Origin of the sequence: Moorena sp. SIO3E8 (assembly GCF_010692445.1) — a bacterium.
GTDB lineage: Bacteria > Cyanobacteriota > Cyanobacteriia > Cyanobacteriales > Coleofasciculaceae > Moorena > Moorena bouillonii.
Genome location: NZ_JAAHHM010000031.1, coordinates 1 through 57,671 on the forward strand (window position 1 = coordinate 1; position 57,671 = coordinate 57,671).

Sequence of the window (57,671 nt, forward strand, 5' to 3'; positions counted from 1 at the left end):
TGCCATCAAAATATCTTAACACAAACCAGGTGAATGATAACTGTTAATTTACATAAACCCTGTCCCGGCTATCATCCCGACACCAAATCAAAGATTATGGTGCGGGGCTTCTCGCCGGGGTAGCTAAACCATGGAAATTCATGACACAGCCCAACAGTCGGTTTATGAACGAGGCCATTGCTCTATCTGTGATCAGCGTTAGGTCTGGAAAGGGAGGTCCGTTTGGAGCAGTGGTTGTCAAGGATGGAGAGATTATTGCCAAAGCTCATAATCAAGTCACCTCCACGAATGATCCTACGGCACATGCTGAAATTGTAGCTATCCGTGATGCCTGCAAGGTCTTACAAACTTTTCAACTGACCGGTTGCGAACTCTATACTAGCTGTGAGCCATGCCCAATGTGCCTTGGGGCGATCTACTGGGCTAGGCTGGACAAGGTTTACTATGCCAATACTAAAGCTGATGCGGCTCAAATTGGATTTGATGACCAATTCATTTACGAGGAATTGGACTTGCCCATAAGCGATCGCAAACTTCCAATAATTCAATTGATGCGGGATGAAGCCTTAAGAGCTTTCCAAGAATGGCAAGATAAAACCGATAAGGTAGAGTATTAGTGACATCCTCCTACACCAAATCAAAGATTATGGTGATCGCTTCCAATGAATCACTTCTTCGGCTTCCTGGTTGTTCTCTTACGAGCTTTCGACACTTGCCGGTGCAATTCCCAAAGATGGACCCTCTGCAGGGGTAACTATGGTAACAGCGATCGCATCCCTGTTGATGAATCAATCGGTACGCACGGATACTGCCATGACGGGAGAAATAAACCTCAGTGGTGAAGTACTGCCCATTGGTGGAGTGCGAGAAAAGGTGTTAGCAGCGCACCGGTCTGGTATCACACGAGTGCTATTACCGCAACAGAATCAGAAAGACCTAGTTGACGTGCCGGACGATGTGCGTAACCAAATGGAATTTATTTTATGCGATCGCATTGAACAAGTGTTGGAGAATGCCCTACTCCACCAACAGGAAGTCAAATCTCAGCAAGATGCACGGGATGGTCATCACAGGATAACTAAACTGTTTCAGATGTTTAGTAATTGAATTAAAGCGATCGCTTACTCCAAGTATCGAACGATTCACGGCTCTACAAGAACAAGTAGCGCGCGCAACAGGTTTCGACTAATGCTGCTGTGGAAAGATTAGACCGAATCTTGGATGATCTGATTCGAGGCCATGGAAAACCAGAAAAGCGATCAGGTAAAAGGTAATTTTGTCAACCCCCTAGCAATTAGATATCTACTCCTATTTATTACCTACCTAGAAACAAATAGAGATTGCTGGTTGAGGTGGAGTCTAGGCTATGGGGTTTAGGGAAATTCAAGGGCGATTTCATATTTCTTTACAAACTGTTACGGATTAAGTCAATCGCCCCCAAAAAAATGTGGAGTATAGGCTGTGAGGTTTAGGGGAATTCACAGGGTAAACGCATCTAAATTTGTATCAAAATTAACAGTTAAAAATTAAACAATAGTATCAAAAATCTAGAATTCCCCGGTTGATTCGAATAGGAGCGCCACTTATTATCAATTATTGGCTGTGTTATCCAAGGTCGATTTGAGAGTACTCTACATTCTGGTTTCGTACGGAAATCCGACTTTGATTCTTGTTTAAAGTCAGCGGAAAATTTGTTGACTTTGAACAAAAAAAACTGCTTTTAGGATGGGATTTATTCGAATTTCACAAAAAATTGAGTTAATCATTTTTTTTTCTGTTACCATTTATACCAAATAAGATGCGTTTACCCTGGGGGAATTCAAGGGCTATTTCATATTTCTTTACAAACTCTACCGAATGTAAGTGAATCGTCCCCAAAAAATTTAGATAATATTAAATTTAATAGCTAGGGATTGGTAGATAAAGTAAACTACAGCTATTCAAAGACTATGGTGCCACTATCTTACTAGATGATTGACGAACATTACTCACTACAAGTTACCATTGACAATTCTAACCAATGCTTGGCTTTGAGTTGGTCAAAGATGCTCCGACAACTCTCAAAGCACTTAACTAATTAAGTGATAAATTAAATTATCAAAAGTCAACCCTCAACAGTAATAAATCAACCATGGATAATCGTTGCATGATTCCCGTAGTTAGGTCTCCCAAAGACTACCAAGCTTATCGTATTAGTCCCCAGGATAAAAATCGCTTAGCCATTGTCTTCGATCCAGACAGTGCTAATGCTTCAATAACATTTTGTGTAGAGATTTTTGAGCCAGGAGGAAAGACTCCGCTCCATTATCATCAAATTGGAGTAGAAATGTTCTATATCCTCAAGGGTCAAGGATTAGCCAGCTGCGATGGCAAAATCGTTCAGCTGCGGACTGGAGATACTTTATTAGTTCCGCCTACAGGAATTCATGAAATTAGAAATACTGGCACTGAGCGTTTGTATACCCTGTGCTGGATGGTGCCTAATGAGGACTTTGCTGAACTAGTTCGCAGTGGTACACCCGTTGAATTCGATCAAGAGGATATGAGAGTGCTTGGGGGTCAAGATGTGTTGGTAGCTTGTTGAAGAATTTAATAGCTAGATATCTGGGACTGTTAATCACTTGACAGCAATCAGCAATCAGCAATCAGCAATCAGCAATCAGCTATCAGAATATGATTAGATGGGCTTTTGCCCAGACTTTCAATTATCATTAATTTCGAACTATTAGGCGCGCACCTATATCGAATTTAATTCTTAATGGGTCAAGCGCACCTTTAAATTCTCTCCTTAGAGGTTTATTTTAGCATGATAGCTGACAGCTGTTCGCGTAGCGTGAGCTTTTAGCTCACGGCTGACAGCTGTTCGCGTAGCGTGCGCGTAGCGCATATGCTTACAACAGGACTTACGGAAAACTGGACTCCAAACGTGGTGATAGTGTAGGGTTCGTTAATAAAGCACCTTACTACTAGAAGTAGAGTTACTGCGTAAGTCCTGTTGATGAAAAAAAGCTTTTACCTAGGAGTTAGTATTTTTACCCTATGCTGGCTCCTTTCATTTTTTCCAGCATTACTCCCTGAAAATTTACCACCAACTGCTGTGATAATGCTAGGAGCAACGCTTCTCATGGCAGTTTTTTGGATTGCTGAAACTATCCCGATTGCCGCCACCTCGATAATTCCCTTGGGTTTATTTCCCTTTTTAGGAATTGTTTCTGCTGAAGAGGTTGCTTCCGCCTATGCTTCTGATGTAGTATTGTTATTGATGGCAGTTTTTTTTATTGCTAAAGCGGTTGAAAAATATAACCTACATCAGCGGATTGCTTTCCAGATTATTAGCATTGTTGGTACCCAACCGACCAGGTTAATTTTGGGGTTTATGCTAGCAACAGCAGTATTGTCGATGTGGATATCGAATACAGCTATAACCTTGATGATGCTGCCAATCGCTATTTCTATTATCGAAGAAACGGCTCTTGCCAATCCCAATATTGATGTAGGTAAAACTCTGGGAACTTCGCTAATGCTGGGAATTGCCTACGCCGCTAATATTGGTGGGATTGGAACTCCGATCGGGGCTCCACCTAACCTGATATTTCTGGCACAATTAAAAGAAAACTTTCCAGACAATACCGCCATTACATTTTATCAATGGATGATGGTGGGAGTGCCAGCTGTTTTGATATTTATCTTTTTAACTTGGATATATTTAACTAAAATTACAGTCAAGCTTGATAATAACAGTTTATCGTCATACTATTTTAATAGTCCAGACAAAGAAGTCCAGAAACTGGGTAAAATGTCTCAGGGAGAAAAATACGTTGCTATTTTATTTGGGTTAACAGTATTGTTGTGGATTTTTAGGGCAGATATCACCATCGGTTCCTTTACATTAACTGGTTGGGCAAGCTATCTGGGGGTGGCTAACTTTGTTCATGATTCCAGTGTGGCTGCCCTAATTGCTGTGATCATGTTTATACTTCCTGTGAAAACAGAGACGGGGGATAAAATCAACCTCCTAGACTGGGAAACCGCTGTAAAAATTCCTTGGGGAATATTGCTGCTATTTGGTGGTGGAATTGCAATTTCTAAAGGGTTTGCTGCGTCAGGATTGTCTCAATTCCTAGGGGATAATTTACAAATCGGATTGCAGGGAATTTCAACGGTTTTGATGGTGGTTTGCATCTGTCTATTTATGACATTTTTAACAGAAGTGACCTCGAATACAGCAACCACAGCTCTGATCATGCCTATCTTAGCTACTGCTGCACCGATTATAAATGTCTCACCTGCTTTGTTGATGTGGCCCGCCGCAATTTCTGCTTCCTTCGCCTTTATGCTGCCAGTCGCAACTCCTCCCAATGCAATTGTTTACTCTCAGGAATATTTTCCAATTTCTACCATGGTTAAGGTAGGATTATTTTTAAATATAGTGGGGGTGATTCTAGTAAGTTTGTTGATGAATTTTGTAGCTATCCCTATGTTGGGATGAGTAGAGGTTACAAGTTGTTCGCGTAGCGTGGCCTTTTGGCCAAGGTTAGAAGGTTGAAAGTTGGAAGGTTGAAGGTTGGAAGGTTGAAGGTTGGAAGGTTGAAGGTTGGAAGGTTGAAGGTTGGAAGGTTGAAGGTTGGAAGGTTGAAGGTTGGAAGGTTGAAGGTTAATCAAGAAACGGCATCAATGGTAACACGGGATGGAGTGCGGCTGGATGCGGATATCTACCGTCCCGATAGTGCTGGTGAGTTTCCGGTGTTGCTGATGCGGCAACCCTATGGAAGAGCGATCGCATCTACGGTAGTCTATGGTCATCCCACTTGGTATGCTGCCCAGGGTTACATTGTGGTGATTCAAGATGTCAGGGGGAGGGGGAGTTCAGAAGGTAAGTTTGATTTGTTTGCCCACGAAGTCGAAGATGGCTTTGATAGTGTTAACTGGGCAGCCAGTTTACCCGGTAGCACTGGGGATGTCGGCATGTACGGCTTTTCCTATCAGGGGATGACTCAACTGTACGCTGCTGCAAGCTATCCCACGGCTCTGAAAACGATCTGTCCAGCGATGATTGGCTATGACTTATACAGCGATTGGGCCTATGAGGGAGGAGCGTTTTGTTTACAAGCTAATCTGGGTTGGGCGATACAATTAGCAACAGAAACGGCACGATTGCGGTCAGACGAGCAAGCCTATCAACTGCTGTATGCAGCATCTCGGAATTTACCCCTGTATGACCCAATTCCGGCTCGCCCTCAAATTCTCCAAGACTTAGCACCAGACTCCTTTTATCACGACTGGTTAGACCATCCTCACCCAGATGAATACTGGGAAAAACTATCTCCCAAGGGAATGATGCAGGATGTAGACATGCCCATGTTACACATTGGCGGATGGTTTGACCCATTTTTGCGAGGGACACTTCATTTATATAAGGATATGGCATCTCATGGCAGTTCGCCTCAGCATCTGATCATTGGACCTTGGGCGCATCTGCCTTGGGGGCGTAAAGTGGGAGCAGTGGATTATGGTCTCCAGGCGAATAGTCCCGTTGATGCCTTGCAAGTGCGTTGGTTTGACCAGTTCCTCAAGGGAATTGATACCAAGGTGCTTGAGCAACCGCCTGTTTGTCTATTTGAGATGGGAACTAATCGGTGGCGTTATTTTGATAGTTGGCCTGATGGCAATCAGAAATCTTATTATCTGGTAACTTCCGGTTTAGCCAGTGTCAGGGAAGATTCTGGAAAATTAGTCCCAGAAGAGTCTCAAGAAATGCAACAGCCATCGGAGACAGAGGGAGTATCCCAAAGCCAGCATACCTGTGATGTATCCTGTGATCTATTAGTTCATGACCCTTGGCGTCCAGTTCCAGCCATGGGGGGTCATGCAGGGATGCCAGTCGGTTCATGCGATCGCACTGCCATAGATTGTCGCACAGATGTTTTAACCTACACCTCTGAACCCTTAGCAGAAGATTTACATATAGTAGGGGATGTGGTGTTTGAGGTGTTTTGCACCGCTGATACTCCCAGTTTTGATATCTGTGCAGTGTTGTCGGAAGTCCATCCTGATGGCAGGGTAACCCATGTCACTCAGGGATATAGACGGGTCAATCCTGGGGACAATACTACTAATCCGTTGCGGATTAGATTCCAGGCAACTTGTGTGCGTATTGCCCAAGGAAATCAATTGCGCTTGAGCTTAAGTGGGGCTTGTTTTCCCGCTTATCCAGTGAATTCCGGCACCGGGGCTTTCCCTAGTGAAAGTCGATTGATGGATGCTCAGATTATTACTTTGATGGTGAGTTGTGGAGGGGATGATCCAACTCGTGTTTTATTACCTATTTTTAGGTCTGACCAACAATGAGCGCCATTATAAATAAGCGCTATAGCTGACAAGTCTGCAAAGCAGCAACTAACTGCTGGAAATGATCCAGTGTATGAGTTGCCATAACTGAGATCCGAATTCGACTGGTAGGCACTGTCGGAGGACGAATAGCAGGGGCGAAGATACCAGCTGCTTTCAAGGTTTCGCCAACAGTAAGAGCCTCAGTAGCACTATTTATGGAAATGCACAGGATAGGCGACTCAGAAGGCAAACAGTTGAGATTAGGCAACTGCTGAGTAATTAACTGTTTGAGAGTCTCTACATTATTCCTCAGTTGAGCGCACCGTTCTGGTTCTTGTTGGACAATTTGGATTGCTGCCAATGCTGCTGCTGTATCTGCTGGAGATAAGGCAGTAGTGTAAATCCAGCTAGGAGAACGATTTCGGAGGAAATCAATTAAAACCGCTGAACCCGCAACATACCCTCCCAAACTCCCCAAAGCTTTACTGAGGGTGCCAACTTGAATAATCGTTTCTCCAGTACAGCCAAAATGTTCCACACATCCAGCCCCTGTAGCGCCCAAAACTCCCGTAGCATGGGCTTCATCCACCAGAAGCATACAATTAAATTGGTTTGCCAACCCTAATAGATCAGGCAAGGGGCATAAATCACCATCCATGCTAAAGACGCTATCAGTAACAATTAAGCAGCGGCGGTACTGTTGTCGGTATTCAATCAGTTGACCCTGCAAAGAAGCCATATTGCAGTGCTCATAATCGATTACCTGGGCACCGCTCAAAATTGCCCCATTTTTGAGGCTGGAGTGGTTGTACTGATCCCCTAGGATTAAATCCCGTTTCCCTACTAACGCCGCAATCGTGCCTATATTCGCTAAATACCCAGAGCTATAGACTATCGCATCTTCAGTTTGTTTGAGAGATGCGATCGCATTTTCCAATTGTCTATGCAGTTCCCGGTGTCCAGTGAGTAATCTCGAACCAGTGCTACCAGTACCATAGTCCTTAGTAGCACTAACTGCGGCTGCAATTAAGGGAGGTGAGCCCGCCAGTCCGAGATAGTCATTACTAGCAAAGTTAATCACCTCTCGCCCATCCAGTTGCACCACAGCACCAGGCATACTTTGTACAGTTTGTACAGAACGATACCAACTGGCTTTCTCAATCGTGGCCAGGGATGGCTTTAGCCAAGCATAAGGGTCAGTAGGCATTATTTGTGCTAATCATCTTTTTTCGCCTTCACCCCAACTAACTCTGGATTACCATCCAAAGAACCGTATAGGATATTTCCCCTCTTGTTGTCTTGTTTATAGAAAACTAGTCGTTGCTCCAGTCGTTGCAGCTGCCGTTGAGCTGCTTGTGGATTCTTCGAGTAATACTTCTTCAAGTCAATCTTGAAGTGGCGATTAATCTCTGACCATGGGATGTCCCAAAGTTGGTCACCACAAAGTACCTCTAATTCCCATCCTTCAATATCAGTATCTTTGATATCTAGCTCAACTTCCCTTGGTTCAACCTCAATCAGCTTGCACTTCTCCATTTTGTTAGGGGAGCAGCTACTGAGTAATGTTACTCCCACACTGAGCAACAAGACAATGATAAACAGTTTTTGATTAAAAAAAGATTTTTGGTAATTTTTCACGTCTGGTACTAAACTAATCACGATCCTAATGGTATTGACTCATTTATCCCCAATTAAATTATAGATTGCAGTTGGTGATGAATTGCCAGAACTGTTAACTATCCATCCCTATCAAAAGGTAGTTGACACAATAATATTTTTTTGCTACGAAATAGTCTAAATTCACCAGGTAGAGTAGCTACGTAAGTCCTGAAAATGAACCATGTTTGAATTCTGGATTCGTCAATTACCAGATTGTATATCAAACTAGATATAGAAAACTAGTCAGTATAAAAAATTAGATAGTTCATTCAATTGAGTGATAATGAGAGTAGCAACGAGATCCAAAAAACTAGGGATAGGAAGTAACAACTGACCAATCACCTGACCAATCACAAGGAAACATTCCTTCAAAATTACTCTTTATGAATCATGAGCAAGATAAAACTACCGTTAGCACCGCCAATCTTAGGAATTACATTAGCAATTGTCAGCTTTAGTAGCAGTATTGCCTTGCCACGTATTTCAACAGCTAATACTAACAATTCTCGGTTGGATTCAGCTCAACGTTCCCCAACAGCAGAAGTGGCTCACAACCACCGAGAGCAAGAGCTAAGGACTTCAAGAACTTCACAGCCATTACCCATCAGTCTAGCTTGGATGCCACCAGATGTACCGGAACGAGGCGTACCCGGTAAACGAAAAGCAGCCGCAAGGCGTGGGCGATGTCCACAAGTCAAAGAACCTTTGACTGCCTTGGTCCCTGCTACTACCACCATTGCCAGTGAGGGTCAAATTTCATTGACCGTAGGTCACGCTACGCGAACAGAATCGGTTTTCGGCTTAACCGTTGTTTCTCATCCCACCTTCTGGTTTTATGTTCCCTATGCCCTGACACCGGACTTGCCTTTGGAGTTTGTGCTACAAGATGAAAACCATAACGAAATCTACTGGACTAAATTTGTTGCCTCATCATCCTCACCAAGTGTAGTAGGCATCGAACTTCCATCAACAGTCGCCTCCCTTGAGGTTGGTAAACAGTATCGTTGGTACTTTGTGGTTCAATGTGAGCCACTGGGGTCTCCTGTAGTGACAGGGTGGGTAAAACGGATGTCACTCAACCCATCCCTCAAAAATCAGTTAGACCAAGGGACATTAGAACAGAAAGCGATTATCTATGCCAGATCAGGGCTGTGGTATGATACCCTTAATGCTCTAGCTAAGCTACGTCAGCAAAATTCTGACAATGACCTGCTAATCAAGGATTGGGTGAAATTATTGCAGTCTGTTGACTTAGATGCGATCGCGCTTGCACCCCTTCTGGAATTTTAAGATCAAGTCCGTCTAATTCCATTACCAGCACTCGAGTGGGTCATTTACCGTTATTGGTCATTGGTCGAGCCTGCTGTGTATTTTAAGGATGCAAGCATCCAAGCCTTATTTCAGTTCCGGATGAGTTGTACTCTCTTGAGAAACACCCATGTGATTAATAGTAGCGAGTAGCTGGTAAAGACGGCTAACATCTCGTCGATTGAAGTAGAAAACCAGACGGGGAAGTTCAGCAGTTTCATCAGGTAGTTCTTCTGGTAAAACCTGACTTTTCTCAATCCGTCCCTGAACCAAGATATCGCTAAAATCCTGATTTAGCTGTTCAACCTCAGGATCTGACAACTCAGATTTGAGGCGAATGACGAATTGATCTCTGACATAGCGGCTAGAGTGATAAACCCGGTAAAACCGATTAATTGTTTCGTAAGCCACATCTAAGTTATCTGTGATGGTATAGAGACTGGAATCCTCTGGACTGATCAAACCCCGTTGCATGAGGTGCTTTTGAATATAAGCATCCCAATCTTTCCAGTAGGTGCCACCAGGTTTATCAATCAGTACTAAAGGAGTTGGTTCTAATCGTCCTGTTTGACAAAGGGTTAAAGACTCAAAGGCTTCATCCTGAGTACCAAAGCCACCAGGAAATAAGGTAAGCGCATCAGTTTCCTTGATAAAAAATAGCTTGCGAGTGAAAAAATACTTGAACTCAATCAGCTTGGGATCCCCTGCAATAAACGAATTTGCGTCGTTTTCAAACGGTAGTTGAATATTCAGACCAAACGAATGCTTAGAGCCAGCACCTTTGTTTCCTGCCTCCATAATGCCAGGACCAGCACCAGTCATTACCATAAATCCCTGCTGGGTTAAATGATGAGCAAATTCAGCTGCCAGCTGATATTCAGGAGTATTTGGAGCAAGGCGCGATGAACCGAAAATGGTAACTTTCCGGACATGACGATAGGGATAAAAAACTTGAAATGCCCGCTCCATATCTTCTAGAGAAGCGGTGATTATTTTCCAATCTAGACGGTCAATTTCTTCCCCAGTTAGTCGCACTAGCACTGCAAGAGACCGTTTGATCAATTTACGATTTTCCAGATTAGGTAGCTGGTCAATCAGTGTTGCTAAATCGTTTGACAGTGACTTGAAGCCATCCGCAGAAGGAGATAGAGTCATATCGTATCCAGTTGACTACTTATCATTAAAGGTTTTTCATCAATTGACTATTGAAAATTAAAAATTGTCAATAGTCAAGGAGCCATTAACAATTAACAATTAACAATTAACGATTTTCCTGAATACGAAGTGATTAAGCGGACTCAAGATTATTCCACCGACTTATCACGAACGCCTTTAAAAATCCGAGAGAGTTCGCTTTTTTCATCGAGGGGAATACGAGTGGGAGAACCACTGATGATTCGTTCGTAATTGCGGAAGGAATCCTTAATTTCTGGTCCATCCTTACTAATAGTGTACTCTCTGATTCCTGTATCATGCCAAGAGCCACGCATCTTAAACACATTGATAGCACGGGACATTTCACCACGAATTTCCACATACTGTAACATTATAATTGTGTCAGTAATTGTTGAAATATGGGAATCGGTAATGGAGTCAGAGCCCAGAAATTTATCTGTGGTATTAGTAAAAAAGCCAGTTATTTCTTCTTGCTTCGCATAGCCCGTCACACCAATCACAAACTGCCGAAAGGCATTGTTGCTCACTCCCCGTGCTAAAGCAGAAAGAGAGTCGATGGCAATGCGAGAGGGCTTAAATTCAGCAATTTCTGTTTTAATCCGTTGTAAGTGGTCTTCTAAGCCCGCTGATTCTGGATAAGAACAAAGGATTTTCAATAAACCCTTTTGTTCCATTTCCTCAAAATTAATGCCCCAAGACGATGCATTACGAGATAGCTGAGCCCGAGATTCTTCGTAAGCAAACAGAATGGCGCGATCACCTTGTATGCAAGCATTTTCGATAAACTTGCTCACTAACAAGGTTTTGCCAGTACCTGTGGCACCCGTTGCCAGGATAATGGAATCCTTGAAGAAACCACCACCACACATAACATCAAGAGTGTTGATTCCGGAAGAGACTCTTGCCATGGAAGACCGTTGAGTCAGTCGCATTGCTCCTAAGGGGAAGATGTTGATCCCTTGATCGGTAATCGTAAAGGGGTATTCTCCTTTCATATGGGTGGTACCCCGCAGCTTGAGAATTTCTATAGTGCGGCGTCGGCGTTCCCCTTCCAAGACATTACGGACAATAACCACATTATCCGAGACAAACTCTTCCACCCCGAATCTAGCTACTGGTCCATACTCTTCAACTCGCTCAGTGGTCATAATGGTGGTTACGCCAATGCTTTTCAGGCGTGCTACTAGGCGAAAAATTTCTCGGCGTACCACCGAAGCAGCATCGTACTGCTGAAATATGGCAGTGATTGAGTCAATGGAAACTCGCTTGGCTTTGTATTTATGAATGGCGTACTGAATACGCTCGATCAGAGCAGACAGGTCGAAGTTGCCGACAATGTCCTGTCCTTCTGGATCCGGGGAAGCATCCAGAATAAATAGCTTGCCTTCATTAACTAGTTTGTTTAGCTCCCAACCAAAGCTCGATGCATTTTTGCTGATATCTGTGGGTGATTCTTCAAATGTAACAAACACACCAGCTTCATCAAAATTGCTAATGCCGTTGTAGAGAAATTGAACAGCTAATAGAGTTTTTCCCGTGCCAGACGTTCCACTGACCAGGGTGGTTCTACCAGATGGTAAACCCCCATGAGAGATCTCATCGAAGCCTTCGATCATTGTCCGTATTTTCTGGACACCGACCGTTGTTACTGAGTTTTGATATTGTTCATTTTGATTCAATTGATTCATATTGGTCGTAAGTAAATGTTCTTAATCAAAAAAAAAAGAAAGTTTAATGGTGTTGCTGACTTGCTAAATCTTGACTATTAATCTAAAATGGTATAAGATATTTATAAATCCAAATCTCCTTCACGGAGTTCTTCATAAAGCAAATCTAAGCCGATCAAGACTTTTTCTCGATCTGAGAGGTCTCCAATGATTTTTCGCACAGGAGGCGGTAAAACTTTTGCCAAGGTTGGTGTTGCCAAAATTTTATCTTCCTCAGCTAGTTGGGGGCTCTTAAGAACATCAATTACTTTGAGAGCGTAAACCCCTTGGAATTCCTGTTCGAGAATAGTTTTCAGTGTTCTCAAAGCCCTGACGGAGTTGGGGGTGTTCCCAGCTACATAAAGCTTGAGAACATAGGTTTTTTTATAGGAACTCATAGGCTCGTAAGTTTAGGAGAAGATGGGTTAAAGGTCAATACAAGGGATCAAGGAACTCAAGGAAACGGTTTTTTAGGAGAGCCTCCCATCAAGCTTACTACTCAATGTTGATCCGATTATGCTGATCTTACAGTTCTCTGGGAATGGAGCGGCGATACATTTCACCTAAGTGAGCAATCACGTCGATTAACGTCAGGCGATAATCCAGCAGTATATCCTCTCTACGCCCTTCCAGCTGCAACTGTTTGGAAAATTCATCCATCAGTTCCATATGAATTTCTACAATCTTAGATATAGAAATATCCGCAAAAAACACTTCTTCTACAAAATGATCGATGTCTTGGTTTAGGGTATCTCCGGGTGCAAAGTACTGTAGAACAATTTGACGATACTCTGATTTCAAGTGTTCTAACAGCTCATCTCTGTCGTTTAAAGATAGATTACGGAAAAAAAGCCGAGGATTTCTCTTGTAGTACACACCAAGGTATCCGAGTCTTTCCCTGAGCTTTTCAGCTAACCGGTGCTGCTGCTTACTCAAGAAACTGTAATTAGCTACTGCGAGGGTAGGATAAAGCGGGTCATCTGACCTGGGTAAGTTACAGGCGGGAGCCAGGGACAAAAACCCGGTGATCGCCTGTTGGATGAAATTGCCAATCTCAGGTAATTGGTGAATAGTAAGTTCCACTTCTGCCGGATGGAACAGATGAGCCCTGGATCTGGTGGTGAATTTATGGGTCGTCTGGTTATAAGCCAGCTGTTGATTGCTGTCAACCCTAGGGGGGATTTCTGGGGAGTCCGACCGCAAAAATACTGCAGGTAAGGTGGTTCCTTGCAGGTACAAGTAGTGAATTACCTTCGGAAGTGTGTCGGTATCCTGCAATACCAAACAATCAAGATCCTGTTTATGTTGCTCAACCACCTCGAAAAATTCAGATTCTGAACTAGTAGAGTGTATAATATAGTGCTCGCTACCCAAAACCTGAGAAAGGGATTGAGCTAGGGCATCAGAACTGATTAGGGTACATAGGGTTAGTTGGGAAAGCAACACAACAGGTCCGGAATATCAAACTGGTTACTCTTACTATATAAGAGTACTTAAACCAGTAATATTTTAACATTTTTTTTAACAATGAGCTTAATATAAATTAAATTAAATTGAAACAGTCTGATAATTGAAATTAATTTTGATTTCGCGCCTCACTATATCCCCAGTGTTGAGCAGTATATTGAAAAGTACTTGCTCTTCAAGCATTAGGGGATCGTCTAGTCCTGTTGGGCTTGAGTTAATTCCTTTGTTGCTACTTTAGGAGGATGTGTTGCTACTGTAGCGCTCAACCGCTGTTGAAGCTAGATTGGTTATGCCCATGCCTACTCCCAGTATCCAAAAATTTGCCCAGCTAGTTCCTGTTTGTCAAAGGACCTCTGAGTTGGCTACTCTGCTAGATATTTTTAATGGTTCAAGGCATGACTCGATTGTGGTAGTCAGCGAACACCAATATCCTGTGGGAGTAGTGAAGCTAAGGCAGATCATGCCTCACCTGCTCTCCTTAGCTAAGGTATGTAGCTCAGGAACAACAATGACAACTGGTTTTCTTCACAAACCACTATCTTGGGTAGAGCCAAACATCATTGAACCCATAACCATCCTACCAGGTAAGCTGAGTCTAAACCAATTCTGGTACTACCTACAAGACAATGGAAGTAGGGAGGGGGGGTTAGGGGAGTTGGGCAGCAACTGGGATAGAGAATTTAACCAATTCCCCATCCGAGATCAGGAACAGTGGGCATTAGTAGATGGGGACCAGAAATTTATCGGACTCCTTAACAGTTGGCTGCTGTTAAAATCATTAGCATCCACATTCACCCAACAACGTTCTGAATCGATAGTAAAGCGTACTCAACCCAAGGGACTGAACCCTAATCCCCTCAGGACTCACCACCCAGACTATCGATTAACAGCCAAGAGTTCTTGGGTCAATTCCCTAGGATTATCATCTCGAATCAACTCAGGACTGAAAACTCAGGAGGAAGCCGTCACTAAAACTCCCCAGTTCAAGGGCATTAAGCCATTAGTCCAACTGTTAGAACAACTGCCATTACCCCTAAGCATACAAACCTCGACGGGAAAAGTTTTAGCCGAGAATCTGACCTGGCGTGAGCAGATTGAGAAATCATCCGAAGGGAATCTGGCACATGCTAGCACCACAGGAACTAAGAATAGTACCTCTGCCCAGAAAAACCCTGGAGCTAGGGAAAAGATACCCTACCGTTCTTCTTACAATCGTCTGTTATCTAATGATGATGTACCGAGGGCAGTCAGTAAGGAAGGTTTGAACCAATCGATGGAACAGTCAATGGACTCGATAGACTTCAACTCGGGTCAGCCTGATACCCAGAAGTCCCCAACCTTCCATCACAAATCTGCTCCGACCTCTCCAGGACAATGGCCATTATCTGTGGGGAATGTTTGTGACCAGGGAGACAAAACCTCTCAACAAGCTGCTGTTGGGCAATACTGTGCTCTTGATACTCCCTATCAAGCAGCAACAACTATTCATGAGCGCGTGCTACTGTTTTCACAACCAGTGAAGAAAACCGGGGCAAACCATACCCGGTGCCGGGAAACCGCTGCACCAACTGACTTAACTCTTTCAAACAGCCAGGAGCAGGTATTCTCGTTTGTTAAAATTCCTCTGTCACCTTCTGTCGCTGCCCTTTGGGAGGGAGGACTAGAAACTGGCAGTGAGCCTAAGGTCGCTTTTGACTATTCGAGATCTCCAATCTCTAGGTCTGAGTCACCCAACTCTCAAGTATACCTAGTCTTGGCTCAAGATACCACAGAGCAACGACTTTTTGCCCAAGAACTGGCAGCAAAAAATGCTGATTTAGTGCAACTCAACCGACTCAAAGATGAGTTTTTAGCTTGTATTAGCCATGAACTGAAAACACCGATAACTGCGATTTTGGGTTTGTCAACTTTGTTGAAAGACCAAGCCCTAGGGGAACTCAATCAACGTCAATCCCGTTATGCGCAGTTAATTTATCAGAGTGGCCGTAAGCTAATGACCGTGGTCAACGATATTCTCGATTTGACCCGTATGGAGACTGGTCAACTGAAACTTACCCTCGAACCGGTGCCAATTCGGACTGTATGCGATCGCGCTTATGACCAGGCTCGCTCTGAGATAGACTCAAAACACTCGGAGGACAACAATCGAGATTATCCGACAAAATTCACCCTAGAGATTGAAGCAAGTTTAGAGATGCTGATTGCTGACGAGTTGCGTTTACGGCAAATGTTGGCCCATCTGTTTTCTAATGCCCTTAAGTTTACCGATGGCAGTGGTGAAATTGGTCTGAAGGTCAATTGGTGGCAAGGTTGGATTGCTTTCACGGTCTGGGACACTGGCATTGGTATTCCTGCCGATAAACAGCACTTGATCTTTCAGAAATTCCAACAGCTGGAAAAGCCTTTGACTCGTAGCTTTGAGGGGACTGGTCTGGGATTAGTCTTAACACAACATCTAGCTCACTTGCATGGTGGAGATGTCTCGTTTATTTCCAAGGCAGGGGTCGGTAGTCAGTTTACCCTACTCTTCCCCCCCTGTCCTCCCCACGCTTCATCTGATCAATTGGACAATTGGGATGAGCAACTATCAGAGATTGCCCCTACGGCAACGTCTCACCCCCCATCTTCGACGCCCAACCGTTTAGTGTTAATTGTGGAAGCTGTACCTCTTTACCTGGAAGGATTGACGGAACAGCTCAAGAGTTTAGGCTATTGGGTAGTGGTTGCCCGCTCTGGTACAGAAGCCATCGAAAAAGCCCGCCGTTTACAACCCTATGCTATCTTACTCAATCCCCTACTACCAAAACTTTCTGGTTGGGATGTCCTAACACTGCTAAAGTCGGATGCCCAAACTAATCACATCCCGGTTTTGGTCACAGCCACCCAGGCTGAAAAACAGCAGGCAACCCACAACAAAGCTGATGGTTTCTTAAGTTTGCCGGTACAAGAGGAAGCATTACGAGAAAACCTTTCTCGCCTGGCTAAAGACGAGAGTAATACCAGTAGTGTGCTAACGATTCTCTATCTCAATCCTGGTGATGGGCGAAAAGGCTATTATGTAGATTCCTACCAGAACTCTGACTCGTCTGCACTGACTGATGAGTTAACTTCACTATTGAGTCTAGAACACTTAGACCTGAATTATCGGGTACTCGAAGCCGATGATTTCGATCAAGCTGAGTTATTGAGTCGGGTTTGGAATCCAGATGTGATTGTATTAAATGGTGCTCGACTGATCAACCCTTTAATATACTTGAATCAGTTTTCATCATATCCTTCCTTGAGTACTTTACCACTAGTAACCCTGGATCACCAAACTACAGAAGCCGCTAATCAAGTAACTGGTCTTTCAGTCTATCCCTGTTTAGCACCAAATAATCAACAAAAGATGGCTGCCATACTGCAAGTCATTCAAGTGGCCGCTGGAATCAGTTGCAAGCCTACCATTTTAGTGATGGACACGGGGGAGCAGAGAACAAAGTTTAGGGGTAATCCGTTACAGGTTAACAGGTTGAACGTTGAATCGTCTCACTTATCCTACGGATTTTCTCTGGGAGGAAAATCATCAACATCTTGGCTACAGGCACTGATTCAATACTTACAAACTGCTGGTTATTCCAGCTTACTCGCCTGTTCTTGGGCAGAAGTATACCGTCAAATTCAGGGAAAAAGTGTGGACTTGCTGCTGATTCGATTAACAGATCTCACTAATCCTTTAGAACATTCCCAAGGATTGATAACTCTTGCTCAATTACCAGAGCGACCACCAATTCTGGTTTTGGATCATCGATTAGACGCTAAGCAGCATGATCCAGTAATCAAGAGTAGTAACAGTAGTAACTCCAATTCTCAGTTGGAGTTGCTGCTGAAGAAAATTGCTACTCAGATTGTACACTGGCATTCTCAGTCAATGACCCAGTTATTAAAGCAGATTAAGCAGGTCATGAACCCAACCCTTTAAAGGGGTGGCATGCACGTCGGTCATATTCTCTGACACCGTGATTATCCATCCAGTCTTCGAGACACTTGTTGCGAACAAAGCCAGCCGTGGGGATCATCTAGTCAATGATGGCAAACTGTTTTGTTAACCTCCCTATTTTGCCTTCAAGTACAAACAAGAGCAATTCCTAACTATCTGATCAGGAGAGTTTACCATAAGGATGCCCTGGGCCCAATGTGTTGGTTGCTCGCAATTCATCCCACCGCAAATCAAGGATTATGGCGTGAGCCTTCTTTCGAAATTCAAGCTAATATGGAGAAGACATCTCCTATCCACCCAAAGTCATTTTGATTTCTATCACGTTTTCCTTAGCATTTATAGTTAATCATAGTTAATATTTGTTGCTAATTAATAGCTTAAGGGTTAATTACTTTTAAGAAAACTAATTCAATTTTTGTAAAAGCAAATTAAAAATAATAAAAATCAAAATTGCAACGGTAAACAAAAAAACTATAAACGGTTGACAAAAGGATGATTAAATAGTAATAATTTTTCCAAAAATCAGTGCCAACAATAGTATGGCTTATGGTTAATGAATGGAGCGAGCGCTTGATCATCTGAGTTGCTCGAAAGTATTTACTTTAATTTAAATAGTTTTAAAGAGTAAGTAAGAGTAAGTAAGTTTTTTAAAGGAGGTAGACCATGAAACGTCTTGTGGTATGTTGTGATGGCACATGGCAAGAGTTATCAAGTACTTACCCAAGCAATGTGGTTAAGATTTCTCAGGCAGTTAAACCATTGGGTAGTGACGGAGTTTCACAAATCGTATTCTACGATGAGGGAATTGGCACAGAAGACTCTCTCAAGAGCAAGCTTTTCGGTGGGGCTTTTGGCAAAGGGATTGATACCAATATCCAGGATGCTTATCGCTTTCTTTGCCTGAACTACGCTCCTGGTGACGAAATCTACCTGTTCGGTTTCAGTCGTGGGGCTTACACCGTGCGCAGTCTCGCTGGAATGATTTATAACTCAGGCTTGCTATCTCGGATTGAGATCGATAAAGCTCCGGAAGCCTACGAAATGTACCGCTCTCGGGATATCAAGCCTAATCACCAACAAATGGTAGCATTCCGCGAAAAATACGGAGAAAGTGTCCCCATTACCTTGCTTGGCTGCTGGGACACCGTTGGTTCCCTTGGTATCCCTAATTTATCTCCCTTTTTGCGGTTTGACAAAAGGGTTAACAAGAGGTATAGATTCCACGATACCTCTTTGAGTCCGATTATTGAGCATGGGTTGCACGCTGTATCCATTGATGAGCAGCGCAAAGTCTTTGACGTCACGCCAATGGACAAAAGCCACCTTTCCCAAACCCAGGTTGTTCGTGAAGTATGGTTTCCAGGGGTTCACGGCTCCGTCGGTGGTGGCTCCCAGGAGCAGAGCGGCTTGTCCGACGGCCCACTGCAGTGGATGATCGAGTCAATCGGCAAGATCGGTCTTGGTCTTGAGTTTGACCCAAGCGCAATTCCCACTGGTATCAACCTTGACTATGAAATTGATTTCAACAATGATCTGGGTCTATTCAAGTTCACAGGGCGCAAGCTACGGGAGATTTCTGATAACTTTGATGACCTTCATGAGAGTGTAATAGAACGCTGGATGAGGCGGCCCGATTATCGACCGAGCAATCTGGCTCAAAAGCACGGCTCCAGACTAAATCAACTATTAGAACAGAAGCAACAGAAGTAGAATAATGATGTCAATTTTGGTTGGTTGACTAGTCAACAGCTAATAATTAGTAATTTGTTATTTGAATAAAATTGTGAAGTATGAAGTATGAAATATGAAGTATGAAGTATGACGTGGGTCGTGTCACAACTGAAGTTTCAATTTTTAATTTTAGAGTTATCAACAAAAACTTGTTTTGAAACCCGAATCAGTTTATAGGGACCAAGACTAGCTAAGGTAGTATATTGCTCAGGTTTTAGCTTGGCTTTCTTTAGCCTTTTATTCCTAGCTAACATCAAAACTGAGGGAGGTGAAGGCTGAGTCACTGCTATTTCTTTCATGTAATTTCGTGCTTTTTTACCTTTGCTCATGTAGGTGACGGGTTGCTGGGTGTAAAAAACCACACTGGGTTTTTTGAAACCAATCATAATCAATTCTTCTGACGATTGCTTTTCTTGAACAGCAATGGCAGATAATTGCCGTAGGGGTAATTGACGCACTTGATCCACTAATAAGAAAGTCGGGGTCAACACGAAAATAAGAAAGGCTAAAAATCCCACTAGGTTGACTATCCATAGCCCAAACAACCAACGTCGCCACAGCAACAGTGCTGCTAGAATAGCAGTTAAACTCCAAATAATACCTCCCCTCACCATTAAGCCGGATTCTTGCAACTGCTCCGGTAAGTTGGGTGCTGCTGGTCCACTACCGATATATTCCGGAGCCAAGAAAATAGCAGTGGCAAGGGCAATTAACAACAAGAGGTTAAATAGGCTACTGAGTAGCATGGATGGGGAAAGGGGCAGAGGGCTAGACCAGGAAAGGTTACTAGTATGGGTGAGTTGGTCACTCCACAATAAAGCCAAAAGAATGGCGGCAGCTGGAATTAGGGGTAGAACATAGCTGGGTAGTTTAGTGGCAGCAATGGTAAAAAAGCCGAAAATCCCTACAAACCAGAACAGAGCAAATAAACCCAAATGAGTAGAACGGGGTGAGTTACGCCACCGCACCCGCCGCCAAAATTTTAGTCGTGCGATCGCAAAGGGTAAGTAGCTCGACCAAGGGGCAAAAGCTACCAGTACTACTGGAAAATAAAAATACCAAGGCCCAGCGTGGCGGTTAACGGTGCGAGTAAAGCGTTGAATATTGTGATATCCAAAAAACGAGTCGATATAGGCTTGCCCATTGGCTAGGGTTACTAATAGATACCAAGGTAGTGTCAGAGCCAAAATAATCAAAATGCCTTTAAATAAGCACATTTCCTGCAATACTTCCCTGCCATTGCCCAGGTAAAGCAGAAAACCACCAATAATTAGTGTGGGTAGAACGATACCGACTGGTCCTTTGGTAAGGATAGCTAGAGCAATGAGCACATAACAGGCTAGGTACCAACGGCAAGGGTATTTGTGAGGGGGTGAGGGGCTTTTAGCAACAGTTGTTTCGCTGTTTCCGAGCTCCTGTGCTCCTGTGCTCCTCTGGTTTCGATGGGCATACCCTAGAAAAAAGGTTAGTAATGCACCCCCTACACAGCCGCTGAGTAGCATATCTGAGACACCAGTTCTTGCCCAGATAATGGTTTGAAGATTCACTGCCATCAGGGTGGAACCAATCCAGGCACAGAGCCACAACTGCCGCTGGAGATAGGAAGGGTTGATTTTGCTATCCCTGTGCTGACTAGAATCTACATCAGGAGTAAAGGCAGCAGGACGGGAAATCCCATAATATCGTAGGGTGTAAAAGCCTAATCCAGTTAATGCGATCGCACTCAGGGCTGACGGCAGTCTTACTGCCCATTCATTCACCCCAATCAACCGGTAACCAATTGCCATCAACCAGTAGATTAGGGGTGGTTTATCAAAGCGAGTCTCACCATTGAAATAAGGGGTAATCCAGTCACCTGTAACCGTCATCTGGCGAGCGGCCTCAGCAAACAAGGGTTCAGTTTCATCTACTAAACCGATGTTGCCCAAATTCCACAAAAAAGCTAGCCAGCTGATCAGGAGTAACCACAGAATAGAAAGTGTCCATAGGGTGGTGGGATGCTGTTGCCAAGATTGCCACCAATTTTTAAACCTATTAGTTAATTTAAACTTCATCAATGGGCTAGGGGGTGATTGAGGTCTAGCAGGCTATCATGAGTCCAAAAGGGATAGCATGGTCTACAGGTGTGTTATTCTTGTTTAAATGAGTGTAGTAGATGCAGAATACCCGTCTTAATAATTTAGTTGATTTTTTATCGACGCGGCTGGGGCTATGGTTTGCTAATCCCTGGCGACGCCTGTCCATGATCCTGATTAGCTTTCTGTGTGGCTTCTTGGTAGGACAAGGCCTGTGTACTACAGCAGGAACTGGCCAGGAATTGATACTATCTGGGATGTTGATTATTTTTACAGAACCACTTAGCTGGTTGATTTATAGCGGTAAATTTCCAAAAGGTAAATCAAATCAAACCGTTGACCGGGTTTCATGGTTGGCCGATCTAGTCAATTGTTTTAAAATTGGTGTGGTATACAGTATGTATTTAGAAGCGTTCAAGCTTGGCTCTTGAAATAGTAATCAGTTATTAATCAGTTAGTAATCAGTTTGTAATCACTATCACTGCTGAATCCTTAGAAGGGAGATGTCCCATGCAACTACTGACTGAGAAACGATAAATGATAAGAGATACCAAGAGCGTTGGTCCAATTCTAGAGCAGTGGGTATCAGGACAAAAACCAAATCCCCTTGAATGTCAGCAACTGTTGGCTGAGGAACTGGCTGATCACCAAAAGGCAAAGGCGTTTGGCATCACAGAGGATAATGGTGAACAGGTAATCCAAGCGCGATCGCATTTGTTTGAGATAGTCTACCCAGATATTCTCGCTCTACCGTATTTTGAAACTACTCCTGAAACACAGCAAAAGACTCTCTTATGCCTCTGGAACCTCTGGCTTCCTTTAGCCATGGCGTTGGTATCCTATCGTAAACAGTTGGGACGTCCTTTGATTCAAGGCATATTAGGAGGGCAGGGCACTGGGAAAACGACTCTAGCCGCAGTCTTAAGTGTGATTCTCCACAAGCTAGGCGAACGCACTCTCAGCCTGTCTATCGATGACCTCTACAAAACCTACAAGGAGCGACAACAGCTTCAAGAACAAGACCGCAGGCTGATCTGGCGTGGTCCCCCTGGAACTCATGATGTTGAGCTGGGTTTACAGCTATTAGACCAATTACGATCCCCTTCCTCTACCCCAGAAATCCTCGTGCCTCGGTTTGATAAGTCAGCTTTTGGGGGGGCTGGAGACCGAATCACTCCAGAGGTGGTCGAAAGTATTGATATTGTATTGTTTGAAGGGTGGTTTGTTGGGGTTCGACCCATTGAGCCAGAGGTGTTTGATGGCTCCCTTCCAGAACCGATTCAGACCCTGGAAGACCGAGAGTTTGCTCGGGATATGAATCAGCAACTGAGGCTTTATGTACCCCTCTGGGAACGATTAGACCGATTGATGGTACTCTACCCTACTGACTACCGCCTCAGTCAGCAATGGCGACTACAGGCAGAGAAACAGATGATTGCTCAGGGTAAGTCAGGGATGGGAGATAGACAAATTAGAGATTTTGTTAACTATTTTTGGAAAGCTCTCCATCCAGAATTATTCATTACACCCCTGACTAGAAGCCCAAATCTAGTAGACTTGGTGGTTGAAATTAATTATGACCACACACCTGGTGTGATTTATTCACCAGGGGATGCTGGTTAGCATGGATCCAACAAGCGGGTGATCGGACTCGAACCGACGACGTCCAGCTTGGGAAGCTGACATTCTACCACTGAATTACACCCGCAATCCTTTAACTAATATTTAACTATTATTTAACTATCATTGGTATTGTAGCACTTCTTAATTGGGTCAGGTACTTGACCCGATTGAAAATTGCTAAATGAAGTCCCCTTAAATACCTATCATAAAGAAGATTGAGAGGGAGATGGGGCAGATTTTTATTAAGGTTAATTACCTCGACAGGATCTCCTCGGGGCTTTCAGCTTAGCTAGCTTTTTGGTAAGCTGTATACAAATATAAGCGTTCCCCATTGCTGCTGATATAGCGCCCAAGGATTACCCAGTTTAGATCTGAGAGTTTAGATCTGAGGCGTTAACCCTAAGCGACCGATACAAAAGGTTAAACTACCAAAAATTGAATTCTACCAAACTAGTAAAACTAAGCCAGTGTCATGGGAATACTGGAATAAGTCTTAGCATTTAAGTCAATCAAAAATCATGTTTAACACCACTGAAATTCTAATTAACGCCTTTGTTATAAGACTCCGGGAAGGCTACCGCCGAACTTACGGGGGACTCAACCCTGACAACGAAGATATAATTGCTTGGGCTGGCAGCATGGCGATGGAAAATATTGCCAACAGTGATGCGCTCTATCACGATGTGGAACACTCCATTCTAGTTACCCTCGTCGGACAGGAGATTTTGCGAGGCAAACATATCCGTGAAGGTGGTGTAACTCCTGATAAGTGGTTACACTTTATCATTTCTTTGGCATGTCATGATATTGGCTATGTTAAAGGAGTATGTCGCCAAGACCGAGAAAATGAACGACTCTACGCTACTGGTCAAAATGGGGAGATGGTTCATTTACCCCAAGGGTCTACCGATGCTGCTCTGACTCCTTATCATGTCGATCGGGCAAAATTATTTATTGATGAGCGCTTTGGTGGTCACAACCTGATTGATGCCGAGTTTATCAAGCGCAACATTGAACTGACTCGTTTCCCTGTGCCGAAGCAAGGGGATCATCAAGATACAGGTAACTATCCTGGATTGATTCGCGCCTCTGACTTGATTGGTCAACTGAGTGACCCACGCTATCTCAAAAAAACTACTGCTTTGTTCTATGAGTTTGAAGAAACTGGATTTAACAAAGCCATTGGATACCGCCATCCTGGAGATCTGCGGGAAGGCTACTCTAAGTTTTACTGGAATGGGGTATATCCTTATATTCAGGATGCCTTACGTTACCTATCCTTAACTCAGGAAGGTAAACAAATTACGGCTAATCTCTTCTCCAATGTGTTTGTGGTTGAACACTCAGAAAATCATAATGGAATGGTGAAAATGACACAAAAAATTAATGTATAGCAGTTACCAATGGTGTGAGGTACTTAGGGTCTTGGGTTTTAGGGAACAGGGAATAGGGAATAGGGAATGGGAAATAGGGAATGGGAAATAGGGAATAGGGTTTTAGGGAACAGGGAATAGGGAATGGGAAAACGGGAATAGGGAAAACATCATGTGTACCTCATTACTATGAAAAATGCTATATAACCAGAAGCTATTAAAGGTAAAGGCTTCCCGGTGAACGGTGTTGGGTCAAGGGTGTTGGCTCAAGGATGGTTGCACCAGATTTCGATACCATCTTATTAGTATGGGGTATGGGCTTGCACATAGCTAATGCACGGACGCCCATACTAATATCCATGCTTTTAAGACCTATACTAAGTAAACGCGAGGTGCTTTTCGCCCTTTCGGAGTCAGAATCCTATGAACTGGTGGCAAAAACTTACCAAGAACCCTCTCGCCCGTTTTGGGGCATTGCTACTATTGACGTTTTATCTAATTGTCATTGCAGCAGATGTTGTTGCTCCCTATGATCCTTATGTGTCTCAGCCAGATGGTTCCCTGCTACCACCTACCAAGATCTACTGGCGTAACCAGCAAACCAAACAGTTTATTGGTCCCCATGTCTATCCCACAACCCAAGGACCAACGGATTTAGAGACAGGCGATCGCAAACTAAATGTAGACTGGCAAAAGCCTTCCCCAGTGGGTTTATTTGTTCCAGGTCGAGAATATAAGTTGTTTGGAGTGATTCCCTTCAACCGTCACCTGTTCGGTACGGTGGGTGAGGGTAAGATTAATCTATTAGGTACCGATGAGCAAGCTCGTGATCAGTTTAGTCGCTTGGTGTATGGGGGTCGGATTAGTCTTAGTATTGGTCTAGTCGGAATTGCGATCTCCTTTCCCCTTGGTCTAATCATTGGGGGAATTTCTGGCTATTTCGGTGGCTGGGTCGATGGGATCATCATGCGTCTGGTAGAAGTTTTGATGACTATTCCTGGTATTTACCTACTCGTCGCCTTAGCTGCTGTGCTACCACCTGGTCTAACTAGTGCCCAACGGTTTTTGTTAATTGTTCTGATTACCTCGTTTATTAGCTGGTCTGGCTTAGCACGAGTGATCCGAGGACAGGTGTTATCGATTAAGGAGCGGGAATTTGTCCAAGCTGCCAAAACTATGGGAGCCAATCCCTTTTATATCATTGTACGGCACGTTCTGCCCCAGACAGCTTCCTATGTGATTATATCAGCAACCTTGGCAGTTCCTGGTTTCATTGTGGCCGAGTCGGTGCTGAGTTTAATTGGGTTGGGAATTCAGCAACCGGACCCGTCCTGGGGAAATTTGTTGTCTTTGGCAACCAATGCCTCAATCATCGTGCTACAGCCTTGGTTGATTTGGCCCCCAGCACTGCTGATTATTCTGACGGTGTTGGCATTTAATTTACTTGGGGATGGGTTGCGGGATGCTCTCGATCCCAGAAGTTTACAGCGCTAGCTATTGAAATACTCAAGGGGATGGGTCGAGTCTGGAAAAATCCTTTTTTTCTGGGTTCAATCATCAGCCTTGCTCCCCTTGAGCGATAACCCTTACCACAATAGTCCGAAGGCAATATTTATTATGTCTGTGAATAACTATTACACCCTTGGTCGTTCTGGATTGCGCGTCAGTCGCCTAGCTCTTGGAACAATGACTTTTGGCACTGAGTGGGGCTGGGGAGCAGACCGTACAACCGCCAAAACCCTATTTGATGATTATGTTGAAGCAGGTGGTAACTTTATTGATACCGCCGACCTTTATACCAATGGGACGAGTGAAACTTGGTTAGGAGAGTTTATTGCTGAGCGTAATTTGCGGGACTTGATGGTGATTGCTACCAAATTTTCCTACAACGGAGAACCTGGCAATCCTAATGCTGGGGGCAATGGACGTAAAAATATTATGCGTGCAGTGGAAGGGTCGCTCAAGCGTTTAAATACTGACTATATTGATCTCTATATATTACATACCTGGGATAGAATTACGAGCGCTGCAGAGGTGATGCGTACCCTAGATGATCTAGTTCGCTCTGGTAAGGTGCGTTATATTGGTCTTTCTGATGTTCCTGCTTGGTATGCTTCTCGTGCGCAAACTATTGCGGAGTTAAGAGGGTATGAAACGTTATCCACGCTGCAATTAGAATATTCCCTGGTAGAACGGAATATTGAAAATGAGTTTGTCCCTTTTGGTACAGAACACGGTATGGGAATTATGGTGTGGAGTCCCCTTGCTAGTGGTTTACTCAGTGGTAAATATCGCCCTAGTGAAGATGGTGGCATGGGTGAAGGTCGCTTAGAAGCGATGAAAGAGTCAATTAATCCAGCTTTTCAAAAGTTTAGCGATCGCAATTGGAAAATTGTGGCAGAGTTAGAAGCTGTAGCAACAGAGGTAGGACGGAGTATGGCTCAAGTAGCAGTAAATTGGGCGGCTAACCGACCTGGTATTGCTTCGGTGATTATTGGTGCGACTAAACCCCATCAGCTTCAGGATAATCTACAGGCATTAGATTTTACCCTGAGCGAGGAGCATTTAATGCGTCTGAATCAGGTAAGTACTCCAGAATTAAAATTTCCCTATAGTTTCTTTGGTTCAGAAATGCAAGCCATGCTTCATGGTGGGGTTACCGTGGGTGATAAACCTAAAAACTACTATCCCGTAATTGAAACTAGCGGTGGGGGTGCGGGTGTTGATAGTGATCCTGAATAAATGGTAGTGATAAATAGGTAGTGACCCCAAATTATTGGGGTCTTAAATAAGTAAGTTTTTATAGCAACGGAAGTATAGTTTAGGACATACTATTCTAGTGTAAAGGGAGCAGGGAGCAGGGAGCAGGGAGTAGGGAGCAAGTAAAAGAAAGATCTCCTAAGCTTTGCTTCGACTGCTATAGTAAAATTTAGATTTTAAAAAACATACAAAAATTAGTTTTTTATAAATAAAATGCTTAGGGTTTGATTAGGCAATCAATACATGTTTATAACTACAGGTTTGGCGACGATAAAGACTGTCAAAAAGACTTAGTTTCGATAAAAAAATATTTTTTGTTTCTTTATAATAATCGACAATTCTTTGTCTGTTTCTTTACAGTCCATGTGTCAAGACAGTACCAGTTAGAAGAGACATAGGGACTGGGGACATGAAAGCATTATCACTGGAAAGTGTTACGGCAGCATCTAATCTACCGAAGGAGTCACCTCCTCAAGAGTATCGCAGTGAGTATCCCTTCCGGACACTACTTTATCTCTACCGCCAAGACCTAGGTAAAATCGGACTGTCGATGGCGGTGTATGTGATCAAACACAGTCCGGAATGGATCAGACCATTGGTGATTGCTAATGTGATTGATATTATTTCCAACCCAAGCATTCACCCACTGTCGGAGTTATGGATTAATGGTGCTATCCTAGGGATTTCTGTACTGCAAAATATCCCCACCCATTACTTACACATCCGGTTTATGAGTCTGGCGACTCGCAACATGGAGTCGAATCTGCGCTCACTAATCACCCAGCAGCTGCAACTGCTTTCGATTGGGTTCTACAAAAATAACAGCAAGGGAGCACTACAAACCAAACTCTTGCGGGATGTGGAACAAATTCAAGGGTTGGCAACAACCCTGTTCCAGTTTGTCCCTGCAGCTATGCTAACTATCTTAGTAGCAATTGTCGCTACTGCTATTCGTGCTCCTTGGTTTCTGCTGTTCTTCCTGGGAACTGTTCCAGCAGCTGTGATTTTGATCTCGATACTCAGACGACCGATTCGCGATCGCAATTCTGCTTTCCGGCAACAACTAGAAGAAATGGCAGCTAGCTTAATCGAGATGATTCAGCTAATCCCAGTCACACGAGCTCATGGTGCTCAACAGACTGAGATGGAACGGATTGATGGCAAGTTAGTGACGGTCAAACAGGCAGCGGTGCGACTTGACTCGATTAACGCCATCACCGATTCTTCTTCTTGGGTAACCCTACGGTTATTCAGTCTGGTTTGCTTGATCACCTCAGCCTGGTTAGTCTATACCAAGCAATGGGCAATCACAGTGGGGGATGTGGTGTTACTGACCGGCTATTTTGATTCCCTGACTAGCTCGATAGTGCAAATTTTAGCTGTATTGCCACAGATTGGCAAAGGTTTTGAATCCATTCGCTCAGTGGGTGAAATTATCGAGTGTCCTGACCTAGAGCGCAATCCTGGTAAGATAGCTCTGCAACAGGTGCGTGGTGAATTCACCTTTGAGTCGGTTAGTTATAAGTATCCCGATACGGAACAGTTTGCCATTCAAGACTTTTGTCTACAGGTCAATCCTGGGGAAACCATTGCCATCGTCGGACCATCCGGAGCCGGAAAATCGACCTTATTAAGTCTGATTATTGGTTTCATGGCTCCCACGACCGGAAGAGTTTTACTAGATGGTACAGATATGAGTAGCCTCGACCTACAGACCTATCGGAAATTCCTGTCAGTGGTTTCCCAGGAGACTATCTTATTTGAAGGTACGGTGCGAGAGAATATTGTGTACGGCAGTAAACAATTGGATGAAGAACAGTTAATCAAGGCGATTCAGGATGCCAATGCTTTAGAATTTATTCAGGAATTGCCCTCGGGACTTGATACTCTAATTGGGGAAAATGGGGCAAAACTTTCTGGTGGTCAACGGCAACGACTAGCTATTGCTCGTGCTTTAATTCGTAATCCACGGGTGTTAGTTCTCGATGAAGCAACATCGTCTCTAGATACTGCTTCGGAAGCTTTGATTCAGGACGCTTTGGAACACTTGATGGAAAACCGCACAACGTTTGTGGTAGCTCATCGCCTATCAACGATTCGGAAAGCTGACCGGATTGTAGTTATGGAACGAGGGCATATTGTAGAAGTTGGCAATCACGCTCAACTGCTGGCGAAACATGGAACCTATACACAATTACATTCATTACAGATCTAGCAGTTATCAATGGGGTGAGGTACTTTCATTATGGGTTTTAGGGAACAGGGAACAGCGGATCTGGGAACAGGAAAAAAAACCTGTGTATCTCATAGCTATGAGAAATGCTATATCACTCAGGCAAATCACCAAACTGTTCTCGATAACGAGCTAACAATGACTCCATTTGAGATAATTGCTCCTGAGCTTGTTCCTTTTGCTGACATTCTTGTTCGGCTCGTTGCTTTTCGAGTTCGGCTGCTTCAGTAGGGGTAGGAACTAGTTGTCCTTCTGCGGTAAACCAACGTAATTTTGAGTCATAAATTCCCAAATATAGTGCCAACTGTTGACTCCACAACCAACCTTCTTGATTAGGCTCAAGTTCGAGATAACAACCATCTACCAAGTGGAAGCCCTTCAATTCCAGGGTGTTGGGGTCAAACCAGAAATAGTCGGGAGTACGGAATGTATCCTGGTAGATTTGTTTCTTTAATCCTCGGTCCGTATCTGCCGTGGTAGGGGAAATAATTTCTACAATCACATTCGGATACTTTCCCTCTTCTTGCCACACTACCCAACTGTTCCGAGGTTTGCGCTCAGTTTGCAGCACCACAAAAAAGTCAGGCCCACGAAATTCTTCAGACTTACGTTGTCGAGGACTGTAATAAATAGTCAGATTTCCCGAGACATAGAAATCATCACGCTCATCCCACAACCACTCTAGGCATTGGATGAGTAGGGTCATTTGTAGTCGATGTAGATCAGTTTCCAAAGGTGGTTCGTCACTGAGTAAATCCCTAGGGGGAAATATAACATCTTCCGGTACAGTTGTTGCAATTTCTGTTGGATTTTTTAATTCTTGAGTCAAAGACATGGCGGCTAGGTTCCAATAAGTAGGTGGTACTTATAGCAATTCTACAACTTGTGAGGTACAAATTTATGGTTTTTAGGGAGCAGGGAGCAGGGAGCAGGGAGCAGGGAGCAGGGAGCAGGTAAGAGGGAAAAGGGAATAGGGAATAGGGAAAAAATAATGTGTACCTCATGAGTCCTATAAACGCTATATTAGTCTAGATTATCATCATTAGAGCGAGTCAAGTAATCTCTTAAAAAAGTTTACAAAACTATCGATATCTGAATCCTAAACATCCAGATAATAAATGATTAATTGGTAATTAATAATGACTAACAAAAATTAATGTCAAAGCTCCAAACCACTTTTTTGCAACTTCTTAAATGGATCCAGAACGAAATCAATAACACGACGTTGCCGGACAATCACCTCGGCTGTTGCAGTCTGACCTGGAGTTAAGGTAATCTTTTTGTTTTGGGCTTTGATATAGGGCTTTTCTAACTCGATTTCTAGTTCAAAGCTTTCTAGCTTGCCTTGGTTGGTTTCTGTCATCTTCGAGTCTGGAGAAATCCAACTCAGGTTACCTTTCAATACCCCATAGTTTTGGAAGGGATAGGCATCAAACTTCATCTTCACTGGCATTCCTACCTGTAAAGACCCACTCTCTGTAGTGGCTATTTGGGCTCGGAGTACTAGGGATGAATTCTCTGGTGCAATCTCTACAATTACCTCTCCCGGTTGGACAACATCCCCAGCGCCTTGGATCGGCAAATGAAAAACTGTGCCAGTAGCAGGAGCCTTGAGTACTCGTTGCTCTAACTGAAATTCCAAGGATTTAATCTGGGTTTTAGCCTGGGCAATTTCTGCTTGCAGGGTAGTAATTTCTGTTTCCAGATTCTTCAGCTGTTCCTCAATTTTTAGCACCGCCAGTTTACTCCCTTGCACTAGACTCTGATAGCTACGTTTCTGCTCTTTAAGGCGAAGTTCAGCTTGCTGAATATCAGCCTTAGCTTGATGAATAATCCGCTCGTAGCCGCCTTGGTGCTCTTTGAGGCGGGACTTGGCTTGCAAAATATCGGACTGGGCTTGCACAACGCTTTGGTCGTTTTCTTTTACCAGCTGTTCCGCTTCAATAAAGCGGTCTTGTGAAATGACACCTTCCTCAAACGCTTGTTTGTAGCGTGGGAGTCTTTCCTGGGCAGCTGATAACCGAATTAATGCTAATTTATAAGTTGCTTGGCTCGATTCAATGGATTGCTGAACTTGATTGATTTGGGCCAGTTTTTCCTCTTTTTGTAAATTATGGATATTCTTGAGAGAATCTAGATTATACTTTGCCTGCTCCACTTGAACCTGTTTTTCCAATTCTTGAGCTTGGTTCTGTTGCTGTTGGGTATGCAGTCCCAGCATCAATTGATTCTTGAGTATGTCCAACTGCGCCAGCCGATTCTGTTGACCTGTCTGTCTTTGATGCAACTGCTCAAGCTCAGCACGAACTAAATCTGATTCTAACTCCAGTAAAATCTGTCCTGCCTTGACGATCTCCCCCTCTTTGACTTTCAGGGCAGCCACCGTTCCAGACACTGGTGCATCCAACCTAATGGTTTTCCCCTTAGGCTCAATCCGCCCTCTGGCACTGCCGGTCTCATCTACCTTGGAGAGCATTGACCAAGGTAAGAGGATACCGGCAAAGATGACTAACAGATAGAGCAATCCCCGAGTCCACGCTCGTGGCAAGGTATTGAGCAAATCATGGGTGAGTTCAGACCAGTCATCACCGAGAGATGGTGATTCGGCTGATGGTGATTCGGCTGATGGTGATTCGGCTGTTTGGGTTGGCGGTGGTGTCTGATTAGTGTTTAGGGAGTCCGGTGGATTGATGACTAAACTATTGCTATTTATATAGTCATCGTTTGGATTCTTCGGAAAGCCTGAGTTAGGAAAGCCTGAGTTAGGGTCGTATGGCATAATTCACAATTGGTAATTGCTATAGCATTTTTAAAAAAGGGAGTAGGGAATCGGGAGTAGGGAGTAGGGAGTAGGGAATCGGGAGTAGGGAGTAGGGAGTAGGGAGTAGGGAGTAGGGAGTAGGGAATCGGGAGTAGGGAGTAGGGAGTAGGGGAAAAACTATGTGTAAATTATTACTATTAAAAACGTTTTATATACTTGCATTTTTATGATATTTTTTTACATAAATATCATAAAAATGTTGATTTTTTTATTTGTTTTTTTAAGTTTAATTTGACTATCAATCAAGAAGGATACAGCGTTTTTTATAACTATGAAGTACACAGCATTTTTTCCCTGTTCCCGATTCCCGATTCCCGATTCCCGATTCCCGATTCCCTGTTCCCTGTTCCCTGTTCCCTGTTCCCTACTCCCTACTCCCTGCTCCCTATTCCCTTTAATTAGGATTTCAATCAGCAAGAGTAACAGTTAGTTGTTGCTGATTGAGATAAAAGTAGTGACCACGCTTAGCCATCAATGTTTCGTGGTTACCACTTTCGACCAAGATTCCTCGATCAAGTACTAGAATTACATCAGCTTGGCGCACGGTAGAGAGGCGATGAGCAATAACTAAGGTGGTTCGACTTTTCAAAATTGAGTTGAAGTTAGTTTGAATGATGCGCTCGGATTCAGCATCCAGGTTGCTGGTGGCTTCATCTAAAATCAACAAGCGGGGATTCCCTACCAAAGCACGGGCGATCGCTAGGCGCTGACGTTGACCACCAGATAACATACCACCCCCCTCGCCAATTTGAGTCTCATAACCCATGGGTAGCTGTTTAATAAACTCATCTGCACCAGCCTGTCGCGCTGCTTCCATAATTTTTGCTAGGGTTGCTGAGGGATCGCCCATGGCAATGTTTTCCCGAATAGTTTTGCCAAACAGAAATGTATCTTGGTTAACTACACCAATTTGCTCCCGCAATGAGCGCAGGGAAAGACTGGTGATGTCTTGACCATCAATTAACACTTTGCCATCTGTGGGGGTATAAAGCCCCAAAACTAACTTGGAAATGGTGGTTTTCCCTGAACCACTGCGACCGACTAGGGCTACCATTTGCCCTGGTTTGACCTCAAAACTGAGATTTTCGAGTACATTAATATCGCTTTGAGGATGATAACGAAAGGTGACCTGCTCAAAGCGAATGTGACCCTTCAGTTGTGGTAAGGATTGACGAGGTTGCTGCTGCAAATCTTCTTCTGGTTCCGCATCCAGCACATCATTGATGCGTTCCACTGCAATCAGCACTTCCTGTAACTCATTCCACAACACCGTTATGCGCTGGAAGGGGTTAATCACATTATTTAGCAACATATCAAAGGCAACTAATTGACCGATGGTGAGTTGGTTTTGAATCACCAGCCACGCTCCATACCACAGCAGAGCAGTAGTAGCAACTGTTTCGATAGTGTTACTGAATATTTGTAACTGGTTGCTGATGATTTGCCCAGAAAAGCTAGTTTTGATTGACTTATTCAGCAGTTCCTCCCAATGCCAGCGCACTGTTTGTTCAACTGCCATGGATTTAACTGTGTTAATCCCGGTCAGGGTTTCGATCAGATAACTTTCTTGATTAACTAAAGCATCGAATATTTCTCGGGAAATCCGGCGCAAGAAGGGGGTGGCTATTAATGCCAGCAGGAAAAATGGCGGCACAATTAACAACACTAGCGCTGCGAGTTTCCAGCTGTACCAGAACATCAGACTCACGTAGACAAAAACAGTGAGTAAGTCGAGCAAGATTGATATAGCTTCGCCAGTGAGGAAGCTTTGAATTTTTTCGTTTTCCTGGACGCGGGAGACAATGTCACCGACAAAACGAGACTCAAAGAAGTTTAAGGGTAATCGGAAGGTATGGCGAATAAACCCGACAATCAGCGCCAGATCGACTTTGTTAGCGGTGTGGTCTAGCAAATATTGCCGTAAGCCAGTCATGGCAACTTGGAATAAGCCAAACAGCAGCAAGCCTAACCCAACAGCGTTTAAGGTCAGAGTACTACCTTGCACTATTACCCGGTCTAACAATAGCTGTGTGAATAGAGGTGTAACTAGTCCGAAGATCTGAACTAAGATAGATGCGATCAATACCTCTAGAAGCACCAGCCCGTGAGGTTTCATTAATTCAAAGAACTGCCAGAAGGCAACACTGGCCTCCTTGGCTTCCTTGAGCATTGCTGTCGGTTGCAACAGAAGGGCATAGCCAGTCCAATTTGCTTTGAAATCGGAATGGTTGAAGGTTTTTTGACCAATGGCAGGGTCTCCTACAATTACGCGATCGCGAGTCACTTTATAGACCACGATGTAGTGTCTGCCCTCCCAATGGGCAATAGCGGGCAGTTTCTCTGTTGCCAATCGGTCGAGACTAGCTTTGACCGGTCGGGTAGAAAAGCCGATGCTTTCTGCTGCTGTAGCTAGACCTCGTAGTGATGTGCCATTGCGGTCAACATTGGCAACATCCCGCAAACGATTAACGCTGAAACGCTTACCCCAGTAGCGACCGATCATAACTAAACAAGCAGCACCACAATCTGAGGAACTCTGTTGGGCAAAGAACGGATAGCTTTGAGTAACTTGCTGCCACCAATGGCTGACTTTGACTGTAGGGTTGGGAAAGTAAACTCGACGGGTCTTGGGCTTTGGTTTTCGCTCTGGAGACGGTTGAGCAGGTGCGACAGCTGACAAGGTATTAGCCAATGCTGGAATAGGTTGGTCGTTAGCCGATGGGGTAGCATCAGACTCAATCAGCTCACTAAGTTGTGGCAAGTGGAGTAGGGCAATTTTGCTATCACCATTGCTGAGACTATATAGCTGAGTTGGCATCCTCACCTGCCAAGAGTTTCCTTCCTTTAACTGGGAGGGAGTGTAGATGCTGCCAGCATTGAGGGTTTTGCCAGAACCATGGAGTAGCTCTCCGTGTCGGAGCAGCCAAAGTTTTTGATTCTTTAGTAGAGAATCTGGGAGTGTGCCGACTTCCAGAGTATAGGGTTTTAATAGGGATAGGGTTTTAAGTAATCCTTCTCGGGGTAGATTCTCGAAAAAACCATTGCGACGACACAATAAGAATAGATCCCGCAATACTGCTTGTCTATGCAGGTGATCCCTGATGGTAGGATAGTTACGGAGCAAGGGCTGCAACAACTCACCAGCAAGATAGCAAACCTTGAGCTTGACAGAAGCTCTGGCAGTGTAAGGCTGAAACGATTCTTCTGGAAACAAGGTCAGCTCGCCGAAGGTGCTGGATGCTTCTAGGGAAGCCAGTAAGTTATTGTCCTGATCGAGGAGCCTAACTTTGCCAGCCATAACCATGTAAACGCCAACATTCCCATTACCTGCTTGCCAGAATGCCTTACCTGCCCTTGGTTCCAGAATTTTAATACCTTTGAAGCAGCGGTCGAGTTCCTGTTGAGGGAGTGCTTGTCCCAGGGTCTGGGCAAGTTGTTGAGCAAAATATTGCTTGAAAGCAGCTTGAGACGATGAATCCTGAACCATGGAGTTTACTCCAATCAATCAAAACATTCCTAGAGCTTGGATTCAGTAATAAAAATCTGGGTATAATGTCTTGATGCCATTCCGTAAGTTTTGACTGACAAAAATCTACTTGTGAAATATTACTGAATTAGCTCTGATTAGGATTGAATTTACAATCATTACTTCCTAATGATTGCAATAAATAATCTGTTTTTAACCTGCTACCCAAGTGTCATTTTTCTGTCATTTGTCAGTAATTTTATTACTAGTTATGAGTTGTCTTATTAGTTGTCCGAAGGACTAGACTTTAACTCTTGATAACCAACTATTGCCAAAAAAAATTTTGTACTAGCTATACTAGCTGTACTAGTTGTACTAGTTGTACCAGCTGTTGATTTTTTGTGGATTGAATGGCCACAATTTCAAAGATTCAGTTAATGAGGCAGAAGACAAGTTGCGAACAACAATGCCACACCCCTCAGTTTCAGAAGGATTCTTGGTATTCTTGGCCTTGGAGGATTTATTGCGGGTGGAAAGTCCCATTTTTTTCAGCAGACGGTTGATATGGCGATCGCTGACCTCAATGCCAAACTCTCGGGTCAGATGCTTGTTCAACCAATGGGCTGTCCAAGAGTGAAATGAATAGCCATACTCACGGGGACTATGACTCACCAGCTCTTTCAAACGTTCAAGGTATTGGTCATTAATGGTCTTAGGTCGGCCAATTGGCAAAGCATTCCAATTGTGCATGTTACCCGTTTGGAGTTGGCAAATCCAATACCGTGCGGTTTCTTGAGAGCAGTGTAATGCTGTACAAATTTGAGTCTGAGACTGACCTTGATCTGCCAGCAACATAATCTCAATCCGACGACGGTATTCTGGGCGTAAATTAGTTTTTAGGCTTTCTAGCAGCAATTGTCGTTGATCTGGAGTCAAAAACTGACCTGCTTCTAAATCCCTGTTTTCTGGAGCACTGTGTTGAACGTAAGTTACAACCATATGACAGCTAAATGTGTTGACACACCCTATACTGATAAAATTATATGAATTTTTCAAGAAGTGTTAGTAAAGTTTTGTTGAAAACATCGTAATTATGAAGCTCTGTAAGCTGTTATGCATTAAAAATGCCTAACAGCAATGCAGAAGGCAGAAGGGAGAATGGACAATAGTTTCACGGTTTTTTTCCTGATTTACTAAAAGGTAGTTTAAATGCGCGACAGCAAAACCTGGAAAAACAGCCATTTTGGCTGAGGGGGTGACAACAAGGCTAAAAGCTATGCAGTGGCCTCACGGGGAGGCAGCGCGGTCTTGGGGGTTCCCCCCACTCGCGCTTTGCCGTGGTTTCCCCCACTCGCGCTTTGCCGTGGTTTCCCCGACTCGCGCTTTGCATCAAGACAAGGAAGTTGAATCCAAGTGTAAACTTTCTGTTGCAAACTCTTCTATTTTTCCTGCGGAATGTGGGTTTAGGAAAAGAAAATATTTTTCTTTGGGTGCTTTGAAGTAGTTGTTTAAGTTGTCACCAGTGTAATTTCCCATGTCATTTGCTCCCTATTGATTGCAATGGCTTGAGGATTTGTGGATTGCTATCTTCGGAAAGATTCACCCGATTTGTCTGAGTTACATCAAGAAATGCTTATTCTTAATAGGATTGGTTTGGCAATTAAGAGGATTATGCTTTCTTGACTGCCCTCACTGTATTAATCACTCCGAAAATCCAATTTTTATACAGTTTTATATAAAGTTTTGTAACTATTATGATAAAGTTTTGTAACGAATCTCAGAAAACAAGGAAGTTGAATCCAAGTGTAAACTTTCTGTCAGTACTCCTTCTTTTTTCCCTGCCTAAGCGAGCCCTGTTGACAAACAGGCTTTGTCAGTCCGGCTTCATGGAGGCGATTAATCCCAGAAGATGCCAAACCAGTCATAGTTGAAAACTATCCGAACTTTTCTAGTTTACCTGCGGAATCTGGGCTCCCGTTATAAGTGGGCAACAATTTCCATCTGTTCCATTTGTTCCCTTAGCCACTCAGAAAACAAATCTGAAAGAATCTCAGAGCGCAACTGCTGATCCAATTGCGGTTGAATGATTTCCTCAACCAAAATCAGGTGTACTCCAGATGAGGTGACAATGGGTTGGAGAATCTGGGGCGGAGTGGCAGCAAAGACCGCAGCCGCAATCTCTGGCTTGAGTTGTTGGCGCTGTAGTATTCCTCGATATCCCCCAGAGCGGCGTAGTGACACGTCCTGAATATGTTGGCGAGCAATCTCATGGAAACTGACTTCCCCTTCCTTGAAGGCATAAAAGAGTTCCCAAGCTAGGTCTTCGTCCTCCAAAACCACTTCGTACATGACGACTCCGGCATAATCAAGCTGGTGCTCATAAAAAAAAGACTCAACTTGATCTCTAAACAGATGTTGAGCGACCTTGTCAGCGATGGTGTTGGTGTAAATCAATGCTTCAAAATCATCGAGAGATAGATGATGTTTTTGCAGCCACGACCAAGTCTCGTCAGTGTTATGAAGTTCGGTGGCGAGACGGAAGTCGTCTGCTGCCTGTTGGAGTTCTTCCGGCTCCACTTGAATGCCAGCCTCTGCTGCTGCTGACTCAATAATCTTGCAAGTAACAATGCCCTCCACTAAGCTAGGAATTTGGCAAGAGAGCCTGACATGCTCAAAAAGAGCTTTCTGGTCAATAGTAATCAAGCTTTGCATACTATCCTGCTGAATTTTACTTAATTTGAAACTCAATGGTTAGTTGGATGAGGCACTAGGGACTATACCTAATACCTAACACCTTGGCCTAACCCTCAAAACTAAATTGACAGTAAGCAGTCAGGGGTCAGCGGTCAGGGGTCAGCGGTCAGCTTATTTTCTTCAAAAGCACCTCAAGTAGCCTGGCCACAGGCCAAGGCTGATAGCTGATAGCTGATCGCTGATCGCTGATAGCTGATCGCTGATCGCTGATCGCTGACCGCTGATCGCTGATCGCTGATCGCTGATCGCTGAATGCTTACAATTGACAGACTACTAGGGTTGAAATGACTCATCATTTTTTATTCTAGCCATCCATCTTTGAATTATGTCTGAGAAAAAGATGAGATTTTGTTTAAATAAGACATAATTAAGTAACTTGTGTCTTGCTATCCCAAAGAAAGATATAAGTCACTTAATTATGTCTCAAAACAAAAGACAAACCCCAGAAAATATGTCTTTTTTACTAGAATTAAATTCTTTATTTATGTCGATTTTAGCCTTGATTTAAGTCCAAAAAGCCCTATAAAAACCCTTGACTTTTTCTGTTTTTGGTACGATTATGAAATTAAGAAGTTAGCAAGCTTACTAGTCATGAATAGTTGCATGCTAACTGAATAACTAACATCTGAAAGTAAGGAAAAACCCAAATGTCTACTATTAAAATTGCTGAACTGCGTCCTGCTGGTTCAGAGCTATTCCAAGATTCCGAAAGCTTCCTCAATGAGCTAAGCGATGGTCAGGAAATGGACATGGTTTTAGGAGGAGGAGGAGTTAACACTATAAATACCGCTAGTCTGGTGAGCGTAAGTAACGTTATCGTCTTCACTGTTCTCACGAATGTTAACAAGGGTAAGGGTCGGAAACGCCGCCGCCGCCGTCGTCGTAAGTACTAAGTTCCTTAAGTAAAGGGATTTCGCTCTTTACGAAGTCGGTTGTAATTGATATCTTGCACTAATGTCAGTAGTCAGCCAGGGTTTAAATCCCTGGCTGATCAATCAAGTCCTCTGACCTAGGAATCAATGTTGGCCACATTATGATTTCAGTCTATTTTAATGGACTTTATCGGTTAGCCGCTTGTTAAAACCACGAGCGGGCTGTAGGGGTTACCGACAATCATGCAAGATATAAGTTCAGTCGGAGTCCTTATGGCTCCGATTGATTATTTGCAAAAATCCCCAACCATAAGACCTTAATCAAGACCTTATGTCCAAAAAGTAAAGGTAATCCTATTGACTTTTAGGGCTGAATAACTAAATATTAATAATTAATCAGGGGTAAGCATTCAGCCGTCAGCTGTCAGCGGTGAGCCTTGGCCGTTGGCCACGCTACGCGAATGACTGATAGCTGAATGCTTACGATTTAGGGGTATCTGAATCAGGGATTAACAAAACTGACATGCTGCCCTTGTGGCTGCTGACGTTAATTTGAAGTTTATTATTAAATAATATAGTATGGCATTTTTATTAAGTTCTAAAAATGTTTTCGAGTACCTGATTGAGCAGGGAATCTGTACTGAACAGGAACAAGCTCTGGGTAAAATTGAGCCCAAGGCTGCCAAGAACTTTAATTTGCTCCTGACCTTGCCAGAAGGTCGTAAGCTCCTAGTAAAACAAGAGCCTTACGACCAAGACGGTGAAACCGTAGGTGAGTTTTTGAAGGAATGGCGCTCTCAAGAGTTTTTACGACAATTCCCAGAGGTGAGTCACCTGGGGTCTTGGCTACCTGAAGTCCTCCATTTCGATCCAGATAATTCCATTATTGTTTTTAACTACCTGAGTGACTATCAAGACCTAACCGAGTTCTACGGTAAGGAGAATGTCTTTCCGAAAGCGATCGCTAGCTCAATTGGAGCGATGGTAGCTAGTATTCATCGTGCCACCTTAGGTAGTCAGGACTATCAGGACTTTTTCTCGGAAAAATCAGCAGCTCCATCCCCGGCTCAGGCTCAGAATATGACCAATAATTTGGAACGGATTGGTCCGGAAATATTTAGTCAAGTACCCGCAGACGGTCTGAAATTCTTTGCCCTCTATCAGCGCTACGATAGCCTCGGAAAAGCGATCGCTAAACTGAGTAATACTTTCGATGCTTGTTGTCTGGTTCACAATGACCTGAAGTTGAACAATATCCTGTTACCCAACGATTGGGAGCAAGCAACGTCAGCCCCAGAGTCAGATGGCATCGTTCGACTTAGACTAATTGACTGGGAGCGCTCTAGTTGGGGAGACCCAGCCTTTGATATAGGCTCAATTATCACCAGTTACCTGACCATCTGGCTAAGTAGTCTAGCGGTTAGTAAGTCGATTGATATCGAAGAAGCATTGAATCTAGCTATGACTCCCCTAGAACAGATCCAACCTTCCATAGCTGCCCTGATTCGGACTTATTGCGATCGCTTTCCAGAAATTTTAGAGCGCTACCCTAATTTTTTGCAGCGGGTGATGCAATTTTCTGGTCTAGCCTTGATTCAAACCATCCAGGCCATAATTGAGTACCAGAAATCCTTTGGCAATACAGGGATCTGCATGCTTCAAGTCGCCAAGAGCTTGTTATGCCGTCCAGAAGCATCGATCCGAACAGTTTTTGGTATCGAGGAATCAGAACTAATTGGTCTTAATCAGATCTTGCACCAAGTTTAAAGTCAAGGTAGGGAACAGGGAATCGGGAATCGGGAATCGGGAATCGGGAAAAAATCCAGTGTACCTCATAGTTATGAAAAACGCTGTATAGGGATCCGTGTAGGAATTGTGATAATTTTTGTTCCCGACTCCCGACTCCCGACTCCCTACTCCCTACTCCCTATTCCCTTTCCTATAACAATTTACAATTTTAAAACCAAAAAACTATGCAATTACTTGAATCACTACCAAATCAACTGCCAGATGCTGTACCGGAGCAGCTGCGAACTGCACTAGAAAACATTGTCAACCAGCTTGAGATCCAGAAGTCCAACTTCTCTATTCGCCATCAAGATTACGAACCCTTGGAACTTCCAGCTGAGGTAGCAGAACGCTTTGGGCAATTGCCCTTAGAATTGCAAAAAAAGTATCTGAGTTTGCAACTGCGGAGTTTTCTCTACGGGATTTACTACAACGGTTCTCTAAAAGATGATCTAGCCCTCAATGGCGATTCAGATGACCTGACACTGCACCAAAATTTAGAAAACAATACTTTCCTGGGGATAGATTTAAAATTCTACCAACGATTAGATGAAAGCAATACTGGTGAGGGCTACTTTGATCCCGATTGGTTGGTGCTAAGGCAAGAAAGTGATGGCACTCTGGCAGTAAATAAGGGGGGTTTAACTCTACATATCGAGCCGAAGGAGCATTTACAACCAGAAGCACAATCTCCCGCTGTTGGGGACGACGTTGCGGTGTTGCTACCTCCGAATCTGGTACAAAACGGATTCTATATGGCAGTCGGTAATCTCGGTATGTATGACTATGGGAATCCAGATAGTGAAGGAGAAATTGTCCGCATCTACTTCAACTTAACCGCTGAAGGTGCAGTGGCGGTAATGGGTAGCCTGACGCAACAGTTAAATCAAATCCCGGTGCCATTCTCTTTTAAGGTTCTCTATAATCCTGAGGATTACAACCGCTACGACTCAGGAGTACTCTACTTTGACAACAACGACTATGAAGCAGTGCGGGTAGTGCTTCAGAAGGTTTATAAAGAAAACCAATCCTATTTTAAGCCAGAAGTACCCCTGTTCACCAAATTCCTAGCGCCAGGATTGGGGTTAGCGGAAGAACCAGACCAGAAATTTGCTGACCAAGAAAGTTTCGGTATGAACCGCTGTCAAATTGTTGCTAATGGCTTATTGGAAGCTCACTACAAAGGGGACGATTCTCCAGAAGCTCGCGTGGCAGCAATTCTCCAAGAATTCTCCCTGTTGGAGATTGAATTGCAGCAGTGCTACCTAAATGCCAAATCTGAAGACATCTATACTCCCTTAGAGTTATGAAGCTAACTGATCTGACCAGCACCGTGACCCCATCCCCTGCTAAAGAAACGGTTTCTGCTAGAGTTAAATTCCCAAAGTCAGATTTACCTTTTTACCGCAAACTGGGACGCACTGACTTAACCGTAAGCTGTCTGGGATTAGGTGGTGGGGGACACATTTCTAGTGAGGATACTCTCTACGCCTTTGACCAAGGAATCAACTACTTTTTTTACTCTAGCGATCTACATCACTATCTCTACAGTTCTATGGCTGGGGCGCTACGCCAGCTTTGTGGACGGGGTTCCTCAGTTAGAGAGCAGGTCGTTCTGGCAACGGTAACTTACATGACCAGGAATCCCGATGCCATCTTGACTTATCTATACGATCAGTTTGTAGACTTGGGAATTGACTACATTGATATATTTTTTTGGGGTTGGATTGATGCTGACAATGGGGATAATTTCGAGAAATGCTTGAATATTTCTAACGATCTGCGCGGTCCAAATACAGTTTATCAGCGCACCATAGAAAGAATGTTTGAAACCTCAGAACGTCTCAAAAAAATGGGTGCTGTGCGCTATATTGGTGCTTCATTCCACGACCACGATCTTGCCCGAAAGTGGCTAAATAGCCCTTTATTAGATGTGGTCATGGTTCGCCATAATGTTGCTCACCGCACTGCTCAGCAAAAGGTCTTTGCGGATTTAGCTCCCGAAGACCCCCAGCGACCGGGTATTGTTACGTTTAAGTCAGCTGGAATGCAGACTGTTCTTTGGACTCCTCCGGAGGATCTACCAGAAAACTGCTGGACACCTTCAGTACCAGATTTATATCGCTACTCTTTAAGTCAGAACTGTGTGGATGTCGCCTTGGCAGGTTTGACTTCTCGTGAACAAGTTGATGCAGCAATCAAAGGCATTCAAAAAGGCAAACTAACCCAAGCTGAACTAGACTATCTCAATCTCTATGGCGATTTACATCGCAACCGCATCAATATCGAAGAAATTCCACCTGAACGCTTGATTTACCAACCTGAACCTGTTGTTATTCATAGATGAGAGGTAAGCTATCAGCTATCAGCCATCAGCTATCAGCTTATGCGTTATGTCACAGCGTCGAAGCCTGTGCCACGCTAATTGAGGTGCTATCAGCCAACGGCCAAGAGCTTTTCCCCAAACTTTAAATTTGATAAAATCTCGAACTATTAAATTATACCTTTTGAGGTTTATTTTAAGCTGACGGCTGACAGCTGACGGCTGAGTGCTTACAGAATTTATACTGTTAAACTACACCATTGATTAATCACAAAAAACCATGACACAAACGACAGAAACCTTAGAAAAACCGCTACTACTAGAAACTTCCCCAGTAACGGATGCAGATATTATTGGTTACCTGCGCCGTTCCAGGAAATTTGCTGAAATTGCTACCTTAGCTGAACAAGATGCTTTGATTTTGGATCTGTGTGAGGAATTTAGTATTACAGTTTCCGATCAGGAATGGCAAGCAGCTGGAGATGCTTTTCGTGTAGAGCACAAGTTGCTAGGGGTTACTGAAACCAATACTTGGTTTTCTCAGCAGAAGATTACTGTAGAAGAGTGGTCTGAAGGCATTAAAGTCGAGCTATTGACGAAGAAATTAAAAGAGCATCTGTTTGGAGGAGCTGTCGATGGTGATTATATTAGCAATCGCGAAAACTATAGACGAGTAGCCCTTTCTCAAATTCTTGTGCTTGACCTAGCCCAGGCTTTGAAAATAGTTAAAGCACTCCGCTATGACAACGCTTCTTTCTGTGCTTTAGCACTGGAACACTCGAAGGGGAAACAGTCCCAAGAAAATGGCGGTTTTGTCGGGATTTGCTTTCTAGCAGAACTTTCCAAAGACATTGCCAAAGGGATTTATGAAGCTAAAGAAGGTGAAGTGATCGGACCGATTCAAACTAAACTTGGCTATCATATCCTCAGAGTTGAGAAGTGGTTTCCAACGGAACTAAGTGAATCCGTTAGAGAGGCAATTTTAGAATCCCTATTTCAGGATTGGTTACAGGATCAAAGCCAGAATGATTCTGTAGAAAATTCGTAAGCAGTCAGCGTGTCGCTGATAGCTAATAGCTGATAGCTAATACGCGACACGCTGATAGCTTGCTACTTACAAAGGAAGCACATGAATCCTGGCAATTAAGGAGTAGCTTAAGTTAAGCAAAAGGAGGTTGGTTAAAAAAACAATGTTATCTAAGATACCTGTTTTACTAGCATTAGCTGTTAGTGGGTTTAACTCAGTTAGTGGGTTAGATAGTATTTGGCTTGAGCCAGTTAAAGCACCAGTTGTTAGTCAGCTTAATACGATGAGTGTTCAAGGTAGTAGTGTTTTGAAAACGGAAAGCAGAAAAGTTAGCCCTTTTACTGCGATTGACGTTAGTGGTAGTTATGAGATTGAACTAGTTATTCAGCCAACTACCAATCTTGAAATTAGCGGTGATGATAATATCTTGCCCCTAATTATTACAGAAGTTAGAGATAATACCCTATTCATTTATCCTGAAAAAAGTATTTCTCCTAAAACCCTATTAAAAATTAAAGCATCTAGCCAAAACATCGAGCAAATATCTACCCATGGCGCTAATTATGTGAAAGTTTACAATGTCAATAATCAGCGGTTAGACATTGAGGAAAATGGTAGCGGCAAAACTGAATTATATGGCAATACGAAAGAGCTATATCTAAAGGTATATGGAGCGGTTGATGTCAATGGTAAAAATCTTTCTTCAACCAAAGCTAAGGTTGATCTATTTGGTGCTTCCCAAGTAGATGTTTATGCCACTGAAGAGCTGAATGCTAGTGTATTTGGGTTAGGAAATATCAATTATTACGGCAATCCTAAAAATGTAATTAGAAACATATTAGGATTAGGTTCGATTACTAAATTTTAGCAAGGCAAAAGGCAAAAGGCAAAAGGCAAAAGGCAAAAGGCAAAAGGCAAAAGGGGACTGGGATCTATCTTTTTAATGTGATTTCACTAATATACAGTTTAAATGCACAACAGCTTAAGGAGTAAAAACGATGATTTTATTTGGAAGTGACGATAACTTTTTTTCGGGATCTGAGTTTGGCATTAAGCTAGAGGAATTCAATACTCTTTCGTTTTTGAAACCTAGAGTCAGCATTTCTTCGTTGAATAGCAGCTTTAATCGAAGTCAGATTTTTGGCGGGAGAAGCAATGACATTCTGGTGAGTAGAGCAACCAGTACGACTTTCAACGGTGGCAACGGTAGTGACATTCTGACTAGCACGAGTGGTAATAATTCCTTTTCTGGAGGAGAAAGTGATGACATTCTTGTAGGTGGAATAGGAAATGATACTCTTGATGGTGGAGAAGGTAACGACATTATCGCTGGCCTTAGTGGAGATGACTCGATTTCTGGCGGGTTAGGGGATGACACTCTCACAGGTGGAGGTATTTCCGTGTCTCAAGACGGTAACTCTACTACTATCAAGGTCATTGATACCAGTGGCATTGATACTCTTAGTGGTGGAGAGGGAGCTGATAGATTCGTGCTAGGGGGAAAGTCTCAATTGTTACCTGAAAGCACTGCAACTCCTGTGATTCAGTATGATGAAGCAGGGAATGATGACTATGCTCTGATTACGGACTTTGATACTAGCGAGGATGTTATTCAACTTGGTGGTTCTAAAAGTGATTATCGCTTGGGTTCATCCCCGATTGGTTTACCGTCAGGTACAGGAATATTCCTAGGAAATGAGCTAACTGCTATTGTCCAAGGGAGTTCAGAGCTTGATCTTAGCGCTAGCTATTTTGAGGGTTCAGAAGGGTAGGTTGAAGGTATAAAGTTGTTTGGTTGAAGGTTGTTTGGTTGAAGGTTGTTTGGTTGAAGGTTGTTTGGTTGAAGGTTGTTTGGTTGAATTCTAAATTCTAAATTCTAAATTCTAAAAGTCCTTGAAAACTAAAATTATAATCATTACAATAATCATGGCAACCGAAATTTAGTTTTTTACTCATGTCTACAGACTTTATTCCGAATCACGACAATAATCCTAAGAAACAACGTATTAAGTCCATTAAGGGCTCTCCTGAAGCAGTTACCAAGACTATTTACGGTCTTTCTGCACTGGGGTATGGGTCGGTTTCCGACTGGAGCCCTTTGCAAGCAACCGGCATTCCGGGGCAAGTAATTAGTTTTGCAACCAAGTATCAAACTTGGCGTTAATAGGTTAAATTTATGGGGGGGTTTCCCCCCCGGTCTGGTCCGCTAGGATCACATCCGGATTGATTCGGAAACTGATAGACAAGACAATTACGTTTACAGCATTGAAATAGCCGTGGATAGTATTTCTACGGCTATTTTTTTTGTAAGTATTCAGTTATCAGCTATCAGCTATCAGCTATCAGCTAATGCGCTACGCGAACAGCTATCGGCTTACAGCAAATTTTGCCCCCCTAGCCCCCCAAATTTGGGGGGAAATTGAGTTAAAGTCCCCCGCCCCCCTAACCCCCCAATTTTGGGGGGAATTAGCGGATGCTTCGCTTTTTGATAGTCGGGGATTTAGGGGGCTTGCAGCTAAAGGTAGTGAGGTCAATTCATCTGAAAACGGCTGTATGATTGGGGCTACACCTATGGTGGGCAGTGCCTAGTAACGGGTTTTGTCAGCTGATCTGTATCAAGCACTGCCCACCCTACATCAACTAAAATTAATTAAATTGATCGTAATGACCACCTATTGCAAAAATATAAACATAGTTATCATCAAATTTGTAAATAAGGCGATCTTTTTGAGAAATTATTCTTGACCACAACCCCGATAAATTATGTTTTAACGGTTCAGGTTTTCCCATTCCTTTAGCGGGATCGTCTCTCAGCATTTCTTTGATGATTTTACAAAGGGTTTGATGGAGTTTTTTGTCTTTTTTACGAAGTTATTCGTAAATTTCCCAAGTTTTGCCCTCAAATACTAAGTATCTCATCTAGTTCTTGTTGATTGGGAGAGTAGCCTTTATTTTTGGTATGGGTAGCTTGAGAATGGTTAATCTGTTCCATTAAATGGCTATTTTGTAATACATACAATGTTTCTTGTTGTTGTTCCCAATCTTCGGCACTAATAATAATAAAGTCTCCCTGATTGGGATCGGTGATTTTGAGGGGAGTATGTTGATTAATGACTTGTTTAATAAAGTCTTGAATGTTAGTCTTAAATTGCTTGATAGGAATAGAGTTCACGGTTTTTTCCTCATTTATACTTAAGTATAGCAGGTTAATATTTCCTTGAGTTGCTTGTAAGCATTTATCTCAAGTCCGGTTGAATACCGATAATAAAAGTTTATCGAAGGCAGCTTTGCTGAAGTAAAAGAATAAGGTTTCAAGGGAATGGTGCGATCGCATTTAGCGGCTCCAAAAGAGCATCGGAACGGTAGAAGTCGGTTTCAGCTATAACAACCTATTCCTGGGTTTCTGTCGAAAAACGTCTGTAGGTTAATAAACACAACGAGGCAGTAATTATTAAAAAATATTTCTAGTTTATTGACAAGAACTGCTTGTTATACTAAACTACTTGAACTAAAGTTACCTATTCCCTAATCCCTGTTCCCTTTACTACATATATGACTATGGCTGATGAAAGCTAATGAAGTTCTGGAAAAATATGCAGCAGGAGAAAGGGATTTCCGCAGGGAAAATCTTAGAGGTCAATCGTTTCAGGGGCAAGACCTTTCAGGGGCGGATTTTAGTGAAGCGGATATTAGAGGGGCAAGTTTTAAGAATGCTATTTTAAGGGATACTAGGTTTTGTAAAGCGAAGGCGGGATTACAAAAACGGTGGGTAATTGTTCTTCTGTTGCTTTCATGGATAACGTCAGGAGTATCTGGATTTACCAGCTTCTCTGGTAGGTTTTTAGTAGCGCGAATATTTACCTATAAAGGCTTGCTAGAACAAGTCTTTGGCTGTATAGCTTTGGTTGTAATAATTGTTTTATTTACTGTTACCCTTCGTCAAAGTATCGAAAAAGCCGGAACTTTGGCCATAGGCATTGCCGGAGTCGGAGCTTTGGTTCTAGCCGTTGCTGGAACCGTATCTGGAGGCGAAACCGATGCCAATGCGATAGCCTTAGGCGGCGTTGCCGGGTTTGTAGGCGTAGTCGGAGCCGGAGCCGGAGCTGGTGCTGCTGCCGTAGTCGTGGGATTTACCCAAGCTGTAGGCGTAGCTTGTGCCGGTGCCGTAGGCGGAGTTTTTGCCTTTGCCTTTGCCGGAGCTGTAGCCTTTACCGTTGCGGGAGCTGTAGCCCTTGCCTTTTCCAAAGCTTTTGCTGGAGAGTTAGCCGGAGTTATAACTATAGTCCTAGCCTTACTTGGGACTTACCTGGGCTGGCGTATTCTAACAAGAGACCTCAAAGATGCCTGGATTCGCAGTATTGCTATTGCTTTTGCTGCCACAGGAGGAACCAGTTTTTACAAGGCAGACCTAACCCATGCTGATTTTTCGGGAGCTACCCTTAAAAGTACAGATTTAAGAGAGGCTAATCTTACTCATAGTTGTTGGCACAATACTATTAAGCTTGACCAAGCAAGACCAGGTAATACTATCTTAGCTGATAGGGCTATCAGAGAATTATTGGTTAGTGGTAATGGTTACAATAAGTCTTATGTTAAGGGTAATCTTAGGGGTGCAAACTTAAGAGGGGCTAATCTAAATAAGGCGAATCTAAAACTAGCTGATATTAGCGAGGCAACTTTACAAGATGCTAATTTAGAATGGGCTAATTTAACTGAAGCTCAAGCAGTTGGTACTGATTTTACTAATGCTTATTTTACGGGGGCTTGTTTAGAAGCGTGGAATATTGATTCAACAACTAGCTTTACTGATGTTGATTGTCAGTATGTGTTTTTACTAGAGAATCCCAATGCTATGGGAAGTCGAGAGCGCCGCCCCCATGACTCTAATCGTGTTTTTCAACCAGGGGATTTTGAAAAGCTTTATCAGCAGGTTATGAATACGGTGCAGATTCTTCTGCGTAATGGGGTTAATCCAGAAGCATTTCGTCAAGCCTTTCAAGAATTAATAGCGGAAAATCATGACATTAGTGGTGATTCAATTCAAGCAATTGAGAGGAAGGGCAATGATATTTTACTGACGTTGGAATTTCCAGAATCAACTGATAAGGGTAAAGTTGAAAGAGAATTTTTGGCAGTTTATGAAGCTAGGCTGGAAGCAGCGAAACAAACGGCTATGCTAGAAGCGGAAAGAAGTCATCTCAAAGATGTTAAGGAAATTGTTAGGGCTGCTTTCACTAGTAATCAGTTATCGAGTCCTACCATAAATCTTACAAATACAGTTCAAGCGGATAATGATATGTCAGATAATTCACAGAGTTTTGATATAGACCAAGGCCAAGCTAATAATCCTAACAATAACTCTAATCTTGTCAATAACTCTACTATAGGTGGTGGTATTGCTGGGAGAGATAATAAAGGGGATGTTATACACCACCATGCTCCTGACAAAAACCTAGCCGAAGCAGCAGCTGAAATTCAGCAACTTCTAAACCAACTATCCCAGACTAATTCCGCTAGTACTGAGATTGAGAAGTTAACAGTTGTAGCGAGGGCTGCTGAGGAAATCAAGAATAACCCAACCCTAAAAGCTAAGGTAGTCAATGCTATCAAAGCTGGAGGAGTGGAAGCTTTTAAGGAAGCCATAGACCATCCTTTAGTTAACATTTTAATGGCTACTATTGAAGGATGGACGGAAGTTTAGGGATAAGTAATCAGCTATCAGTGGCGTAGGGTGTGTTAGGGACGGGCTCCCCTTGATTTTCCCCCTGTTGATATCGGTTGAGATAGCCCGGCCCGTAACGCACCACCGGGTCAAACTAGAGATCCTTCCCCCTTGCCTCAGCGCAGCCCTATAAATAATTGATCTGTAGATAACTTAAGATTAGGAAAAAGGGAAGATTTGAGACAATCCCCTCTACGAAACATTACTTTCTGATATTGATCATTCACCATACAGCAGACCGTTACCGTCGGTTGTTTGGGGCTACCAATAAAATATTTTCCGCCAATACCGAGATAATCGACAATCCAGTATTCTGGAATCCCCAAAGCTTCGTAATCTTCATACTTACGAGCATAATCATTCTGCCAGTTTGTACTAACGACTTCAACTACAAGTTTTACTGTAGTACCCAGAGTTATCACTGCTTCCCTTGCCCACAGTGCTTCGTTGATTAGTTCTCCTTCATCAAGCACAACCAAATCTGGTCTGAAAGCATTGAAGGTTCCCAAGGGCTGAATTAAGCAACGGTGTGGGATAAAATAAGGTACATCTAAACGATCTATTTCTATATTAAGCTTTCGGCTAATTAAAGCCACGACTTGCTCGTGGGAGCCAGTTTGTTCTATTTCAATTAGCTCTCCATCAATTAGTTCGTAGCGTTGATCGTCTCCATACTGAGCAATAAATTCTTCTGGACTGATACCGGTTTTGGTTGCTGATAGAATCATAGGGAACAGGGAACAGGGAACAGGGAACAGGGAACAGGGAAGAGATAAGAGGCAATAGTGCTTAGCCTATTGTAGGGTGCGCTCAAAGTAATCAACATCTGCTGCTTCAACCGATTGATTATAAGAGGTTGTCTGATAAGTCTCATTTGCTACATATAAGCCCCCTAAATCCCCCAATTTTGGGGGACTTTTACCAGCAAATAGATTCTTGTTCCCCCCAGAATTGGGGGGCTAGGGGGGCAAAATTCAGTATCAAAAAACTTTTCATATATCCTCTAAGGAAGGCACCACCCAAACCCCTTGATTTTTACACTTGTTACCCTAATATTTTATCTTTTATTGTGAGTTAAAATAACTTGATCGGACTCATAATCCGATCGCCCGTAGGTTAAGAGAGTCAAAAATGATGCAAACAAGTCACTTCAATCAAATTTTAGAAATGATTGACGCTCTTTCTTTAGAGGAACAGAACGATTTAATGAATATTGTTAGACATAGACAAATTGAACAAAGAAGAGAAGAAATCGCTGTTAATATTACTAAAGCTCACCAAGACTATCAACAAGGTAACGTTTTTCGGGGTACAGTTGATGATGTGATCGCCGAATTAAACGATGAAGTTTATTAGTTAAATAAACCTAAGTTTTCCGACTAATTGCTATAAAATTGCTACAATCTGCTGATTCAGGAATAGCGGCAACTAAAATAGAGATAAACAAAGCAACTTGTAGACACCCTCATGAATTCAAAAACTAGCTTGATCGCTCGCATTACTCAAACCCCTGGTCAGTGTGGTGGTCGTCCCTGCATTCGAGGGATGCGAATTCGAGTTACCGATATTTTAGAAATGTTGGCTGAAAATGTTAGTGTTACTGAAATTTTAAAAGATTTCCCCGATTTGGAACTGGCAGATATTCAAGCTTGTCTGCTTTTTGCTGCACGACGCACTGATTTCCCCAGACTGACAGCATGAAGATTTGGATTGATGCTCAACTGCCTCCAACATTAGCAGCGAGCCTTTGGGTGGTGCGTTACGGAGCGGGCTGTTGCAACAGTCGCTACGAAGTTTAACATGAGGACAAGCCCGCCCCTAACGCACCCTACGCACGACGCACTGATCCCCTGTTCCCTGTTCCCTGTTCCCTAATATTTATAAGTGTTCAAGCGAAGATGATATGACCAATTAACTTAACTGAGCCACTACCTGATTTGCCAATAACGTTTCATTGGTAAGTAAATCATCAACAGTAACTCTCAAGTAACGTTCAGCATCAACTTGAAACTGGAGTTTAATGCGATCGCTTCCAGGATTGCCCAGGGGTGTTAATTTAGCCAGACTTCTTGCCCCATCTTTGTCATTGAGGGGTTGCACAGCGGTTTGACCCTGGCCTAACTGACGAGTAATCAAGCGATCGCCTTCAAAATAAATCTCTGTGCCACCAGTTTGGGAGCCTAACTCTCCTAAAATTAGCTCTATACTCGGTTGATTCTCTACTGATGCTCCTAAGAATAGTTCTACTGGCTCACTCATGGGGTAAGGCTGTCCTTCTCTAATGATTGAGTGCCAGTTGTGACGCTTTAACCGTCTATCCCAATAGCGAATTCCGTAGCTATGGTAGAGGAAATCTTGGACTTCGATACCTTGGCTGAGCTGAAGTGCGCCAGTTGCGATCGCTTCAAAGGGTTTTTGGCAACGAACCTTGCTTGAGTCGAAATACTGGTTTACCCATGCCTGAACCGCTGGGATCTTCACCGTGCCACCCACTAACAAGACACCATCTATATCTGGTACTTCTATACCGCTGCGTCTTGCTTGTTGCAGCACTTCCGTCATCCTATCATCAAGGGTATCAAAAAACTGGTGTTCTTTGAGGATAGTTTCAAAGGTCTCCCGGTCTAGTTTTAGTTCGTAACTCTCGAAGGTTTCATCATTAAAATAGACTTCTGTAGCTTCAGACTGCTCAGACAGTTGAATTTTCAGGCGTTCTGCTAGTCGAGTAGTCAAAGGCGATCGCATTAACCCTTGAGTTTCCACAAAATAATCCACCAGCCAGTTATCAATATCTGTCCCACCCAAATTTTGTCCCACTTTCGCCAGCACACGGGCAATTTTCACCTTCTGGCTAGACCCTTCACCAAAGGACTTTTGCCCCCACTTAAGAATAAACCCGAGGGGTTTTTTATTCCCTTGAGCCTCCTGATTCAGCTGTACCAGAGATAAATCCAGGGTGCCACCACCAAAGTCTATAACTAACAGAGTATCCCCTTCGGCAATACCATAGCCCAAGGCAGCCGCTGTCGGTTCATCCAACATCCTCACCTGTTCCACTGGCAACGATTGACAGATGCCACTAAGCCAATGGCGGTAAGCTTCAAAGCTATCCACAGGCACAGTCAGAATCACCGATTCAATCGCAGAATCCCCCGCCTCGGACTGGAGGGCTGATAGATTTTCAATAATTTGGTTGAGGAACCATTCCCCAACTTGTTCAAAGGTGATCCCGATGCCATCCAGTTCTGGCAGAAATCCCTGAACCTCAGCACCAATCCCCCGTTTGAAGCTGCGGAAGAATCGAGGGTCACTGGTGAGATCCAATCCGCGATCGCGTACTGCCTGTCCAACAATCACCTTACCCTGAGCTGCATCTTCCACATACACCAAACTGGGAATTAAGGGAGGATTTTGACTAAGTTGCAGAGCAAGTCCTGGTAACGTGATAGTTTCTGGCGTTTCCGTGACAGGGTTCCAGCGAGTGATTACCGTATTGCTCGTGCCAAAGTCAATAGCGTAGGACGTAGTACTGGTGCTAGGCATTTAATGTTTATTGAACTGATCTTATTGATATTCTTTATTATTAAATATCAGTTTATGGCCGAACTACTCAATAGCCAGGACACCTGTACCCAGGAAGACAGTTTAGCAATCCGTATCGGAATTGTGATAATTTTTGATGCCATCTTCCCGATTCCCGATTCCCGATTCCCGACTCCCGATTCCCGATTCCCGACTCCCTTTAGACCTCCAACTCTTGCCTAAAGGTTAGCCATGCTGTCATAGCCTCTGGATTAGATGCTACTCCTTTTTGCATCAAAATCACACCATCTTTAAAATCAATGATGCCATACTCGTTAGTCTTGGTGACCCGGTCAATCATGTTAACTAAGGAGCGCAACCGCTGACCATCATGCTTAAAGGCAATTTGATAGCGTTGTAACCGCCATAAATCTGCGATCGCATAATCCACCTTCACTACCTCGCCATTATCATTGCGCAACTGTAAGTCAGCTAAGCGGATGACTTCCCGACGTCCTGACAGATGAGGGACTAGATAGGTAGTAGCTGAGACACTAGCATTTGCAGGAATCTGAGCCAGTAATGACCGGATCGACCCCACACGAGACCACTGTTGGGTTAAGGGCACATAAACGAAGGGTTGGTAGGAATCCGGAAGGAGGAAATAAAAGGTTCGATTTGGGCTAGAGGTAATGGTCAACACTACCGCAAGGGTTAGACAAAAAATCCAAAAGCGCCGAAACTTAGACCTAGCAGAGATCACAGCTTGACTAAATTGGGGATGAGCTGACCACCAAAGTATCGCGCCATAAAATAGCCCAGGTACTACGGTCATCGCATAGCGGATATTAATAGCAAGCACTGATTGACCTTTACCCAACAGAAGTTTTAGCAAAGGAAATGCTGCGATCGACCAAGAAGCGGGAGCAATAGCTGGTATAAATGCTAACGGTAACCATTGACCTAATAAATATTGAATAGTGCCAAAAAAGGGAGTAAACAATTCTACTAGTAAACGCCAGGGATTGCTCAGCATACCCTTAATAATTTCCAGAGTAGACGCCTCATCCCCATCAGCGTACTGACCAAAACGCTCGATCATGAACCGTTGAGAAATATCTTCGGAAAATAGGGGCATAATTAGATTGGTCAACACAAGTATGTAACCGAAACTGAGGGTACAAACTGCCAGACCAATGCGAGGGTAGCGCCGACTAACGATTAAATAAAATCCCACACCAAACAAACCTATCCCGGAATCTTCCCGCACAGCTAAAATCAAAATTGCCAGCAACCAAAACAGCCACCACCAGCGTTTTTCCATAGCTAGCAGTAGCCCAAACACAAACAGCGGAATTTGGCAGATGTCATGGAAGTTGGCTAAGGTCGGACCGAGAATAGCATTAGCACAGTAAAAGCTAACCGTAATCATCGCTGCTAACATCGGTTGCAGATACTGTCTGGCCAGGATATACAAAACTACACCAGCAGCTGTTACCAAGGTTACCTGCAAAACGGTTAGGGTAGCCGGAAATGGAAACAAAGCATATAACGGTAACCAAAGTAACAGCGCGGGAGTAAAGTGTTGCCCTAATCGGTGGTAATAGACATCTGGAACTTCCCCATTATGAACTACATTAGTAGACAGCTGGGATGAAAGAGTACTCTGAAAGAAGCGACCGTGACTTCCATTCCAGAAGACTTGATTAAAAATTCCTTGGTCGTAAGAAGAATAAAAAGTATAGTGTCGATGTATAGTAAAAATTAAGGTGAATAAAAAAAATGCGATCGCCGCAGTAATAGCAAGTTTTAACCCAGGTTTTTTTGTCATTTGTCCTTTGTCATTTGTCCTTGGTATTAAGCTCCCGAAAGTTTCGCTTTTTTAAAACTACTCTTGTTTTAAACACACCCGAACTAAATCCCTACAAAGGTAATTGCTAATTGTGACTACTCCCGAGCCATTGCCAATCAGCACTTGTGACGTCTGAAGTCAGAAGTCTTACTTCCCCATTACTTACTATGGGAATTTTAATGGTAAATGTTGTCCCAACGCCCAATTGGCTAGTCAGTTCAATCTCTCCCTGATGCTGTTCTACACAGCGTTTCACAATCGATAGTCCCAGACCAGTCCCTTGAATTGTCCCCACATTTTTGGCTCGATAAAAAGACTCGAAAATTTTCTTTTGGTCTGCTTCAGCAATCCCAATTCCTTTATCCTGGATTTGGAACACAACCAACTGCTGTTTCAGATCACAGCTTAGGTGAAGCGTCACGATTTCATGAGAAGGAGAATACTTCAGAGCATTGGTAAGCAGATTAGTTATAATGTAATGTATAAGTCTATCATCCATACAAACTTCTGTATGGATCCCGTCAGAGGTAAAAACAATCCGGTTGCGGCTGGCTTCATCTAGGCATAGTTCTGCAATTAAATCCTGGCAGAATTGCTCCAAGTTCATCGGAGTTGGAATAAAATCTAGCCGACCTACTTCAGCTTGACCGATTAGCAACACCTCTTCCATCAACTCAGTCATGCGCTCTACTGAAATAGTAATTCGTTTTAGATAACGCTGCTTTTGCTCCTGAGTGGCCAGATTACCATAGCGCTTGAGTAACTCAGCGGCAGTTAGGATCACACTGAGGGGATTACGGAATTCGTGGCAAACGGTGGAGACGAACTGGGAGCGGAAATCTTGGATTTCTTCTTCTTTTGCCAACACCTCCTCTAACATTTCTGTCTGAGGATCCTCGCTGATATCCCAAAACGCCAGAACTACTCCATTCACCTTTCCCAGTTGGTCTTTTAGGGGTGACGCACTATTACCAACAGGAATTCGACCACCGTCCTTTGCGATCAAAGCGTTATGCTCACCCAGATAGACAACTTGTCCGGTCTTGATCACTTTATCTAGGGGATACTTAACTAGATTCCCGGTCAGATCATTCACAATTGGGAACACTGAGGTCACATCTCGCCCCCATACCTCGGATTGGTTCCAGCCAGTCAAAGCTTCAGCGGAAGCATTCATAAAAGTAATGGTACCTTGGGTCGTGGTAGCAATAACCGCATCATCGATAGAGTTTAAAATGGATGCCAACTGAGCTTGGCTGTTCTGCAACGACTGCTCCATCTGGTATTGCTGGAGAGCAATCTCAATAGCAACCCGCAAATCTCTCTCGTTAAACGGTTTGGTCACATAGCCAAAGGGTTGGGTAACCTTAGCCCGTTGCAAGGTATCTTCATCCGCATAGGCAGTCAAATAGACGATAGGAATATGTAAATGTTCACGGATTTGCCTAGCAGCAGTAATACCATCCATCTTGCCTTTTAGGAAAATGTCCATCAGCACTAAGTCAGGCTTAGTTTGAGCGGCTTTGGTAATCGCTTGAGAGCCAGATGAAGCGGTAGCTGATACCATATACCCCAATTGCTTAAGCTGGCTAGCAATTGTCTTAGCAACAATAACTTCGTCTTCTACAACTAATACCCTGGTAACCACTATTGTTGTCCTATTGCTTCTACAATTGTTGCTGTTGAGAATACTATTCGGAAAGCTGTCCCCTCGCTATGGCCCTGAAACATACTCCCGTCTAATTGCTCCGTTGCCAGGTCATAAACTAACGATAATCCTAAAGACTGGGTATTACGCCAATCTAACTCTTCTGGTAAACCAACCCCATTATCTCGGACAATCAATGCAACGTCATCGTTCCCGCTACGGTGCAATTCAATGTGAATCTCACCAGAGCGTCCGTTGGGAAACCCGTACTTCAGGGAATTCGATACCAGTTCATTGATGATTAGACCGCAAGGGATGGCCTGATCCAGACTGAGGGGAATGGGTTCAATAGTGGTGTACAACTGAATCCTATCGCTAGTTACTTGATAAGCTACTAATAAGTTCACCGCTAGGTTCTGGATATAATCCACTACATCCAGGTTGCCTATGACTGAG

49 protein-coding genes, 1 tRNA gene and 1 pseudogene (1 of these 51 running past the window's edge) are annotated in these 57,671 nt (G+C 43.5%); 28 read left to right on the forward strand and 23 right to left on the reverse strand.

Going from position 1 to position 57,671, the window contains the following annotated elements:
• Positions 1–140 precede the first annotated feature (140 nt).
• From F6K46_RS15630 to F6K46_RS15650, 5 genes are all read left to right on the forward strand, one after another.
• Entirely contained in the window at positions 141–617 is a 477-nt protein-coding gene (locus F6K46_RS15630) for a nucleoside deaminase (RefSeq protein ID WP_293058123.1), read from the forward strand.
• A 70-nt stretch (positions 618–687) separates the two neighbouring features.
• Positions 688–1,107, forward strand: coding sequence for a S16 family serine protease (locus tag F6K46_RS15635; RefSeq protein ID WP_293058126.1), 420 nt, complete (start codon positions 688–690; stop codon positions 1,105–1,107).
• Between the two features lie 1,024 nt (positions 1,108–2,131).
• Positions 2,132–2,584: a cupin domain-containing protein gene (locus tag F6K46_RS15640; protein ID WP_293058129.1), complete on the forward strand. Its 453-nt coding sequence runs from the start codon at positions 2,132–2,134 to the stop codon at positions 2,582–2,584.
• Positions 2,585–2,998: 414 nt separating this feature from the next.
• Positions 2,999–4,489, forward strand: a complete 1,491-nt coding sequence (locus F6K46_RS15645) for an SLC13 family permease (RefSeq protein ID WP_293058132.1) — start codon at positions 2,999–3,001, stop codon at positions 4,487–4,489.
• Positions 4,490–4,674: 185 nt separating this feature from the next.
• The gene (locus tag F6K46_RS15650) at positions 4,675–6,348 is read left to right on the forward strand and encodes a CocE/NonD family hydrolase (protein ID WP_293058135.1); all 1,674 of its coding nucleotides are present in this window, start codon (positions 4,675–4,677) and stop codon (positions 6,346–6,348) included.
• A gap of 19 nt (positions 6,349–6,367) precedes the next feature.
• On the opposite strand, the gene bioF is transcribed toward F6K46_RS15650, so the two are convergent.
• The gene (gene bioF, locus F6K46_RS15655; RefSeq protein WP_075904966.1) at positions 6,368–7,537 is read right to left on the reverse strand and encodes an 8-amino-7-oxononanoate synthase; all 1,170 of its coding nucleotides are present in this window, start codon (positions 7,535–7,537) and stop codon (positions 6,368–6,370) included.
• Positions 7,538–7,545: 8 nt separating this feature from the next.
• Positions 7,546–7,989 carry a hypothetical protein gene (locus F6K46_RS15660; protein WP_075904968.1) on the reverse strand — a complete coding sequence of 148 codons (444 nt, stop codon included), beginning with the start codon at positions 7,987–7,989 and terminating at the stop codon, positions 7,546–7,548.
• 390 nt (positions 7,990–8,379) lie between these two features.
• On the opposite strand from F6K46_RS15660, the gene F6K46_RS15665 reads away from it, so the two are divergent.
• A complete protein-coding gene (locus F6K46_RS15665) occupies positions 8,380–9,279 on the forward strand; it encodes a DUF928 domain-containing protein (RefSeq protein WP_293058143.1) in 900 nt (299 codons plus the stop codon).
• Between the two features lie 105 nt (positions 9,280–9,384).
• Here F6K46_RS15665 and F6K46_RS15670 read toward each other — a convergent pair whose 3' ends face one another.
• The 4 genes from F6K46_RS15670 to F6K46_RS15685 all read right to left on the reverse strand — a co-directional run bounded on the left by F6K46_RS15670 (position 9,385) and on the right by F6K46_RS15685 (position 13,625).
• Complete coding sequence (locus F6K46_RS15670; protein WP_075904972.1) at positions 9,385–10,452, reverse strand: LOG family protein; 1,068 nt, start codon at positions 10,450–10,452, stop codon at positions 9,385–9,387.
• Between the two features lie 149 nt (positions 10,453–10,601).
• Positions 10,602–12,161: a circadian clock protein KaiC gene (gene kaiC, locus F6K46_RS15675; RefSeq protein WP_293058150.1), complete on the reverse strand. Its 1,560-nt coding sequence runs from the start codon at positions 12,159–12,161 to the stop codon at positions 10,602–10,604.
• 101 nt (positions 12,162–12,262) lie between these two features.
• On the reverse strand, positions 12,263–12,577 hold the full coding sequence (gene kaiB, locus F6K46_RS15680; RefSeq protein WP_293058153.1) for a circadian clock protein KaiB: 315 nt from the start codon (positions 12,575–12,577) through the stop codon (positions 12,263–12,265).
• 127 nt (positions 12,578–12,704) lie between these two features.
• The gene (locus tag F6K46_RS15685; protein ID WP_293058156.1) at positions 12,705–13,625 is read right to left on the reverse strand and encodes a circadian clock protein KaiA; all 921 of its coding nucleotides are present in this window, start codon (positions 13,623–13,625) and stop codon (positions 12,705–12,707) included.
• 310 nt (positions 13,626–13,935) lie between these two features.
• Between F6K46_RS15685 and F6K46_RS15690 the strand changes: the two genes are divergently transcribed.
• Entirely contained in the window at positions 13,936–17,607 is a 3,672-nt protein-coding gene (locus F6K46_RS15690; RefSeq protein WP_293117153.1) for a hybrid sensor histidine kinase/response regulator, read from the forward strand.
• Between the two features lie 681 nt (positions 17,608–18,288).
• Positions 18,289–19,335, forward strand: coding sequence for a DUF2235 domain-containing protein (locus F6K46_RS15695; RefSeq protein ID WP_293058162.1), 1,047 nt, complete (start codon positions 18,289–18,291; stop codon positions 19,333–19,335).
• A 137-nt stretch (positions 19,336–19,472) separates the two neighbouring features.
• Here F6K46_RS15695 and F6K46_RS15700 read toward each other — a convergent pair whose 3' ends face one another.
• Positions 19,473–21,410, reverse strand: coding sequence for a glycosyltransferase family 39 protein (locus F6K46_RS15700; protein WP_293058164.1), 1,938 nt, complete (start codon positions 21,408–21,410; stop codon positions 19,473–19,475).
• Between the two features lie 101 nt (positions 21,411–21,511).
• On the opposite strand from F6K46_RS15700, the gene F6K46_RS15705 reads away from it, so the two are divergent.
• Complete coding sequence (locus F6K46_RS15705; RefSeq protein ID WP_075904980.1) at positions 21,512–21,862, forward strand: DUF565 domain-containing protein; 351 nt, start codon at positions 21,512–21,514, stop codon at positions 21,860–21,862.
• A gap of 106 nt (positions 21,863–21,968) precedes the next feature.
• Positions 21,969–23,054 carry a glycerate kinase gene (locus F6K46_RS15710; protein ID WP_293058168.1) on the forward strand — a complete coding sequence of 362 codons (1,086 nt, stop codon included), beginning with the start codon at positions 21,969–21,971 and terminating at the stop codon, positions 23,052–23,054.
• A gap of 13 nt (positions 23,055–23,067) precedes the next feature.
• On the opposite strand, the gene F6K46_RS15715 is transcribed toward F6K46_RS15710, so the two are convergent.
• Positions 23,068–23,139, reverse strand: a tRNA-Gly gene (locus tag F6K46_RS15715).
• Positions 23,140–23,572: 433 nt separating this feature from the next.
• Between F6K46_RS15715 and F6K46_RS15720 the strand changes: the two genes are divergently transcribed.
• From F6K46_RS15720 to F6K46_RS15735, 4 genes are all read left to right on the forward strand, one after another.
• Entirely contained in the window at positions 23,573–24,448 is an 876-nt protein-coding gene (locus tag F6K46_RS15720; RefSeq protein ID WP_075904984.1) for an Npun_R2479 family HD domain-containing metalloprotein, read from the forward strand.
• Between the two features lie 402 nt (positions 24,449–24,850).
• Positions 24,851–25,921 carry an ABC transporter permease gene (locus F6K46_RS15725; RefSeq protein ID WP_293058172.1) on the forward strand — a complete coding sequence of 357 codons (1,071 nt, stop codon included), beginning with the start codon at positions 24,851–24,853 and terminating at the stop codon, positions 25,919–25,921.
• Positions 25,922–26,044: 123 nt separating this feature from the next.
• Positions 26,045–27,169: an aldo/keto reductase gene (locus F6K46_RS15730; protein ID WP_293058175.1), complete on the forward strand. Its 1,125-nt coding sequence runs from the start codon at positions 26,045–26,047 to the stop codon at positions 27,167–27,169.
• Between the two features lie 427 nt (positions 27,170–27,596).
• Entirely contained in the window at positions 27,597–29,402 is a 1,806-nt protein-coding gene (locus tag F6K46_RS15735; RefSeq protein WP_293058177.1) for an ABC transporter ATP-binding protein, read from the forward strand.
• Positions 29,403–29,514: 112 nt separating this feature from the next.
• Here the strand turns inward: F6K46_RS15735 and F6K46_RS15740 are convergent, their stop codons facing one another.
• The 3 genes from F6K46_RS15740 to F6K46_RS15750 form a co-directional block, all read right to left on the reverse strand.
• Positions 29,515–30,255, reverse strand: a complete 741-nt coding sequence (locus F6K46_RS15740; RefSeq protein ID WP_075904989.1) for a Uma2 family endonuclease — start codon at positions 30,253–30,255, stop codon at positions 29,515–29,517.
• Positions 30,179–30,424 carry a hypothetical protein gene (locus F6K46_RS15745; RefSeq protein ID WP_293058180.1) on the reverse strand — a complete coding sequence of 82 codons (246 nt, stop codon included), beginning with the start codon at positions 30,422–30,424 and terminating at the stop codon, positions 30,179–30,181. The genes F6K46_RS15740 and F6K46_RS15745 overlap by 77 nt, the downstream gene beginning before the upstream one ends.
• Positions 30,425–30,579: 155 nt before the next feature.
• Positions 30,580–32,199, reverse strand: a complete 1,620-nt coding sequence (locus tag F6K46_RS15750; protein ID WP_293058182.1) for an HlyD family efflux transporter periplasmic adaptor subunit — start codon at positions 32,197–32,199, stop codon at positions 30,580–30,582.
• A 313-nt stretch (positions 32,200–32,512) separates the two neighbouring features.
• On the opposite strand from F6K46_RS15750, the gene F6K46_RS15755 reads away from it, so the two are divergent.
• Entirely contained in the window at positions 32,513–32,671 is a 159-nt protein-coding gene (locus tag F6K46_RS15755) for a hypothetical protein (protein WP_293058184.1), read from the forward strand.
• Here F6K46_RS15755 and F6K46_RS15760 read toward each other — a convergent pair.
• From F6K46_RS15760 to F6K46_RS15775, 4 genes are all read right to left on the reverse strand, one after another.
• Positions 32,648–35,728 (reverse strand): peptidase domain-containing ABC transporter, encoded by a 3,081-nt coding sequence (locus F6K46_RS15760; RefSeq protein WP_293058187.1) that lies wholly within the window; start codon positions 35,726–35,728, stop codon positions 32,648–32,650. The two genes, F6K46_RS15755 and F6K46_RS15760, sit on opposite strands and share 24 nt — an antisense overlap.
• Positions 35,729–36,082: 354 nt before the next feature.
• Complete coding sequence (locus F6K46_RS15765) at positions 36,083–36,706, reverse strand: helix-turn-helix domain-containing protein (protein ID WP_293058190.1); 624 nt, start codon at positions 36,704–36,706, stop codon at positions 36,083–36,085.
• Between the two features lie 978 nt (positions 36,707–37,684).
• Entirely contained in the window at positions 37,685–38,455 is a 771-nt protein-coding gene (locus tag F6K46_RS15770) for a peptidylprolyl isomerase (protein WP_366510712.1), read from the reverse strand.
• A gap of 137 nt (positions 38,456–38,592) precedes the next feature.
• Complete coding sequence (locus F6K46_RS15775) at positions 38,593–38,757, reverse strand: hypothetical protein (protein ID WP_293058196.1); 165 nt, start codon at positions 38,755–38,757, stop codon at positions 38,593–38,595.
• A gap of 351 nt (positions 38,758–39,108) precedes the next feature.
• Between F6K46_RS15775 and F6K46_RS15780 the strand changes: the two genes are divergently transcribed.
• The 9 genes from F6K46_RS15780 (at position 39,109) to F6K46_RS15820 (ending at position 46,635) form a co-directional block, all read left to right on the forward strand.
• Positions 39,109–39,354 (forward strand): hypothetical protein, encoded by a 246-nt coding sequence (locus F6K46_RS15780; protein ID WP_293058199.1) that lies wholly within the window; start codon positions 39,109–39,111, stop codon positions 39,352–39,354.
• Between the two features lie 558 nt (positions 39,355–39,912).
• Positions 39,913–41,100: an aminoglycoside phosphotransferase family protein gene (locus tag F6K46_RS15785; protein ID WP_293058202.1), complete on the forward strand. Its 1,188-nt coding sequence runs from the start codon at positions 39,913–39,915 to the stop codon at positions 41,098–41,100.
• A gap of 108 nt (positions 41,101–41,208) precedes the next feature.
• Positions 41,209–41,376, forward strand: a complete 168-nt coding sequence (locus F6K46_RS15790) for a hypothetical protein (RefSeq protein ID WP_293058205.1) — start codon at positions 41,209–41,211, stop codon at positions 41,374–41,376.
• A complete protein-coding gene (locus F6K46_RS15795; RefSeq protein WP_293058207.1) occupies positions 41,307–42,431 on the forward strand; it encodes a T3SS effector HopA1 family protein in 1,125 nt (374 codons plus the stop codon). Before F6K46_RS15790 ends, F6K46_RS15795 begins: the two co-directional genes overlap by 70 nt.
• Positions 42,428–43,468 (forward strand): aldo/keto reductase, encoded by a 1,041-nt coding sequence (locus tag F6K46_RS15800; protein ID WP_293058209.1) that lies wholly within the window; start codon positions 42,428–42,430, stop codon positions 43,466–43,468. The genes F6K46_RS15795 and F6K46_RS15800 overlap by 4 nt, the downstream gene beginning before the upstream one ends.
• A gap of 256 nt (positions 43,469–43,724) precedes the next feature.
• Complete coding sequence (locus F6K46_RS15805; RefSeq protein ID WP_293058211.1) at positions 43,725–44,492, forward strand: peptidylprolyl isomerase; 768 nt, start codon at positions 43,725–43,727, stop codon at positions 44,490–44,492.
• Between the two features lie 142 nt (positions 44,493–44,634).
• Positions 44,635–45,339 (forward strand): head GIN domain-containing protein, encoded by a 705-nt coding sequence (locus tag F6K46_RS15810; protein WP_293058214.1) that lies wholly within the window; start codon positions 44,635–44,637, stop codon positions 45,337–45,339.
• Positions 45,340–45,469: 130 nt separating this feature from the next.
• Complete coding sequence (locus tag F6K46_RS15815) at positions 45,470–46,243, forward strand: calcium-binding protein (RefSeq protein WP_293058217.1); 774 nt, start codon at positions 45,470–45,472, stop codon at positions 46,241–46,243.
• 182 nt (positions 46,244–46,425) lie between these two features.
• A complete protein-coding gene (locus tag F6K46_RS15820) occupies positions 46,426–46,635 on the forward strand; it encodes a hypothetical protein (RefSeq protein WP_293020603.1) in 210 nt (69 codons plus the stop codon).
• A 482-nt stretch (positions 46,636–47,117) separates the two neighbouring features.
• Here F6K46_RS15820 and F6K46_RS15825 read toward each other — a convergent pair.
• Positions 47,118–47,327: pseudogene (locus F6K46_RS15825) on the reverse strand (Txe/YoeB family addiction module toxin); the annotation flags it as partial.
• A 43-nt stretch (positions 47,328–47,370) separates the two neighbouring features.
• Positions 47,371–47,643, reverse strand: coding sequence for a type II toxin-antitoxin system Phd/YefM family antitoxin (locus F6K46_RS15830; protein WP_293058220.1), 273 nt, complete (start codon positions 47,641–47,643; stop codon positions 47,371–47,373).
• A 393-nt stretch (positions 47,644–48,036) separates the two neighbouring features.
• Here F6K46_RS15830 and F6K46_RS15835 point away from each other — a divergent pair, with 393 nt between their 5' ends.
• Positions 48,037–50,172, forward strand: coding sequence for a pentapeptide repeat-containing protein (locus F6K46_RS15835; protein ID WP_293058223.1), 2,136 nt, complete (start codon positions 48,037–48,039; stop codon positions 50,170–50,172).
• 137 nt (positions 50,173–50,309) lie between these two features.
• Here F6K46_RS15835 and F6K46_RS15840 read toward each other — a convergent pair whose 3' ends face one another.
• Together F6K46_RS15840 and F6K46_RS15845 are read right to left on the reverse strand one after the other, a co-directional pair.
• Positions 50,310–50,921 carry a Uma2 family endonuclease gene (locus F6K46_RS15840; RefSeq protein ID WP_293058226.1) on the reverse strand — a complete coding sequence of 204 codons (612 nt, stop codon included), beginning with the start codon at positions 50,919–50,921 and terminating at the stop codon, positions 50,310–50,312.
• Positions 50,918–51,067 carry a hypothetical protein gene (locus F6K46_RS15845; RefSeq protein WP_158069855.1) on the reverse strand — a complete coding sequence of 50 codons (150 nt, stop codon included), beginning with the start codon at positions 51,065–51,067 and terminating at the stop codon, positions 50,918–50,920. Before F6K46_RS15845 ends, F6K46_RS15840 begins: the two co-directional genes overlap by 4 nt.
• 257 nt (positions 51,068–51,324) lie before the next feature.
• Here F6K46_RS15845 and F6K46_RS15850 point away from each other — a divergent pair, with 257 nt between their 5' ends.
• Positions 51,325–51,549: a hypothetical protein gene (locus tag F6K46_RS15850; protein WP_293058230.1), complete on the forward strand. Its 225-nt coding sequence runs from the start codon at positions 51,325–51,327 to the stop codon at positions 51,547–51,549.
• A 111-nt stretch (positions 51,550–51,660) separates the two neighbouring features.
• Entirely contained in the window at positions 51,661–51,894 is a 234-nt protein-coding gene (locus tag F6K46_RS15855) for a DUF433 domain-containing protein (protein WP_293058233.1), read from the forward strand.
• Positions 51,895–52,104: 210 nt separating this feature from the next.
• Here F6K46_RS15855 and F6K46_RS15860 read toward each other — a convergent pair whose 3' ends face one another.
• Positions 52,105–53,736, reverse strand: a complete 1,632-nt coding sequence (locus tag F6K46_RS15860) for an Hsp70 family protein (RefSeq protein WP_293058236.1) — start codon at positions 53,734–53,736, stop codon at positions 52,105–52,107.
• A 54-nt stretch (positions 53,737–53,790) separates the two neighbouring features.
• On the opposite strand from F6K46_RS15860, the gene F6K46_RS15865 reads away from it, so the two are divergent.
• Entirely contained in the window at positions 53,791–53,958 is a 168-nt protein-coding gene (locus tag F6K46_RS15865; protein WP_198954244.1) for a hypothetical protein, read from the forward strand.
• Here the strand turns inward: F6K46_RS15865 and F6K46_RS15870 are convergent.
• The 3 genes from F6K46_RS15870 to F6K46_RS15880 all read right to left on the reverse strand — a co-directional run.
• Positions 53,936–55,546, reverse strand: a complete 1,611-nt coding sequence (locus F6K46_RS15870; protein WP_293058239.1) for a DUF2079 domain-containing protein — start codon at positions 55,544–55,546, stop codon at positions 53,936–53,938. The genes F6K46_RS15865 and F6K46_RS15870 overlap by 23 nt on opposite strands.
• A gap of 106 nt (positions 55,547–55,652) precedes the next feature.
• Positions 55,653–57,215, reverse strand: coding sequence for an ATP-binding protein (locus F6K46_RS15875; protein ID WP_293058241.1), 1,563 nt, complete (start codon positions 57,213–57,215; stop codon positions 55,653–55,655).
• Positions 57,215–57,671 carry the final stretch of a histidine kinase dimerization/phosphoacceptor domain -containing protein gene (locus F6K46_RS15880; protein ID WP_293058243.1) on the reverse strand. Its footprint extends 917 nt past the window's final position, so the window shows 457 of its 1,374 coding nt (coding positions 918–1,374); its start codon lies off the right edge, out of view; it ends in the stop codon at positions 57,215–57,217. The genes F6K46_RS15875 and F6K46_RS15880 overlap by 1 nt, the downstream gene beginning before the upstream one ends.

Bases quoted from the DNA above. Each gene is read 5' to 3' on its own strand.
- F6K46_RS15725 (WP_293058172.1), top strand. From the start codon at position 24,851: ATGAACTGGTGGCAAAAACTTACCAAGAACCCTCTCGCCCGTTTTGGG.
- kaiC (WP_293058150.1), bottom strand. From the start codon at position 12,161: ATGAATCAATTGAATCAAAATGAACAATATCAAAACTCAGTAACAACG.
- F6K46_RS15760 (WP_293058187.1), bottom strand. From the start codon at position 35,728: ATGGTTCAGGATTCATCGTCTCAAGCTGCTTTCAAGCAATATTTTGCT.
- F6K46_RS15805 (WP_293058211.1), top strand. From the start codon at position 43,725: ATGACACAAACGACAGAAACCTTAGAAAAACCGCTACTACTAGAAACT.
- F6K46_RS15720 (WP_075904984.1), top strand. From the start codon at position 23,573: ATGTTTAACACCACTGAAATTCTAATTAACGCCTTTGTTATAAGACTC.
- F6K46_RS15800 (WP_293058209.1), top strand. From the start codon at position 42,428: ATGAAGCTAACTGATCTGACCAGCACCGTGACCCCATCCCCTGCTAAA.
- kaiB (WP_293058153.1), bottom strand. From the start codon at position 12,577: ATGAGTTCCTATAAAAAAACCTATGTTCTCAAGCTTTATGTAGCTGGG.
- F6K46_RS15855 (WP_293058233.1), top strand. From the start codon at position 51,661: ATGAATTCAAAAACTAGCTTGATCGCTCGCATTACTCAAACCCCTGGT.
- F6K46_RS15785 (WP_293058202.1), top strand. From the start codon at position 39,913: ATGGCATTTTTATTAAGTTCTAAAAATGTTTTCGAGTACCTGATTGAG.
- F6K46_RS15755 (WP_293058184.1), top strand. From the start codon at position 32,513: ATGAAGTACACAGCATTTTTTCCCTGTTCCCGATTCCCGATTCCCGAT.
- F6K46_RS15750 (WP_293058182.1), bottom strand. From the start codon at position 32,199: ATGCCATACGACCCTAACTCAGGCTTTCCTAACTCAGGCTTTCCGAAG.
- F6K46_RS15870 (WP_293058239.1), bottom strand. From the start codon at position 55,546: ATGACAAAAAAACCTGGGTTAAAACTTGCTATTACTGCGGCGATCGCA.
- F6K46_RS15700 (WP_293058164.1), bottom strand. From the start codon at position 21,410: ATGAAGTTTAAATTAACTAATAGGTTTAAAAATTGGTGGCAATCTTGG.
- F6K46_RS15730 (WP_293058175.1), top strand. From the start codon at position 26,045: ATGTCTGTGAATAACTATTACACCCTTGGTCGTTCTGGATTGCGCGTC.
- F6K46_RS15740 (WP_075904989.1), bottom strand. From the start codon at position 30,255: ATGTCTTTGACTCAAGAATTAAAAAATCCAACAGAAATTGCAACAACT.
- F6K46_RS15865 (WP_198954244.1), top strand. From the start codon at position 53,791: ATGGCCGAACTACTCAATAGCCAGGACACCTGTACCCAGGAAGACAGT.
- F6K46_RS15695 (WP_293058162.1), top strand. From the start codon at position 18,289: ATGAAACGTCTTGTGGTATGTTGTGATGGCACATGGCAAGAGTTATCA.
- F6K46_RS15815 (WP_293058217.1), top strand. From the start codon at position 45,470: ATGATTTTATTTGGAAGTGACGATAACTTTTTTTCGGGATCTGAGTTT.
- F6K46_RS15845 (WP_158069855.1), bottom strand. From the start codon at position 51,067: ATGAGACTTATCAGACAACCTCTTATAATCAATCGGTTGAAGCAGCAG.
- F6K46_RS15630 (WP_293058123.1), top strand. From the start codon at position 141: ATGACACAGCCCAACAGTCGGTTTATGAACGAGGCCATTGCTCTATCT.
- F6K46_RS15710 (WP_293058168.1), top strand. From the start codon at position 21,969: ATGATAAGAGATACCAAGAGCGTTGGTCCAATTCTAGAGCAGTGGGTA.
- F6K46_RS15820 (WP_293020603.1), top strand. From the start codon at position 46,426: ATGTCTACAGACTTTATTCCGAATCACGACAATAATCCTAAGAAACAA.
- F6K46_RS15810 (WP_293058214.1), top strand. From the start codon at position 44,635: ATGTTATCTAAGATACCTGTTTTACTAGCATTAGCTGTTAGTGGGTTT.
- F6K46_RS15850 (WP_293058230.1), top strand. From the start codon at position 51,325: ATGATGCAAACAAGTCACTTCAATCAAATTTTAGAAATGATTGACGCT.
- bioF (WP_075904966.1), bottom strand. From the start codon at position 7,537: ATGCCTACTGACCCTTATGCTTGGCTAAAGCCATCCCTGGCCACGATT.
- F6K46_RS15835 (WP_293058223.1), top strand. From the start codon at position 48,037: ATGAAAGCTAATGAAGTTCTGGAAAAATATGCAGCAGGAGAAAGGGAT.
- F6K46_RS15745 (WP_293058180.1), bottom strand. From the start codon at position 30,424: ATGAGGTACACATTATTTTTTCCCTATTCCCTATTCCCTTTTCCCTCT.
- F6K46_RS15775 (WP_293058196.1), bottom strand. From the start codon at position 38,757: ATGATGAGTCATTTCAACCCTAGTAGTCTGTCAATTGTAAGCATTCAG.
- F6K46_RS15765 (WP_293058190.1), bottom strand. From the start codon at position 36,706: ATGGTTGTAACTTACGTTCAACACAGTGCTCCAGAAAACAGGGATTTA.
- F6K46_RS15640 (WP_293058129.1), top strand. From the start codon at position 2,132: ATGGATAATCGTTGCATGATTCCCGTAGTTAGGTCTCCCAAAGACTAC.
- F6K46_RS15705 (WP_075904980.1), top strand. From the start codon at position 21,512: ATGCAGAATACCCGTCTTAATAATTTAGTTGATTTTTTATCGACGCGG.
- F6K46_RS15860 (WP_293058236.1), bottom strand. From the start codon at position 53,736: ATGCCTAGCACCAGTACTACGTCCTACGCTATTGACTTTGGCACGAGC.
- F6K46_RS15780 (WP_293058199.1), top strand. From the start codon at position 39,109: ATGTCTACTATTAAAATTGCTGAACTGCGTCCTGCTGGTTCAGAGCTA.
- F6K46_RS15670 (WP_075904972.1), bottom strand. From the start codon at position 10,452: ATGACTCTATCTCCTTCTGCGGATGGCTTCAAGTCACTGTCAAACGAT.
- F6K46_RS15735 (WP_293058177.1), top strand. From the start codon at position 27,597: ATGAAAGCATTATCACTGGAAAGTGTTACGGCAGCATCTAATCTACCG.
- F6K46_RS15795 (WP_293058207.1), top strand. From the start codon at position 41,307: ATGCAATTACTTGAATCACTACCAAATCAACTGCCAGATGCTGTACCG.
- F6K46_RS15665 (WP_293058143.1), top strand. From the start codon at position 8,380: ATGAGCAAGATAAAACTACCGTTAGCACCGCCAATCTTAGGAATTACA.
- F6K46_RS15840 (WP_293058226.1), bottom strand. From the start codon at position 50,921: ATGATTCTATCAGCAACCAAAACCGGTATCAGTCCAGAAGAATTTATT.
- F6K46_RS15650 (WP_293058135.1), top strand. From the start codon at position 4,675: ATGGTAACACGGGATGGAGTGCGGCTGGATGCGGATATCTACCGTCCC.
- F6K46_RS15645 (WP_293058132.1), top strand. From the start codon at position 2,999: ATGAAAAAAAGCTTTTACCTAGGAGTTAGTATTTTTACCCTATGCTGG.
- F6K46_RS15690 (WP_293117153.1), top strand. From the start codon at position 13,936: ATGCCCATGCCTACTCCCAGTATCCAAAAATTTGCCCAGCTAGTTCCT.